This window comes from Streptomyces sp. NPDC046859 (assembly GCF_040645135.1).
Classification (GTDB): domain Bacteria; phylum Actinomycetota; class Actinomycetes; order Streptomycetales; family Streptomycetaceae; genus Streptomyces.
In genome coordinates this window covers 113,301-167,955 of record NZ_JBEYXR010000006.1, presented here as the reverse complement: position 1 = coordinate 167,955, position 54,655 = coordinate 113,301, and the positions used below count along the sequence as shown (strand labels likewise).

The following is a 54,655-nucleotide window of genomic DNA, read 5'->3' as shown; positions in this document are numbered from 1 at the left end:
CGCACCCGTCCCGTCCGCCGCCCGGCGTCCCTCCCGGCGCAGCCGCCACTCCCGTACGACCTCGTCGACGTCGTACGGCCGGCGGCCCAGGGGAGGGCCGGGCGGCGGCTTCAGCAGCATGTCGCGGATCTTGACGTTCACGTCCGTGATGATCTTCCGGGCGGCGCGCTCCGTGGGCGCCGCGTACGCCGCTGCCAGAGCGTCCTCGGCCTCCTTGCGCAGCGCCAGCGCCGGGGGCAGCACCGACAGGCCCTCGCGGGCCATCTTCCGCTTGACCCACCACAGTTCGTCGTACGGCGCTTCCAGTTCGCGCGGCAGCGGCCGGCCGGCACCGGGCAGACGGTCGAAGTCGCCGCGCCCCTGAGCCTCGCTGATCTGGTGGTCGACCCAGGACTCGAACGGCACCCCGGGAGGCTTTCGCTCGGTCATGAGTTCATTGTGCCGGACACGACCGCGCCGGGCGATTTATCATGCGGCGTCGATGGTCGAACCGGCCGTCGGGCAAGGACGTTTCAGAAGGAGCGCACGTGCTCGAACTCACCATGGCCGCCGTGTCCGCGGCGGACGAGGGCGCCACGGCCGGCATGCTCATGGCCGACGCGCCCAGCGAGCCGGGCGCCGTGCTCCGGGTCGGCCGGGACCGGTCCGTGTGCCGGCTGGCGACCCCCGACGACTGGCTGTTCGTCTCGCGTGTCCACCTGGAGTTCCAGTGCGCCGCCGACGGCAGCTGGCACGTGACCTGGCTGCGCGGCTCGCAGGCCGACCCGTCCTCCGAGGTGCGGCTGACCGTCGCCGGCCAGGTCCATCCCATCGGGTACGGCCAGACGGTGTCGCTGCCCAGGGGCGGCAGCGGTGAGATCGTCGTCCACGACCGCACCGCCCCGCGCAGCGTCAACGTCGGCTTCTACCACGAGGGCTGAACCGGCCCGGCCCGGTCAGGCCCGCACCCGGGCCAGCACGAACCCGTCGTAGCCCTTGGCGCCCACCGTCTGCACCGCCGTGCCGCTCAACCGGGGGTGCCGGCCGATCAGTTCCACCGCTGCCCGGGTGCCCCGTACGTCCGGCGCGTCGCTGTCCGCGTCCAGGACGGCGCCGCCCCGCACCACGTTGTCCACGACGATCAGGCTGCCCGTGCTGGTGAGCCGCAGCGCCCACTCCACGTAGTGCGCGTTGTTGGCCTTGTCGGCGTCGATGAACACCAGGTCGAACGGCGCGGGGTTCTCGTCGGCCAGTTTGGGCAGCGACTCCAGGGCCGGGCCGACCCGCACCTGCACGATCCGGTCCAGGCCCGCCCGCGCCAGGTTGCGGGTGGCGACCTCGGCGTGCCGGGCGTCGTACTCCAGCGTGACCAGCCGGCCGTCGGCGGGCAGCGCGCGGGCCAGCCAGATCGTGGAGTACCCGCCGAGCGTGCCGATCTCCAGGATGTTGCGGGCGCCCTGGATCTCGGCGAGGAGCCGCAGCAGCTTCCCCTGGGGCGCGGTGACATTGATGCTCGGCAGACCCGCCGCGTCGCTCTCGCGCCGGGCCGCCTCCAGGGCGTCGTCCTCCCGGGCGAGCTGCTCGGTGAAGTACGCGTCGACATCGCCCCAGACCTGAGACTCGCTCATCGCATTGCCTTTCGGACGGCCGGCCGGGTGTTCCGGCCGGATCGCGGCTGACGTTCCAGGATCCCCCGGTGACCCGGCGGCCGGGGCCCACCCGCCCGCCGCGTCACCGGAGGCGAACGGGCGGACCGCCGACTATGGTCACGGAAAAAGGCGAAGATGTCAGGCGAAACAGGCTGTGCCTGCGTCTCCCCGGAGGACGGTACGAGCCGTCCTGCGTTTCGAAGATTCCCCGTCGAACAGGCGGGGCGCATCGGGGCGGGAGGCCGACGAGGCGTGGCGAAGGCGGAGCACCGAGGGCGACCGGCCGAGGCAGCCGGCGCCACGGCGGCCGGAACCGTCCAGGCACGCGTGCGGGCCGTCCGGCTCGGCCTGTGGCTCATCGCCGCGTTCCTCGGCGTCCGCCAGGTGGCCGCCGTCCTCGCCACCCCGCGCGGCGAGCGGCTGACCGACCTGGAGATCTGGGTCGGCCCGGCCGGCGTCCTGCACCTCAAGGGCTCGCTGTACGACTCCGAGCGGTTCACCGGCACCCCGTTCGGCGGACTCGTCCTCAAGCCGCTGACCCGTGCCGCCGAGGAGGCGCTCGGCTGGGGCTGGACCTTCGGCACCCTCCTGCTCGTCGTCGCCCTCGGGCTGGTGGCCGCCCGCGCCCTGCCACCGCCGGTCGGCCGGCGCACCTCGGTGCTGGCCGCGCCCGTCGCGATCAGCCTGCTGACGGTGTCGCTGCCGGTGCGCAACGCCCTCCACCTGGGCCAGACCAGCATCATCCCGGTCCTGCTCGTCCTCCTCGGGTGCTTCGCCGTGCGCGGGGAGCGGTTCAGCGGGGTCCTCATCGGCCTCGCGGCCGCCCTCCAGCCGACCCTGCTGCTGTTCACGCCCCTGCTGTGGTGCACCGGCCGGCGGCGGGCCGCCCTGTCCACGGGGGCCGTGTTCACCGGGTGCACACTGCTGGCCTGGGCGGCGATGCCCCGTGACTCGGCCACCTACTGGGTCCGCCATGCCGCCGGCCTCGGCCTGGGCGGGCCCGCCGACGGCCTCGCCAACCAGTCCCTGCACGGCGCCCTGCTCCGGTTCGGCCTGACCGGGCCCCTGGAGATCGCCCTCCTGCTGGTCCTCTGCGCCGCCGTCGCCGTGCTCGCGCTGCGCCGCGCCGTGCGCTACGCCCGCGACGGCCAGCTCCTGCTCGCCGTCGCCGTCACCGGCTGCGCGGTGATCGCCGTGTCGCCCACCGCCTGGCAGCACCAGCTGCTGTGGGTGCTGCTCACGGTCGTCGGCCGCGTCGGCCGGCGGGCCGGCGACCGGTACGCGTGGCCGGTCGCGATCGTGCTGGTCATGACGCTGCCGGCGGCCACTCTGGTGCCGGACAAGGTGGTCCTCCAGCCGCTGCGCGCCGACCTCGTGCTGTGCGCCGCGCTCGCCACGGCCGTCGTCGTGCCGTTCCTGCCGCGCACCTCGCCGTACTGGCGGACGCCGGTGCCGACGCGGTACGCCGACCCGGTCCCGTCCCGGTTCCGGCGCATTCCGGTGGTGTCCTTCCTGCGCCGGGTGGTCAGCCGGCCCAACCTCCTCTTCGAGCTCGTGCTGATCCGGGTCACCTACTCCGCCTACGCGCAGATCCGCCTCGCCATGGCAGGCCCCTCCTCCGCGTCGGGCCGGGCCACCGCCGAGGAGCACGGGGCGCAGATCCTGTCCGTGGAACGCGCGCTGGGCATCGACATCGAGCGCCGGGCCAACCACGCCGTCGTCGCGGCCGGCGGCCTGCGGGACTTCTTCGACTTCTACTACGAGTCGTTCCACTTCGGTGTGCCGCTGGTGATCCTGGGCCTGCTGTACTGGCGGCGGCCCGTCGACTACCGCTGGGCCCGCACCGCGATCGGCTTCGCGACGCTCTTCGCCCTGGTCGGCTTCTGGCTCTACCCGCTCGCGCCGCCCCGGCTGATGCCGGGCCTCGGCGTCGTCGACACGGTCAACGGACCGCAGGACTTCACGCAGCCCGACTACGGCACGCTCACCGAGCTCACCAACCAGTACGCGGCGATGCCGTCCCTGCACTTCGGCTGGTCGCTGTGGTGCGGTGCGGTCGTCGCCGTGCTCGCCCCGGGACGGTGGACGAAGGCGCTCGGGCTGCTGCACCCACTGCTCACGGCGACCGCGATCGTCGTCACCGGCAACCACTGGGTGCTGGACGCGGTGGGCGGCGCGCTGGTCGTGGCGGCGGGCTTCGGGGTGACGTACGTGTTCCAGGGCCCGCGCGCCCGGAGCGTCACCTCGGGGGAGAGGCGGCCCCGCAGCGATCCGCGGGCCGGGGTGAGGGACCGTACTCCGAGCTGATCCGGTACTCGCCGGGAGCAAAGACCGTCAGCCGGGTGAACTCGCCGCTCGGCGCCAGGCATCCGGCGCCGTCGACCCGCAGCCACGGCGAGTGGGCGACGCGCACGGTGGCGCTGCCCGCCCGCGGCATCCGTACGACGAGGTCGGCGCCGGACGTGGAGACGACCCGTCCGGGCGCGGAGACCAGCGGCACGGCGTCCCGCACCCGGAACACCCGCCAGTGCGCGTCCCGCCACACCGGCTCCAGCCAGTCGGGCCGGTCCTCGCGTATCAGGCGGGCCTCCTCCTCGGCGTAGCCGTCCGGCTTGCCCAGCGGCAGCACCACGAAGCCGACGGCCCAGCGGTCAAGCCAGGCCCGGTAGGTGCCGGCCGAGAAGGAGCCGTCGTAGAACAGCCGGGCCCGCTCCACGTCGAGCTGCCGGTTCCAGCCGCGGGCCATGTTGACGTACGGGGCGAGTCCGCTGGCCTCGCGGTGGTTGCGGGCCGGCACGACCTCGACGCGGGTGCGGCCGGCGCCCAGGTCCTCCAGCGCCCGCACCACCCCGTGCGTCTCGGCGGCCCAGGCGGGCACCCTCGTCGACACGTACAGGTCGTCGCCGGTCTTCTTGCCGACCCAGCCGACGGACAGCACCAGCAGGCCGACCAGGGTCCTGCGGCGCCATCCGGCGAGTTCGGGGCGGGCCAGCAGCACGGCGAGCAGCGCGGCGGGCGCGAACAGCTCGGCGAACCGCTCGACGTTCGTGCCGACCGGCGACGGGACGAGATACGTCACGACGGTCCCGGCGGCGTACACGGCACCGCTCCAGCGGGCGACCCGCCAGTCGCGCGGCGCGAACGCGGTGACGGCCAGGCCCAGCACGAACGGCGGCCATATCCGGTCGGCGAACATCAGCTGCTCGCCCTGGAAGGGGAACAGCAGGGTCGTCGCCCCCACGGTGACGGCGGGCGGGAGCAGCAGGGCGAGGGCGCGCGGGCGGTCCCGGGCGAGCAGGAAGCCGGCGCCGACGACGGCCAGGAAGAGCCCGGCCACGGGGCTCGCCGTCGTCGCGAGGGCGGCGAGGACGGCGGCGAGGACGACCCGCCGGCGCCGGGTCAGCAGCAGACAGGCGCCGAGCCCGAAGGCCACGCCCAGCGCGAACGTGGTGCGGCCCGAGGCCACGTTGCACCACAGGGCGAACGCGGCGAGGAGAGCCGGGCCCTCGGTGCGGCGCAGGCCCTCGACCCGGGTGAGCAGCACCGCGGCCAGCCAGGTCGCCACGACCCCGGAGACGACCGTGACGGCCCGGACGCCGACCGCGGACATCAGGTACGGGGAGATGAGGCTGTAGTTGGCGGTGTGGGTGCCGCCGTACCAGAACAGGTTGTAGGCCGACCCGGCGTGCCGGGCCGTGAACCCGGCCCAGGCGTACTGGGCGGCCAGGTCCCCGCCGCCGGTGGCGAGGAAGCCCCACCACAGCGCGTAGAGCGGGAGGACGGGCAGGGTCGCGGTCAGCGGGACGCGGTGACGGTCCCGGAACCGGAGCAGCCACGGCGGGAGCGCGGGCGGCGCGGGCGCGGGGCCGGCGGGACGCGTGCGGCTGCTGACGAGTTCGGTCTCAGGCACGTGTTCGTAGACGCCGGACCGGGTGGGAACGTTCACCGGCGTCCCGGCGTGAGCCGCCGGGACGGGGTGCCTACAGGCGCTGGATGATGGTGCCGGTGGCCAGGCCGCCGCCCGCGCACATCGTGATCAGGGCGAACTCCTGGTCCGCGCGCTCCAGTTCGTGCAGGGCGGTGGTGATCAGGCGGGCCCCGGTGGCGCCCACGGGGTGGCCGAGCGCGATCCCGCCGCCGTTGACGTTGACCTTCTCCAGGTCCTGCTCGAAGACCCGCGTCCAGCTCAGCACCACCGACGCGAACGCCTCGTTGATCTCGACGAGGTCGATGTCCCTCAGCGTCATCCCGGCCTTGCCCAGCACGGCCCGGGTGGCGTCGATCGGCCCGTCGAGGTGGAAGTGCGGGTCGGAGCCCACCAGCGCCTGCGCCACGATCCGGGCCCGCGGCCGCAGCTTCAGGGCGCGGGCCATCCGCCTGGACGCCCACAGCAGCGCCGCCGCGCCGTCGCTGATCTGCGAGGAGTTGCCCGCGGTGTGGACCGCCCGCGGCATGACCGGCTTGAGCCGGGACAGCGCCTCCGGGGACGTGTCGCGCAGCCCCTCGTCCCGGTCGACGAGCCGCCACATGCCCTGGCCGGCGTGCTGCTCCTCCTCGGTCGTCGGGACCTGCACCGCGAACGTCTCCCGCTTGAAGCGCTCCTCCGCCCAGGCCGTGGCGGCCCGTTGCTGCGACAGCAGGCCGAGCGCGTCGACGTCCCGCCGGGTCAGTCCGCGGTGCCGGGCGATGCGCTCCGCCGCCTCGAACTGGTTGGGCAGGTCGACGTTCCACTCGTCGGGGAACGGCTTGCCCGGCCCGTTCTTGGAGCCCGACCCCAGCGGCACCCGCGACATCGCCTCCACGCCGCAGCTGATCCCGACGTCGATGACCCCGGCGGCGATCATGTTCGCCGTCAGGTGGGCCGCCTGCTGCGAGGAACCGCACTGGCAGTCGACGGTCGTCGCCGCCGTCTCGTACGGCAGGCCCATGGTCAGCCAGGCCGTCCGCGCGGGGTTCATGGACTGCTCGCCGGCGTGGGTCACGGTGCCGCCGACGATCTGCTCGACGCAGTCGGCGGGGATCCGGGTACGGCCCAGGAGTTCGCGGTAGGTCTCGCCCAGCAGATAGGCGGGGTGGAGGTTGGCGAGCGCGCCGCCGCGCTTGCCGATGGGGGTGCGCACTGCTTCGACGATGACGGGTTCGGCAGCCATGGGTGCGGGTCCTCTCGGCTCTCCTCCGGAACTAGTACGTGTTCTAGTTCTCCCCGCAGTCTGCTGACGTGCGGTCCGTCACCGCAAGGGTCTTGCAGCCCCCGAAGTCGCGATCCGCGCGAATTCCGGCCCTGATTTGGTCTGTCGTGCCCCTTGCCACTTGTAGAACCCGTTACTACCTTCGCCGCGACCATGTTCTGATGGACCGTCAGACGGCTGGAGCCGCCGATGCCCTGCCCAGCGCTTCCCGACGGGTTCGACTTCACCGATCCCGATGTGCTGCACCACCGCGTGCCCCTCCCCGAGTTCGCCGCGCTGCGCCGGGCCGAACCGGTCCGCTGGATCGCGCAGCGGGGGAACGCCGCCGGGTTCCAGGACGGCGGCTACTGGGCCGTGACCCGGCACGCCGACGTCAAGTACGTGTCGACGCACCCCGAGCTGTTCTCCTCGTCCGTCAACACCGCGATCATCCGCTTCAACGAGCACATCGAGCGCGACGCCATCGACGCCCAGCGGCTGATCCTCCTCAACATGGACCCGCCCGAGCACACCCGGGTTCGCCAGATCGTGCAGCGGATGTTCACCCCGCGCGCCATCCGCGCCCTGGAGGACCGCCTGCGCGCCCGGGCCCGGGCCATCGCCGCCGGCGCCCGCGGGCACACCGGCACCTTCGACTTCGTCACCGAGGTCGCCTGCGAACTGCCCCTGCAGGCCATCGCCGAGCTCATCGGCGTCCCGCAGGAGGACCGGACGAAGATCTTCGACTGGTCCAACAAGATGATCGCCTACGACGACCCCGAGTACGCCATCACCGAGGAGGTCGGGCAGGAGTCGGCCACCGAGATCATCGCCTACGCGATGAACATGGCCGCCGACCGCAAGCGGTGCCCGGCGAAGGACCTCGTCACCACGCTGGTGGCGGCCGAGGACGAGGGCAGCCTGCGCCCCGACGAGTTCGGCTTCTTCGTGCTGATGCTCGCCGTGGCGGGCAACGAGACCACCCGCAACGCCATCACCCACGGCATGCACGCCTTCCTCACCCACCCCGCGCAGTGGGAGCTGTTCAAACGGGAGCGCCCGCCCACGGCCGCCGAGGAGATCGTCCGCTGGGCGACCCCGGTGGTGGCCTTCCAGCGCACCGCCACCCAGGACACCGAGCTGGGCGGGCAGCGGGTGCGCAAGGGGGAGCGGGTCGGCCTCTTCTACTCCTCGGCCAACCACGACCCCGAGGTCTTCGACGACCCGGACGTCTTCGACATCACCCGCGACCCCAACCCCCACCTCGGCTTCGGCGGCGGCGGACCGCACTACTGCCTGGGCAAGTCCCTGGCGGTCCTGGAGATCGACCTGATCTTCGACGCGGTGGCCGACGCGATGCCCGGCCTCGCCCTCGCCGGGGACCCGCGCCGGCTGCGCTCGGCGTGGATCAACGGGGTGAAGGAGCTGCGGGTCGGCGTCGGCTGACGGGCGAAAGCGGCGACCCGGGGATCGGGGGTCGCCGCTTTCGGTACATGGGCCGGCCGGATCAGTACCAGCCGTTGGACTGCCAGAAGCCCCAGGCGCCGCACGGGCTGCCGTAGCGGTCCTTCATGTAGTCGAGGCCCCACTTGATCTGGGTGGCCGGGTTGGTCTTCCAGTCCGAGCCCGCCGCGGCCATCTTGTTGCCCGGCAGTGCCTGGACCAGGCCGTAGGCGCCGGAGGAGGAGTTGGTGGCGCGCGGGTTCCAGTCGCTCTCGTGGTCGACGATCTTGGAGAAGCACCGGAACTGCCCCGAGTCCGCGATCATCTTCTTCGCGACCCGCTGGGCCGAGGAGGCGTCGCTCGTCGCGGCCTGGGCGGGGGCCGAGGCGAGCAGGGTGCCGGCCGCGGCGGCTGCCAGGACCGTACCGGCGAGGGCCTTCTTCGGGGCGGAGAAGCGGCGGAAGGCGGAGGCGGCGGACACAGAGGGCCTTTCGTTCGGGGACGGGGGTCGCGGGCGTGCCGGACGCGGGGTGCCGGCCCGGCATGCGTCGGCGCCGAGGCCCTGAGGGCACGCCGGCGCCGTGCAACGTCCTCCACGAAAACAGGCGCGGAGGATGTCCGCAATGAGCCCATTTGCTAGTTGTGGCCGTATGTCGGGGGTGGGGTGCCCCTGTGACGGGGATCTCAATGCGCAGGTCAGAGGCCCTTTTGGTGCAGCCATGACAGTCCTGCGGTCCACTAGGGCGCATCGTAGGTGACGGGCGTCATGTGGGGTGGTTCACCGTGGCGCTGACGCCCCGCGCACAAGCGCTCACGGTCCGGGCGCGTCGAACGTGACCGGGCTCTCGAAGGCCGCCCGCCGTGTCGCCCGGCGCAGCGCCTTCAGCACCGCCGGACCCAGCATGACCGTGAGCACCACGGTCACGATCGCCCGCCCGAGGTCCCAGCCGAGCGAGGTGGCCACGCAGTAGGCGGCGAACCGGGCCAGATTGGCGAGGGGCCCCAGTTCCGGCGCCGGGGAGATCGTCGAGGTGTCCCGCGGCAGATACGGCCAGCCCGCCATGTTCATCACCGTGCCGTAGGCGAAGGCGGCGAGGAAGCCGTACCCCGCCAGCAGCGCCACCTCCGCACGGCCCCGCAACCGCTCCGCCCCCGGCAGCAGCCCCGCCCCCATGGTGAACCAGCCCATCGACAGCATCTGGAACGGCAGCCACGGCCCCACCCCGCCCGTGAGCAGGGCGGACGCGAACATCGTCACCGCGCCCAGGACGAAGCCGAAGCCCGGTCCCAGCACCCGTCCGCTGAGCACCATCAGGAAGAACATCGGCTCCAGCCCGGCCGTCCCCGCGCCGATCGGGCGCAGCGCGGCACCCGTCGCCGCGAGCACGCCGAGCATCGCCACCGCCTTCGGGCCGAGCCCGGACTCCGAGATCGTCGCCGCCACGACCGCGACCAGAAGCATCAGCAGCCCCGTGAACAGCCAGGGCGCGTCCTGCGCGTGGGCGTTCACCTGGGAGGCCGGCACGGCCAGGAACGGCCACCCGAGCGCGGCGGCCCCCACCGCGCCGACCAGCACGAGGGCCGCCACGGACCGGGGTCCCAGCCGGACGGGGCGGGTCCGCCGCCCGGTGCCGCTCATGACAGGGCCTTCCGGACCTGGGTGACGGTCAGCCACCGCCGCGGGGCGAGGATCTTGGTGACCTGCGGGGCGAAGGACGGGGAGGAGACGACCACCTCGGCGGTGGGACCGTCGGCGATCACCTCGCCCTCCGCGAGCAGCACCACCCGGTGGGCCAACTCCGCCGCCAGCTCCACGTCGTGCGTGGCCAGCACGATGGCGTGCCCCTGCCCGGCGAGCTCCCGCAGCAGGGCGACGAGGTGCGCCTTCGCCGCGTAGTCCAGCCCCCGGGTCGGCTCGTCCAGCAGGAGCAGCGGCGGACGGGCCGTGAGGACGACGGCCAGCGCGAGCGTCAGCCGCTGGCCCTCGGAGAGGTCCCGGGGGTGGATGTCGTCGGGGACGCCCGGCAGCAGCGTGAACAGCAGCGCCCGGCAGGTGCCCGCCTCGGCCCCCGCGTCGGCGTCGGCGGCCGCGCACTCGCCGGCGACCGTGTCCGCGTACAGCAGGTCGCGGGGTTCCTGCGGAACGAGGCCGACGCGGCGGACCAGGTCGCGCGGCGGTGTGCGGTGCGGCACGGACCCGCCGGTCAGCACGGTCCCGGACGACGGAGTCACCAGGCCCACGAGGGCGTTGAGCAGGGTGGACTTCCCGGCGCCGTTGCGGCCCATGAGGGCGACCGCCTCACCGGGGGAGACCGTGAGGTCCACCCGCCGCAGCGCCCGGACCCGGTCCCGGGTCACGGCGAGCGCCCTCACCTCGGCCGCGTACGGGGAGGCGGGGGCCGCCTCCGCCGCGGCGCGGGAGCGGCCGAACCAGCGCCGGGCCGGGGTACGGGCCGGCGGCGGGGCCTGGACCCCGGAGCGCGCGGGTCCGGGCAGGACGTCGTGGTCGCCGAGGCGCTGCCGCAGGTCCGCCGCCCGGCGCCGGGCGTCCCGGACCGTCAGCGGGAGCGGGGTCCAGCCCGCCAGCCGGCCCAGGGCCACCACCGGCGGGTACACCGGGGACGTCGCCATGATCTCCGCCGGGTCGCCGAGGACCGGCGGTTCGCCCGGCGCGGGGAGCAGGACGACACGGTCCGCGTACTGCACGACGCGTTCCAGCCGGTGCTCGGCCATCAGGACCGTCGTGCCCAGGTCGTGGACCAGACGCTGCAGGACGGCCAGGACCTCCTCGGCGGCGGCCGGGTCCAGCGCCGACGTCGGCTCGTCCAGCACCAGCACCCTCGGGTGCGGGGTGAGGACCGAGCCGATCGCGACGCGCTGCCGCTGCCCGCCGGACAGGGTGGCGATGGACCGGTCGCGCAGATCGGCCAGGCCCAGCAGGTCCAGCGTCTCCTCGACCCGGCGGCGCATGACGTCCGGGGCCAGGCCCAGCGACTCCATGCCGTAGGCCAGCTCCTCCTCGACGGTGTCGGTCACGAAGTGGGAGAGCGGGTCCTGGCCCACCGTGCCCACCACGTCGGCGAGTTCACGCGGCTTGTGGGTGCGGGTGTCCCGCCCGGCCACCGTGACCCGGCCGCGCAGGGTGCCGCCGGTGAAGTGCGGCACGAGCCCGCTGACCGCGTTCAGCACGGTCGACTTGCCGACCCCCGACGGCCCGACGAGCAGCACCAGCTCACCCTCGGGCACCTCGAAGTCCACCCCGTTCACGGTGGGTCCGGCGGCACCGTCGTAGGTCACGGAGACGTTCTCGAAGCGGATCACGACGGCTCCTTGCGGGCGGCACCGCGCGGCGCCGGCTTCCTCGGTGCGGGACTGACGAAGGCCGGGAGCAGCCCGAGCAGGACGGCGGCCGCCGGCCACAGCGGAAGGGCGGGCGCGACCAGCGGCACCACACCCGGGTTCAGGGCCGCCGGCTCAACGCTCGCGGCCAGGGTCAGCAGGGCGGCGACCGCCGCGCCCGAACCGGTGACCAGCCAGGCGCGCGGACCCCAGTGGTCGGGCCGGTACCGGGTGCGCGGGGAGCGGCGCCCGCCCAGGCGCAGCCCCGCCAGCGCCGCCACAAGGCCGGCGAGCAGCACCGGCAGTCCGTAGGTGCCGCCCGCGGCCGTCAGCAGCCCGTACGTGCCCGCGCACACGCCCAGCAGTCCGCCCAGGGTGAGCGCGGCGGTCGTGCGCCGCACCCGGTCCGGGACGTCGGCGGTCCGGCCGTAGCCGCGCGCGTCCATCGCGGCGGCCAGCGCGACCGAGCGCTCCAGCGCGCCCTCCAGTACGGGCAGTCCGACCTGGACCAGGCCGCGCAGGCCCCGGTCGGGCCGTCCGCGCAGCCGGCGGGCGGCCCGCAGACGCTGCACGTCGGCGATCAGATGGGGGGCGTAGGTCAGGGCCACCACCACCGCGACGCCCATCTCGTACAGGGCGCCGGGCAGGGACTTCAGCAGGCGGGCCGGGTTGGCGAGGGAGTTCGCCGCGCCCACGCAGATGAGCAGGGTGGCCAGCTTCAGACCCTCGTACAGGGCCCTGACGAGGGTCTCCGCGGTGACCGGGCCGCCCAGGCGGATGCCCTGCGCCCACTCGGGCAGGGCCACCTGGGGCAGGGTGACGAGCACATGGGTGCCGGGGATGGGGGAGCCGAGGGCCACCGCGAAGAACAGCCGGATCACGAGGACGGCCAGGGCCAGCTTGACGAAGGCGCCGTAGGAGCGGGCCCAGGGGGCGTCGGGGCGGCAGGTCGCCACCACATAGGCGGACGTCGCGGTCAGCAGGGCGAGCAGCAGCGGGTTGGTGGTGCGGGTCGCCGCGGTGCCCAGCGCCAGCGCCCAGACCCACCAGGCGCCGGGGTGGAGAGGGTCGCGAACGGCCCGCGCCGTGCCCGGCCCGGCCGGGCCGGGTGCGATCGCCCCCTCCGGGCCGCCCCCGCTCCGCGTGCCGCTGCGCCCCCCTGCCATCAGCCGCGCCGCCGTCGGGCCTGCCAGACGGCCGCGCTCGCCAGGACCACGACGGCCGCCACACCGGCGACCAGACCGACCGAGGCACCACCCTCCGCGTCGTCCGCGGCGGCGGCATCCCCGGTGGCCGCCGGCTTCTCGCCCTGCGCGACCTGCTCGCCGCAGCCCTTGCGCGGGTAGCCGTCGATGGCGCACAGCAGGGCGCTGGAGTCGTACCGCAGCGGACCGGCGACGGCCGCCAGGGCGTCCGCGGTCGTCGCGTCCGGGTCCACGCGCGCGCAGACCGTGCGCCGCACCGGCGGCGTCTCGCCCGACGGGGCGTCGGCGGCCGTACCGAAGTCCAGGACCAGCGCGACCCGCTTCCTGCCGTCCTGCGCGGGCGTACGGGCGCAGATCACGGAGAACTCGGCCGCGCCCCGGGGCCGCGTGGCGTCCTGGGAGTCCTCGCTGACGGCGAAGCGGAAGCCCTGCACGGCGCCGTCGTCGGGACGGGACAGCGAGGGGCCGAGGGAGGCGTAGGACCAGGAGCCCCCGTCGCGCTCCCAGAACGACCAGTAGCGGTACCCGGCGGCCTGGGCGGCCTGGGCCGCGCCGGCCGTCAGGACCAGCGCGGCCACCAGGACCGCGAGGGCGCGCCGGATCACGCCCGCCCGCCCTTGGTGCGCCGGCTCAGCAGGAAGCCGATGCCGACGCCCACCACGAGGAAGACGCCGACGTACCACCAGACGCCGAACGGGCTGTCGTCGTCCTTCTCCTCCTGGGCGTCCGCGCTCGGCTGGGCCGCCTTCTGCGGCGCCGGGCCCGTCGCGTTCAGCTTCGCGACCAGGTCGGTGCCGCCGAAGTCCCGCGGGTCGGTGCCGGTGGCGTGCGCGGCGAAGACCAACTGGGCGTAGGCGGCGGGGCCGTTCTGCTCCGCCCACTGGCCGGCGTTGCCCTCCAGCCAGCGCAGGGGCTTCGCGGCCGCGCCGGCCCCGCCCTGCGCGGCGAGCGCGACGACCGCGTCGGCCGTGTTGCCGTAGTCCGGCTGGTCGTCGGCGCCGGGCAGCGCGGAGACCAGGTGCCCGTCCTCGGCGAGCACCCGCGTCAGATAGGCGGCGCCGTTGGCGGCGGCCTGCGCCGGGGAGCCGGCCTTCGCGCAGGTGGCGTCCGCCTTCGCGCCGGGTCCCGCGGCCAGGCCCTTGCCGAGCGCGCCGATCACCCCGGCCGCGGTCGCGTCGGCGTTGGCGGCCAGCTTGCCCTTCTTGTCCGGCTGGTAGGCGAAGGCGCCCGCGTCGTCGCCGTCGCACGGCAATGCGAGGGAGAGCAGGGCGTCGTAGGGCGACCTGCCGTCCTTGGTGACCTCGGCCGGCTTCTCGCCCGCGGCGGCCAGCGCGCCGACGACGACCGACGTCGAGTTGGTGTCGCTGGCCCCGCCCGGGGTGTAGCCCCAGCCGCCGTCCTTGTTCTGGACGGACTTCAGCCAGGTCACGGCCTTGCCGGTGACGGCGTCGTGGCCGCCGAGCGCCGTCAGGGCCTGCACGGCGGCGGCGGTGCTGTTGCTGTCGACCATCACCTTGGCGTCACACGCCTTGGCGGTGTCGGCGCGGTACGCGGCGAACGCCCCGTTCGGGCACTGCTGCCCGGTCAGCCAGTCCACGGCCGACGCGGCGGGCCGCACCTTCGCGGTGTGCTGGGCGAGCAGGGCGAGGGACTGGCGCCAGACCCCGTCGTACGTCGGGTCGGTGGTGCCGTACAGCCCCTTGGGAAGGGCCGCCGACGGCGACGGGGACGGTGAGTCGGCGGCCATGGCGGGCGCGGTCGCGCCGAGCACGACAGTGGCGGCCAGGGCCGCGGCGCTGCGGCGGACGTTCATGATCGGGGGTGCCCTCTCCCTGTGGGGAGCCGGACAGCACGGGAGGACCCCCGGGCGGCTCGGCTCCGTATACCTCGACGGTGCCGTGCTCCGGCAGGCTGCCGGGGCACGTGAGCCGGTCACGATCCGTTCGGGGCGGTCCGGCTCACCGGCCTCGGACCGTCCGCCCCAGGGGGCGGGGACGCGGGACCGGTTCACGGTTGCGGGTCAGCGCCGGAGTTGCACCGGCTTTCCCTCGAACGGGTGTGTGATGACGACCGGGCCACTCTACCCGCCCGTAACCCGGGCTCTTCGGGGCACCTCGCCCCGGGTACCGTCCTGCCGACACGAGGGGGCAGGACGGTGGGGCGACTGATCGGTTCGGGGCGGACCGCCGACGTGTACGAGATCGACCGGCACTGGGTGCTGCGCCGGGACCGGGAGGGGTACGGCGACGCGCTCGCCGAGGGCGAGGTGATGGCGCACGTCCGCGGTCACGGCTACCCGGCGCCCCGGGTCCGCCTCGACGGATCCTCGCGGACCGGGCTGGTGATGGAGCGCCTGACGGGACCGACGATGCTGGGCGCGCTCATCGAGGGCACGCTCACCCCGGACGAGGCGGGCGCGGAGCTCGCCCGTCTGCTGCGCCGGCTGCACGGCCTGCCCGGGCGCCGGCCGGGGACCCGTGTCCTCCACCTGGACCTGCACCCCGACAACGTGATCCTCACCCCCGACGGACCGTTCGTCATCGACTGGAGCAACGCCCGCGACGGCGACCCCGGCGTCGACTGGGGCTCCTCCGCGGTGATCCTCGCGCAGGTCGCGGTCGGTGACGAAAGCCTCGCCGAGGCCGCCCACGCGCTCCTGGCCGCCCTGCTGGCCGACCCCTCGGACCTCACCGAGGCCGGCCTCGGTCAGGCTCTGCGCGACCGGGCGGCCAACCCGACCATGACCGAGCGGGAGACCGGGCTCCTCGGCGCCGCCGAGAAGCTGATCCGCGCGGTGGTGTCCGCGTAGGTCTCAGACCGCCACGTACGCCACCGGTTCGCTCCCCGCCACCGCCTCCGCCCGGCCCAGCTTCACCAGGCGGCGCAGATGCGCCTCCGCCTCCGCGACCGCGATGGTGCGCGAGCCCGGCGGGATCCGGTCCCAGGGGCGGTTCCACTCCATGCGCTCGGCGAGCTGCCAGGGCGTCAGCGGGGTGGTGAGCAGCGCCAGCAGGCCGGTCAGCCGCGCCTCGTGGTGGGCGAGCAGGTCCCGTACGCGCGCGGGCGCGTCGGTGAACGCGTGCTGGTGCGCGGGCAGCACCTCGGCGGGGCGGAGGGCGGCGACGCGCTCCAGGGAGGCCAGGTAGTCGCCGAGGGGATCGGTGGCCGTGGTGTCGTCGGGGTCCTCGTACAGGCCGATGTGCGGGGTGATCCCGGGCAGCAGGTGGTCGCCGGAGAACAGCCGGCCGTGGCCGGGCAGCCCGGCCGGGTGGTCCTCCTCCAGGTGCAGGCAGACATGGCCCGGGGTGTGGCCCGGCGTCCAGACCGCGCGCAGCCGTCGTCCCGGCAGGTCCAGCAGGTCGCCGGGGACGATCTCCCGGTCGGGGTCGGCGGGGGAGAAGCCCGGCAGCGAGCCGGCGCGGCGGGCGCCGCGCAGAGGGGCCACGTGCTCCTCGGGGGCGCCGGCCGCCGCGAGCTTGTCGGCCATGTACGCGCGCCACGTCTCGGGGCGCGTCGACCGGGTGCGCCGGACGATGGCCGCGTCCGCCGCGTGCATCGCGATCCAGGCGCCGGACGCCTCGCGCACCCGGCCGGACAGGCCGTGGTGGTCGGGGTGGTGATGGGTGATCACCACCCCGTGGATCTCGCCGGGCGCGGTGCCGCAGACCGCGAGGCCGTCGGTGAGGGTGTCCCAGGAGCCCGGGTCGTCCCAGCCGGTGTCGACGAGCACGGGACCGCGGTCGGTGTCGACGACGTGCACGAGGGTGTGGCCGAGGGGGTTGTCCGGGATCGGCACCCGGATGGACCGCACCCCGCCGCCGTGGTCGTACACCTGCGTCATGGGCTCCCCCATCGCCGCGACCGTCGCGCGGCACGGACCGGCCGCCCGGTCATGATAACTAGAACGAGTTCCGATGGGAGCCCGAGTCATCCACCGGGTCCGCAGGTGACGGGGAAGGCGCGTGCGCCGGGGGCGGCCGGTCGTGCACGCTCCGTGGACTCCTCGGGGTGGAACTGGTATCAGTTCCCTGTATCTGATGGGCCGTCAGAGCCGGTGGGCCGGGCCGTCAGTGCGTCAGGCGCGTCCAGGTGCGGCTCCGGGGAGGCAGTCGGTCATGACCGAACTCGTGGAACACGGACGGCTGTTCGTCGGCGGGCAGTGGGCCGACCCCCTGGGTGGGGACGTCATCGAGGTGGTCTCGCCGCACACGGAGGAGGTCATCGGCCGGGTGCCGCACGCCTCCCGGGCCGACGTGGACCGGGCCGTCGGCGCGGCGCGCCGGGCCTTCGACGACGGGCCCTGGCCCCGGACGAACCTGGAGGAGCGCATCGAGGTCGTCAGCCGCGTCAGGGACGGGATCGCCGCCCGGCACGACGAGATCGCCCGCGTCATCTCCGCCCAGAACGGCTCCCCTTACTCCTGGAGCGTCCTCGCCCAGGCCCTCGGCGCGATGATGGTGTGGGACGCGGCGATCACCGTCGCACGCGGCTTCCCCTACGAGGAGCCGCGCGACGGCGTCCTCGGCCGGATCCTCGTGCGCCGCGAGCCGGTCGGGGTGGTGGCGGCCGTCGTCCCCTGGAACGTCCCGCAGTTCGTCGCCGCCGCCAAGCTCGCGCCGGCCCTGCTCGCCGGCTGCGCGGTCGTCCTCAAGCCGTCCCCCGAGTCCCCGCTCGACGCCTACCTGCTGGCCGAGATCGCGGCCGAGGCCGGGCTGCCCGAGGGCGTGCTGTCCATCCTGCCCGCCGGCCGCGAGGTCGGTGAGCACCTGGTCGGGCACCCCGGCGTCGACAAGGTCTCCTTCACCGGCTCCGTCGCCGCCGGCAAGCGCGTCATGGAGGTCGCCGCCCGCAACCTCACCCGCGTCACCCTGGAACTCGGCGGCAAGTCCGCGGCCGTGGTCCTGCCCGACGCGGACGTCGAGGCGACGGTGGCGGGAGTGGTCCCGGCCGCCTGGATGAACAACGGCCAGGCGTGCGTGGCCCAGACGCGCATCCTGCTCCCGCGCTCCCGCTACGACGAGTTCGCCGAGGCGTTCGCCGCCGCGGCCGGCGCCCTCGTGGTCGGCGACCCGCTGGACCCCGCGACCCAGGTCGGGCCGCTGGTGGCGCGGCGCCAGCAGCGGCGCAGCCTCGACTACATACGCGTCGGGCAGGAGGAGGGCGCGAAGATCCTCACCGGCGGCGGGCGCCCCGCGGGCCTGGAGAAGGGCTGGTACGTCGAGCCGACCCTCTTCGGCGACGTCGACAACTCCATGCGCGTCGCCCGCGAGGAGATCTTCGGCCCGGTCATCTGCCTGCTGCCCTACGGCGACCAGGACGAGGCCGTCACGATCGCCAACGACTCGGACTACGGGCTGTCCGGCAGCGTGTGGACCGGCGACGTCGAGCGCGGCATCGAGGTCGCCCGGCAGGTGCGCACCGGGACCTACTCCGTGAACACCTTCAGCCTGGACATGCTGGGCCCCTTCGGCGGCTACAAGAACTCCGGGCTGGGGCGGGAGTTCGGGCCCGAGGGGTTCGGCGCGTACCTGGAGCACAAGATGATCCACCTGCCCGCCGGCGGGGAGGCCTGAGGATGGGAGACCGCTGGCACGTCGAGGTCGACCGGTCGCTGTGCGTCGGCTCCGCCCAGTGCCTTCACCACGCCCCCGGCGCCTTCCGTCTCGACGGCGCCCGCCAGTCCCATCCGGCCGACCCCGAGACCGACGCCGACGAGTCGGTCCTCGCGGCGGCCGAGAGCTGCCCCGCGGAGGCCATCGCGATCACCCTGCTGGGCACCGGGGAGCCCGTCTTCCCGCCCGAGGAGTAGCTCAGCTGCGCCGCGGCTCCTCGGGGGCCGTCAGGTCGATCAGCCGGCACACCGTCTCGATGTCGATCTTCACCTGGGCGATCGAGGCACGCCCCGACAGCCAGGTGATCAGGGCCGAGTGCCAGGTGTGCTCGATGACGCGGACGGCGGACAACTGCTGCGGCGTCGGCTCCTCCAGACCCATCGCGTCCAGGATGATCATCGTGGTCTGGCGGGAGACCTGGTCGACCTCGGGGGACACGCTGCGGTCCGCGAACGTCAGCGCCCGCACCATGGCGTCCGCCAGATGCGGCTCGCGCTGGAGGGCGCGGAACGCCCGCATCAGGGTCTCCGCGACCCGCTCGGCCGCCGTCGCGCCCTGCGGCGGCTTCTTGCGCAGTGTGCCGTGCATGTGCTCCAACTGGGCCTGCATCGTGGCGACCAGCAGATGCACCTTGGACGGGAAGTAGCGGTACAGCGTGCCGAGCGCCACCTGGGAGGACTCCGCGACCTCGCGCATCTGCACGGCGTCGAAGCCGCCCCGGCTCGCGAGTTGCGCGCTGGCGTGCAGGATGCGTCGGCGGCGGGCCTCCTGCCGCTCGGTGAGAGGCGGTGAGGAGGGGTTCGCGCTACTGACTTCCGCAGGCATGGATCCCGTTCCGTGACAGTCGGTGAGGGTGGGTGACCGGACAGAGCATGCCAGGGGTCCGCCGTGGCGTGAATCACCTGATCCATCGCTCACAGCGGCCCTACCTGCCGGTAGATTCAGAGCCTCCTGAACGATCAAGTCTGAAACTTGTTCTAGATTAGCGTCCCGGCGTAACCTCGCGGGACAGAGCAGGGAGAAGGGGGCCCGGAGTGACGGCTGAGGCCAGGGAGGCCGGATCTCCGAAGGATCTTGCCGCCGACGGCGGGCGACCGCTCGACATCGCGCTTCTCACCTACAAGGGGAACCCGTTCTGCGGCGGCCAGGGCGTCTACGTCCGGCACCTCTCCCGCGAACTCGCCCGCCTGGGCCACCGCGTCGAGGTCATCGGCTCCCAGCCCTACCCCGTGCTCGACGAGCACGAGGACCACGCGGGCCGCCTCACCCTCACCGAGCTGCCCAGCCTCGACCTGTACCGCCAGCCGGACCCCTTCCGCACGCCGAAGCGCGGCGAGTACCGCGACTGGGTCGACGCGCTGGAGGTGGCGACCATGTGGACCGGCGGCTTCCCCGAGCCGCTGACGTTCTCGCTGCGCGCCCGCCGCCTGCTGCGCGCCCGCCGCGGCGACTTCGACGTCGTGCACGACAACCAGACCCTCGGCTACGGACTCCTCGGCGACGTCGGCGCCCCCCTCGTCACCACCATCCACCACCCCATCACCGTGGACCGCCGGCTGGAGCTGGAGGCCGCCACGACCTGGCAGCGACGGATGTCGGTACGCCGGTGGTACGCCTTCACCCGGATGCAGAAGCGGGTCGCGCGCCGCCTGCCGTCCGTCCTCACCGTCTCCGGCACCTCCCGCCAGGAGATCGTCGATGACCTCGGCGTACGGCAGGACCGCGTGCACGTCGTCCACATCGGCGCCGACACCGGCCTGTTCTCACCGGACCCGTCGGTGCGCCGGGTGCCCGGCCGGATCGTGACGACGTCCAGCGCCGACGTCCCGCTGAAGGGCCTGGTGTTCCTCGTCGAGGCGCTCGCCAAGGTCCGCACCGAACACCCCGACGCCCATCTCGTCGTCGTCGGCAAGCGCCCCGAGGAGGGCCCGGTCGCCCGGGCCGTCGAGCGCTACGGCCTCGAAGGCGCCGTCGACTTCGTCAAGGGCATCTCCGACGCCGAACTCGTCGACCTGGTCCGCTCGGCGGAGGTGGCCTGCGTGCCGTCGCTGTACGAGGGCTTCTCGCTGCCCGCCGCCGAGGCCATGGCCACCGGCACCCCCCTGGTCGCCACGACCGGCGGGGCGATCCCCGAGGTCGCCGGACGCGACGGCGAGACCTGCCTCGCGGTGCCGCCCGGCGACTCCGGCGCGCTGGCCGCCGGCCTGACCCGGCTGCTGGGCGACGCGGGCCTGCGCGACCGGCTCGGAGCGGCCGGACGCGAGCGGGTGCTCGAGCACTTCACCTGGGCCAAGGCCGCCGAGGGCACGGTGGCCCGGTACCGCGAGGCGATCGCCGCCGGCCGGCGCCCCCGCGCCACGGCCGCGGACACCGCCCCGGCCGCCCCTGTCCGCTCCACGACCCCACCCGTCACCGCCCCGGCCTCCCCCCTCGTCGAGGGCGCCGACACCGAAAGCAGGGCCACGTGCTGACCGTCGACTTCTCCCGGTTCCCGCTCGCCCCGGGCGACCGTGTTCTGGACCTCGGCTGCGGTGCCGGACGGCACGCGTTCGAGTGCTACCGGCGCGGCGCCCAGGTCGTCGCGCTGGACCAGAACGGCGAGGAGATCCGCGAGGTCGCGAAGTGGTTCGCGGCGATGAAGGAGGCCGGTGAGGCCCCCGAGGGCGCCACCGCCACCGCCATGGAGGGCGACGCCCTCGCGCTGCCCTTCCCGGACGAGTCCTTCGACGTCGTGATCATCTCCGAGGTCATGGAGCACATCCCCGACGACAAGGGCGTCCTCGCCGAGATGGTCCGGGTCCTCAAGCCGGGCGGGCGCATAGCCGTCACCGTCCCGCGCTACGGCCCCGAGAAGGTCTGCTGGGCGCTGTCCGACGCCTACCACGAGGTCGAGGGCGGCCACATCCGCATCTACAAGGCGGACGAACTGCTCGCGAAGATCCGCGAGGCAGGCCTGAAGCCGTACGGCACCCACCACGCCCACGCGCTGCACTCCCCGTACTGGTGGCTGAAGTGCGCGTTCGGGGTGGACAACGACAAGGCGCTGCCGGTGAAGGCGTACCACAAGCTCCTGGTCTGGGACATCATGAAGAAGCCGCTGGCCACCCGGGTCGCCGAGCGGGCGCTGAACCCGCTGATAGGCAAGAGCTTCGTGGCGTACGCGACCAAGCCGCACCTGCCCCGGGTGGACGCGCGGTGACCACTCCCCGGACAGAACACCTCGTCCTGACCGGGGTCCTCACCGCCGAGCAGGCCGCCGCGACCGTGGCCGGCATCCTCGCGGTACAGCGGGAGGACGGGGCGATCCCGTGGTTCCGCGGACACCATCTGGACCCGTGGGACCACGTCGAGGCCGCCATGGCACTGGACGCCGCCGGGGAGCACACCGCCGCCGAGCGGGCGTACACCTGGCTGGCCACCCACCAGAACGACGACGGCTCCTGGTACGCCGCCTACCGCGACGGCGCCCACGACGACGTCACCGACTCCGGGCGCGAGACCAACTTCGTCGCCTACGTGGCGGTGGGCGTCTGGCACCACTACCTGTCCACGGGCGACGACACGTTCCTGGACCGCATGTGGCCCAGCGTGTACGCGGCGATCGAGTTCGTGCTGCGGCTCCAGCAGCCCGGCGGGGAGATCGGCTGGCGGCGTGACGACGACGGCACCCCCACCGAGGACGCCCTGCTCACCGGCTCCTCCTCGATCCACCACGCGCTGCGGTGCGCGCTGGCCATCGCCGAGCAGCGGGAGGAGCCCCAGCCGGACTGGGAGCTCGCGGCGGGCGCGCTGCGCCACGCCATCCGCCGGCACCCCGAGCGGTTCCTGGACAAGAACCGCTACTCGATGGACTGGTACTACCCGGTGCTCGGCGGGGCGCTCACCGGCGCCGAGGCCGAGGCCCGGATGCGCGAGGGCTGGGGCCGGTTCGTCGTGCCCGGCCTCGGGGTGCGGTGCGTCGTGCCCAACCCGTGGGTCACCGGCGGCGAGTCCGCCGAACTCGCCCTCGCGCTGTGGGCGATGGGCGAGTCCGACCGCGCGCTGGAGATCCTCCAGTCCATCCAGCATCTGCGGGACGCCGAGAGCGGCCTGTACTGGACGGGGTACGTCTTCGAGGACGACGCCATCTGGCCGCGTGAACTCACCACGTGGACAGCGGGATCCGTCCTGCTGGCCGTCGCCGCGCTCGGCGGACACGAGGCCACCTGCGCGGTGTTCGGCGGGGACCGCCTGCCGGCCGGCCTGGACCCGGACTGCTGCGCCTGACCGCCGGAGCCGGGTGTCAGTGCCGGTGCACCCGGCCGGCGATGGCGTGGCCGACGAACAGGTAGACCACGGCGGCCAGGCCGTACCCGGCGACCACGCGGGCCCACTCCTCGTCGAAGGTGAACAGGTCGTGCGACCAGCCCGCCAGCCAGCGGGCGGCGTCATGGACGAACTGCACGAAGTCGTTGCCGGGGTTGGCCCCCAGCAGGTACATGAGGATCCACAGGCCCAGGATGAGGGCCATGACATCGGCGACGATCGCAATGACCGTGCCGGCCTGGTTCGCACCGTTGCGATATCTAGGGGACATGCTCCTCGCTTGACCCCTGAACCCGGCTTGAAACCCGGCCCGCGCCTATGAGTTGAGGTCGGCCAGCACCCGCAGGGTGTGCGGGTCCGGGGCCAGCGCCAGCAGATCCGTCACCGGGCCCGCACGCCACAACTCCAGGCGCTCCCTGATCCGTTCCCGCGGACCGACCAGGGAGATCTCGTCGGCGAAGGCGTCGGGCACCGCCCGCACGGCCTCCTCCCTGCGCCCCTCCAGGAACAGGCGCTGGACGCGCCGGGACTCCTCCTCGTAGCCCATGCGCGCCATGAGGTCGGCGTGGAAGTTGCGGGCCGCGTGGCCCATGCCGCCGACGTAGAACCCGAGCATGGCCTTCACCGGGAGCAGGCCCTCGGCCACGTCGTCGCAGACGCGCACCTGGGCCGGCGGGGCGATCCGGAACCCGGGCGGGAGGTCGCGCACCGCGTCGCCGTACACCTCCGGCCTGCTCGGCGACCAGTACAGCGGCAGCCACCCGTCCGCGATCCGCACCGTCTGCGCCACGTTCTTCGGCCCCTCGGCGCCGAGCAGGACGGGCAGGTCGGCGCGGAGCGGGTGGGTGATCGGCTTCAGGGCCCTGCCGAGGCCGGTGGCGTCCGGACCCCGGTACGGGTGCGCGTGGAACCGCCCGTCGAGTTCCACGGGAGCCTCGCGCCGCAGCACCTGCCGTACGACGTCGACGTACTCGCGGGTCGCGGTCAGCGGCGAGGCGGGGAACGGCCGCCCGTACCACCCCTCCACCACCTGCGGCCCCGACAGCCCGAGCCCCAGCAGCACCCGCCCGCCCGAGAGGTGATCCAGGGTCAGGGCGTGCATCGCGGTGGCCGTGGGGGAGCGGGCAGCCATCTGCGCGACGGCCGTCCCCAGCCCGATCCTCGACGTGTGCGCGGCGATCCAGGTCAGCGGCGTGAAGGCGTCGGACCCCCAGGACTCCGCCGTCCACACCGTCGCGTAGCCGAGGCGCTCGGCCTCCACGGCGAGCGGCACGTGGCCGGCGGAGGGGCCGCGGCCCCAGTATCCGAGAGCGAGCCCGAGCCGCATACCAGCCTCCTGACGGTCCGTCAGCCGAGAGGCGAGGGTACGGCAACGGCCCCCCATCCGGAAGGGCGAGGGGCCGTCGTACGGCGTCGGGACTCAGCCGCGCTGGATGCCGCTCGTGTCCTGGAGGACACCGCGGCGGCCGTCCTGCGTCTGCGCGACCAGGGCCGCGCCGCGCTGCTCGACGGCCAGGTACCAGGTGCCCGGCGCCAGTTCGGCGATCGGGTTGGGCGAGCCGTCCTCCGGGAAGAGGGGGCGCGCCACCGGTACGGCGAACCAGAACGGGGAGAAGTCACCGGCCGGCGCGGGCGCCTGCGGCTGACCGCCCCCGAACGGCGGCTGCTGCTGCCCCGGCGCACCCGGGTAGCCGTAACCGGCCTGCGGCTGCCCGCCGTAGGGCTGCGGCGCGGCCGGACGCGGCGCCGGCACGAGCGCGGCCTGCAGCGCCGGCACGAGCGGCGTCGCGACGGCGGCGGCGGCGAGGATCAGGGCGGCGAGGAAGCCGAGGATGAGACCGGCGGCCGCGCTGGCGCGCTCGGGGACGTCCACCAGGAACCAGAACAGGGCCCAGGCCGTGAGGATGGCGAAGCCCGTGCCGATGACGCCGAGGTCGAGACCGGCGACCTTGCGCGGCTGGGGCAGAAGGCGGTTCACGACGATCAGAGCGGCGCCGATGACTCCGCCCATGTACACGCCGAGTCCGAGGCCGAGGGAGGAGTCCCACGCGTTCTGGTCCAGGTCGAACCCGGTGACGGAGTAGAGGTCGAGGAACGACGCGATGAACAGCAATACCGCTGCTCCGATCACCACGCCGTCGCCTCGAGTGAGGGAGCGGATATTCACTTCAGGTCCTTCGTCAGTCGTCTCAACATCGGCATCGCTGGAGGCGCCGCTGTCACCATGTCGCCGTCTGGCCCCGGTGTGAAGCGCGGGGGTGGCCCCTCATCGTAAGGACGACCTTATCGTCCGCCCGACGAGGCTGTCCGCCGGGATCAACCCCAAGACCCCTACCCTCGCAGGAAACTCACGATTCCCTCAGAGATTCCCTGCGCTGCCTTCTGGCGCCAGGCTCCGCTGGTGAGCAGTGCCGCGTCCTTGCTATCGCGCATGTTGCCGCACTCGATGAAGACCTTCGGAACCGTTGACAGATTGAGACCGCCGAGGTCCTGACGCGTGACGAGACCGGTGCCGCCGCCGACGTAATCGGAGGGCGCGCTTCCGGTCACGCGGACGAACGCGCCCGCGACGCGCTCGCCGAGGGCGCGGGACGGGGCGACGATCGGGCCGGTGTTCGCGTCGCCCTTGGACACCTTGCCGGGCAGGATGACGTGGAAGCCGCGCTGCCCGGCGCCCGCGCCGTCCGCGTGGATCGAGACGACGGCGTCCGCGTGCGCCTTGTTGCCGATCCGGGCCCGCTCGTCCACGCAGGGGCCCCACGGCCGGTCGCCGTCCTGGGTGAACTTCACCGTGGCGCCCTGCTTCTCCAGCAGCGTGCGCATCCGGCGGGCGACGTCGAGGGTGAACTCGGCCTCCGGATAACCGGCGTCGGTGGCCGTCCCCGTCGTGTCGCACTCCTTGCGGTTCGTGCCGATGTCCACCTGGCGGTTGATCTCGGCCGTGTGGCGGAAGTTGCCGGGGTTGTGGCCCGGGTCGACGACGACGACCTTGCCCGTGAGCGGGCCGGTGCCCGGGGCGGAAGGGGTCGGGCCGGGCTTCTCGTCGTCGTGCGTGGAGGGGGCCGCCGGCCGGGTGTTCCCGGGCGACGGACGTACCGCCGCCTCGCCGGAACCGCCTCCGCCGTCGCCCACCGTCGCGTACACCAGCCACCCGAGCAGGGCCCCCGGCACGAGGGCGGCGGCGGCCACGGTCAGGGCGCGGCGACGGCCGCGGCGGGGCTGCGGAGGATCGAAGTCCGGACCTAGGTACGACACGCCTGCCACCTTACGGGCCGGGTACGGGCCGTGCCGTCGCGGCACATCAGAGGCCGTCACCCGTCCGTCGCAGCACCCGCAGCGAGTCGGTCGCCGACACCTCGGTGAAGGCGCCGGAGGCGAGGGCCCGCAGGTAGACGCGGTACGGCGCCTGGCCGGTGAACTCGTCGGCCGGGTCCGGGAACACGTCGTGGATGACGAGCAGGCCGCCCTCGGCCACATGCGGGGCCCAGCCCTGGTAGTCGGCGTTCGCGTGCTCGTCGGTGTGACCGCCGTCGATGAAGACCAGGCCGAGGGGCGTGCCCCAGACCTTCGCGACCTGCGGGGAGCGGCCCACCAGAGCGACCACGTGGTCCTCCAGGCCCGCCCGGCGCAGGGTGCGGCGGAACGTCGGCAGGGTGTCCATCAGGCCGAGCTCGGGGTCGACGGTCTCCGGGTCGTGGTATTCCCAGCCGGGCTGCTGCTCCTCGCTGCCCCGGTGGTGGTCGACCGTGAGGGCCGTCACCCCGGCTGCGCGGGCCGCGTCGGCGAGCAGGATCGTGGAGCGCCCGCAGTACGTGCCGACCTCCAGCAGGGGGAGCCCCAGCCGTCCGGACTCGACGGCCGCCGCGTACAGGGCCAGGCCCTCACCCGTGGGCATGAAGCCCTTCGCGGCCTCGAAGGCGGCCAGGATGTCGGGCTTGGGGGCGGGGGCCATGGGGGTCCTCTCCGTCGTACGACCGTATGGGCGCCCATGGTGCACCACACCCCCCGTCACCTGGGCGACGGGGGGTGCGGGCGGCCCGGGGAGGCGGGTGTCAGGCGGTCACGGCCTCGCCCGGCAGCGCCAGGTCGACGTCCACCGCGCCGTCCTCGCCGGGATGCGTGGCCGCCGAGGCGTGCGGCACGTGCCCCTCGGCGCGGGCGGCAAGGACGTAGGCGCCCCGGGTGGGGACGGTGAGGGCGTAGCTGCCGTCCTCGGCGGAGAGCGTGGCGCCCGCCTGCCGGCCGCGGCGGTCGATCAGGGTGACCTTGGCGCGGGCCACCGGGGTTCCGGCGGCGTCCAGGACGCGCCCGCGGAAGCCGCGCAGGGCCTCCTCGGCGCGCTCCAGGTTGGCGTCCTCCTCGCTGCTGGCGCGCAGCTGCGGGTGGCCGGAGGGGCGCTGCCGGGGCAGGAGCAGGGCGAACCCGAGGCCGAGGACGACGGCGCCGGTCGCGATGAGGAAGGACAGCCGGAAGCCGTGCAGGGAGGGCACCGCCACCCCGCCGACGTCGTTCGCGGTGTTCGCCAGCACCATGCCGATCACGGCGCTGGACACGGACGTGCCGATGGACCGCATCAGGGTGTTCAGGCCGTTCGCCGCGCCCGTCTCCGAGGCCGGCACCGCGCCGACGATCAGCGCGGGCAGCGAGGAGTACGCGAGGCCGATGCCCGCGCCGAGCACCACCGAGATCACCAGGCTCTGCCACGCCGCGCCCATCAGGCCGAGACCGGCGCCGTAGCCGATCGCGATGATCAGCATGCCGAGGATGAGGGTGGTCTTGGGGCCGTACCGCGCGGACAGACGGGCGTAGACCGGGGCGGTGACCATCATGGTCAGGCCGAGCGGGGCGACGAGCAGGCCCGCCACGACCATCGACTGGCCGAGGCCGTAGCCGGTCGCCGTCGGCAGCTGGAGCAGCTGGGGGAGGACCAGCGAGACGACGTAGAAGCTGACGCCGACCATGATCGAGGCGAGGTTGGTGAACAGGACGGCCGGGCGGGCGGTGGTGCGCAGGTCGACCAGCGGCGCCTTGGTGCGCAGCTCGTACACGCCCCACAGGAGCAGGACGGCCGCCGCGGCGCCGAACAGCCCGAGTGTCATGCCGGACGTCCAGCCCCAGTCGCTGCCCTTGGTGATGGGCAGCAGGAACAGCACGAGACCCGCGGAGAGGCCGAGCGCCCCCGGGAGGTCGAAGGTGCCCTCCGCGCGGGCCTCGGACTCGGGGACGACGAGGAGGGTCAGGCCGATGGAGAGGACGCCGAGGGCGGCGGCGCCGTAGAAGAGGGCGTGCCAGCTGGCGTGCTGGGCGACCAGGGCCGCGGCCGGCAGGGCCAGACCGCCGCCGACGCCGATCGAGGAGCTCATCAGGGCCATCGCCGAGCCGAGCCGCTCGCGGGGCAGCATGTCCCGCATCAGGCCGATGCCGAGCGGGATGGCGCCCATCGCGAAGCCCTGGAGGCTACGGCCGGCGATCATGGGGAGCAGGGTGCTGGTCACGGCGCTGAGCAGGGCGCCGGCCACCATCACGGAGAGGCTGGCTATCAGCATGCGCCGCTTGCCGAAGAGGTCGCCGAGACGGCCCATGATCGGGGTGGCGACGGCGCCGGAGAGCAGGGTCGAGGTCAGTACCCAGGTGGCGTTGCCGGGCGTGGTGTCCAGTAGCTGCGGCAGGTCCTTGATGACCGGGACGAGCAGCGTCTGCATCACCGCGACCACGATGCCCGCGAAGGCCAGGACGGGGACCACGGCTCCGGAGGTCGCTCTGCCGGCGGGCCGTTCGATGCTCGTTCGTGTCATGTGTACGTCGAACTCCGTCTGCCCGGGCAACTATTCCGATGCTTTGGCACACTAACGAAATCTTGACCTTCTCTTGGGAGAAGCGGCTGCGAAAATCCGTGCGGGCCGGGAGGCAACGGTTCCAGGGGCTCATGGACTCCTTCGGACATCAAGGAGGTGCCCATGGGGGATCGCAAGGCGGTCCGGGACGCGGAGTTCCAGAGATTCGTCACCAGCCGCTGGCCACGCCTGCTGCGGACGGCCTTTCTCCTCACCGGCGAGCAGCACGCCGCGGAGGACCTGACACAGACGACGCTGGAACAGGCCTACGTGGCCTGGCGCAGGGTGGGGACGGCCGACGACCCGGAAGCCTATGTACGGCGCGTGATGATCAACGCGCACGCACGCAGACACCGGCGGCGGCTCAGGGAGTTCCTGGCGCCGAAGGACGACTCGGGCCTGGCCCGCGAGGTGCCGGACACCGGTGACCGCATCGCCCAGGCCGACGACCGCGGCGCCCTGCTGGCGGCGCTGGCCCAACTGCCGCCCCGGCAGCGGGAGGCCGTGGTGCTGCGCTACTGGGAGGACCTGACCGAGACACAGACGGCCGAGGCGATGGGCTGCTCCGTCGGCGCCGTGAAGAGCAACGCGGCCAAGGGCATCGCGAAACTCCGCGCCCTGCCGGGACTGGCGGAGACGGTCACGCAGGGAGGGCGGAGCCGATGAGCGCGAAGCGGGAGACGAACCACCACATGACGATCCACGGCCTGACCGTCCACAACCCGGCGGACTCCGGCCGCCCTTCCTCCGACATCGCGCTGCTGCTCGCCGGAGCCGCGGACGGCGTCGACGTCGGTGCGGCCCCGTACGCGGCGGTCCTGCGGGGCGGACGCCGCCGCAAGGCCCGCCGCTGGGCGGCGGCGACGGCGACCGCCCTGGCCCTGGCCGCCTCGGCCGGCACCCTGGCGGTGACCGGGCTGCCCGCGGGGGACGGCTCCGGGGACTCCTCGGTGGCCGCCGGCCCGGCCACCCCGCCCACGCCCCCCGGCCCGGACGTGCGCACGCCCTCGCGGACCCTGCTCGCGAGCGGGACCGACCGCGGCACGAAGTGGCGGGTCCTCGTCGACCTCTGGGACGCCCCGCGCACCGAGCGCCAGGCCGCCGCCGAGCTCGCCGCGATGCGCTCCTTCGGGCAGCGGCCGGCGGACGTGGACGACGCCGCCGACCTCGTCGGCAGGAGCTCCTACTTCGTGCTGCGCGAGTACGGCGGGCCGGGCACGGCACGCGTCGTCAGCGAGGGCGCGTTCACCGACGGGGACCGCTCGTCCGGCGACGACGTCGAGGCCGTCGCGCTGCCGCTGGAGCCCGGCGCGAAGGGCGCCGAGGGCGCCGGCCGGCTCGTCGTCGGCAAGGTCGCCCTGGACGCCCGGAAGGTCACCTGCACCTGGAAGGACGGTACGACGACCGAGGTGCCGTCGCTCCTCGAGGCGGCCGGCGGGCCCACCCCGACGAAGTCAGTCGACATGGGCGGCGCCGACCCGCTGATCCGGGTGGTGGACGGCTCGCCGGAGGCATGGTTCGCGTGTGTGGCCCCCCAGGGCACGGCGTTCGAGTCCGTGGCGGTCACCGGGTAGCGGCGGGGGTGGCGGGGGCATGGCGGCCCGGGTCAGAGCCACCCCTGCTGCCGTGCCTCCCGCAGCGCCTCCGTCCGGTTGCGCGTGCCCGTCTTGCCGATGGCCGAGGAGAGGTAGTTGCGGACCGTCGACTCCGACAGATGGAGCCGGGCGGAGACGTCGGCGACCGTCGCGCCGTCCGACGAGGCGTTCAGCACGTCGCGCTCCCGTGCGGTGAGCGGGTTGGGGCCCGCGCTGAGGGCGGCCGCGGCGAGGGCCGGATCGATCACCCTCTCGCCGGTCAGCACCCGGCGGACGGCGACCGCCAGATCCTCCACGGGCCCGTCCTTGACCAGGAAGCCGGCGGCACCGGCCTCCATGGCCCGCCGCAGATAGCCGGGACGGCCGAACGTCGTCAGGATCAGCACCCGGCAGCCGGGTACCTGGTCGCGCAGCTCGGCGGCGGCGTCCAGGCCGCTCAGGCCCGGCAGTTCGATGTCGAGGAGGGCCACGTCGGGCCGGTGCGTGAGGGCGGCGTCCACGATCGCGTCACCGGCCGACACCTGCGCCACCACCTCGATGTCCGGCTCCATCCCGAGGAGCAGGGCGAGCGCCCCGCGCATCATGCCCTGGTCCTCGGCGAGCAGCACCCGGATGTGTTTCCCGGGCCGGCGATCCGGCGGCATCTCGTTCACGGACCAAGCGTAGGAGGGCGGGCGGCCGAAGGCACCGGCCGTGACGGGGGAGAGCGGGCCGGGGCGGCAGCGTGAGGAACGGGGCCCGCACCGCCCCCGCTCCCGTCCCGGTCACTCCCCGGCACCGGTTCAGCGGAGCAGGGGGCCCGGCGGCGACCGGAGTGCCGCCCGTGTCCGTGGAACCCGCCCGGCCGGACCGCGTGCCCCGGCTCGTCCGGCGGGTCTCCGGGAAGTCCGGCGGTTCCCACGATGCCCCTGCGCCCGGTCTCCGTCACCGGTTGAGCGGCCCGGCGGCGACGGGAGTGCCGCCTGTGTCCGTGGCGTCCGTCGGCCGGACCGCGTGCCCCGGCTCGTCCGGGTCCGCGGGAAGTTCCGCCGTCACCACGAACCCGTCGCGCTCCGCCCCGGCTCGTCCGGCGGGTCTCCGGGAAGTCTGGCGGTTCCCGCGACGCCCCTGCGTCCGGTCTTCGTCACCGGTTGAGCGGCCCGGCGGCGACGGGGGTGCCGCCCGTGTCCGTGGAACCCGCCTGGCCGGACCGCGTGCCCCGGCTCGTCCGGCGGGTCTCCGGGAAGTCTGGCGGTCCCGACGACGCTCCCGCGTCCGGTCTTCGTCACCGGTTGAGCGGCCCGGCGGCGACGGGAGTGCCGCCTGTGTCCGTGGCGTCCGTCGGCCGGACCGCGTGCCCCGGCTCGTCCGGGTCCGCGGGAAGTTCCGCCGTCACCACGAACCCGTCGCGCTCCGCCCCGGCCGTCAGCGTGCCCCCGGCGGCCGCCAGGCGCTCCGCGAGCCCTCGCAGGCCCGTTCCTCCGGCGGTCCGGGGACGGTCGGCGCCGCGGCCGTCGTCCGTCACCGTCAGCCGCGCGCGCTCACCGTCACCGCTCACGGCGATCTCGCACCGGTTCGCGGCGCTGTGCCGGACGACGTTCGTGGCCGCCTCCCGCACCACCCAGCCCAGCAGGGTCTCCGTCTGCGGGGCGAGCGGCGGCCCCGAGCGGCGTACGACCGGATCGACGCCGGCCACCCGCAGTGCCGAGACCGCGCCGTCGATCTCCCGGCTCAGGCTGCCCTGCCGGTAGCCGGTCACGGCCTCGCGGATCTCCCTGAGCGCCTGCCGGCCGACCGACTCGATGTCGGCGAGCTGCGCCTGTGCCGCGTCCACGTCCTGGGTGGTCAGCCGCCGGGCCGCCTCGGCCTTCACCACGATCACCGACAGCGTGTGCCCGAGGAGGTCGTGCAGATCGCGGGAGAAGCGCAGCCGCTCCTGTTCGACAGCCCGGTGCGCCAGCTCCTCGCGGGCGGCCCGCAGCTGCCGTACGGCGTCCGAGAGCGACAGGATCGCCGCCGTCACCATGGTCGAGATCCAGGTGGCGTAGGCGATGCCGAGTCCGCCCCAGCCGTCGCGGGAGACGGCCACCGCACCGGCCAGCACGCCCAGGGCCGCCCCGGTCAGGCGCAGGTGCGGGAAGCGCACGGCCGCGCCGGTGGCCAGCCCGAGCAGGGGGAAGAACAGCAGCCAGGTGCCGCCGTAGGCCAGCGCCAGGGCGCAGGTCACCCCGGTCATGAGCACCAGGGCCACCCTGGTCGAGAGCGCCTCCCGGGTCTCCTTCACGAAGGAGCGGAACGCGACGTAGACGTACAGCGAGTTGAACGTCAGCAGCCCCAGCCCGCCGATCAAGGGGTCCGCGGTCTCGCCGTGGAAGAGGTTGGAGAGGGAGCCCAGGCCCATGAGCAGCCACGGCAGCAGGCTGTAGCCGTTCGGCGCGCGCGTCTCCTCCCGGGCGGGCGCGCACGAGGTCCCATGGTGCTTGAACAACCAGGCCATGTCCGTGTCCCCTGCCGCCGACGTCCGATGTCCTCGACGGTACGGACTCGGGCGGCCGTCCGGCAGGGGCGGGTGTCCGGCGTCCGGCAGGACAAATGTCCCGGGTGCCGGTCCGCGGCGACGACGCACCTGTCTGACGCGACGTCAGGAGTCTTCACAAGTGGCGGGGCCTCGGCTATACAGAGGGCGCCGCACTGGAACGCGTTCTAGAACCGGCGGGTTCCGCGGCCCCGTGACGACCTCGGTGCGGCCGACGGTGCGGACGGCCGTACCGGGGTCTCGACCCGCCCCGCACGACCCCGCGCGCGGTCCGCCGCCCCCCGCCGGCCGTCACTGTCAGGAGCCGTATGCCCATCGACGCAGCCAAGGCCCTCGCCGCCGGACCCCGGACCGGCCGGATCGCCTGGAACTCCAAGGACGTCCAGCTCTACCACCTCGGCATCGGCGCCGGTGTCCCCGCCACCGACCCCGGCGAACTGCGCTACACCCTGGAGTCGAGGCTGCACGTGCTGCCCAGCTTCGCCACCGTCGCCGGGTCCGGGGCGCCCGGCGTCATCGGCGGACTGTCCATGCCCGGCATCGAGGTCGACCTCGCCCGCGTCCTGCACGGCGGCCAGCACCTCACCGTCCACCGCCCCCTCCCGGCCGAGGGCACGGCCACCGCCGTCCACCGGATCGCCGGTCTCTACGACAAGGGGAAGGCGGCCGTCCTGGTGCTGCGCACCGACGTGGCGGACGCCGACGGGCCGCTGTGGACCAACGACGCCGAGATCTTCATCCGAGGGGAGGGCGGCTTCGGCGGCGACCGCGGCCCCTCGGCCCGCCCCGAGCCGCCCACCGGGGAGCCGGACCGCATCCTGGAACGGCCGCTGCGCGAGGACCAGGCGCTGCTCTACCGCCTCTCCGGCGACTGGAACCCGCTGCACGCCGACCCGGACTTCGCCAAGCGCGCCGGGTTCGACCGGCCCATCCTGCACGGGCTGTGCACCTACGGCATCACGCTCAAGGCGGTCGTCGACACCCTGCTCGACGGCGACGTGACCCGCGTGCGCTCCTACCGCACCCGTTTCGCCGGGGTCGCCTACCCGGGCGAGACCCTGCGCATCCGCGCCTGGTCCGGGGAGGGCTCCGTGCGCGTCGCCGTGAGCGCGGCCGACCGGAACGACGCACCCGTCCTCACCGACACGACCGTGGACCACACCTGACCCGTCCCAGCCACGCCAGCCCGCCCGAGGGGAGCCGCACGATGCGCGCAGCCGTCCTGCACGAGACCGGCCAGGACAAGCTCGAGGTCCTCGACGACGTCGAGGCGGTGGGCTTCGGCCCCGGCAAGGTGAGGGTCCGGGTCCAGGCCACCGGGCTGTGCCACTCGGACCTGTCCGCGATGTCCGGGGTACTGCCCCAGCCGGCGCCCTTCGTCCCCGGGCACGAGGGCGCGGGGGAGATCCTCGACGTCGGGGAGGGCGTCCGCGGCCTGCGGCCCGGCGACCGGGTCGTCCTGTGCTGGCTGCCCGCCTGCGGCGCCTGCCCGGCGTGCCGGCGCGGCCAGACCGAGCTGTGCCTGGCCGGGTTCATGAACGCGGGCACCCCCAACTTCCGGCGGCCCGGCGGCGACGTCTTCGGCTTCGCCGGCACCGGCACCTTCGCCGAGGAGGTCGTCGTCGACGCCGGCTGCGCGGTGCCCATCCCCGACGACGTGCCCTTCGACATCGCCGCGCTGATCGGCTGCGGCGTCACCACCGGGCTCGGTGCGGCCCTCAACACGGCGGATCTGCAGGCCGGTTCGTCGGTCGCCGTGATCGGCTGCGGAGGCGTCGGCGTCTCCGCGATCCAGGGCGCGCGGCTGAAGGGCGCCGCCGAGATCGTCGCCGTGGACCCGGTCGCCGCCCGCCGTGAGGCCGCGCTGCGGTTCGGGGCCACCCGGGCCGTGGCCCCCGACCGACTGGCGGACGCCAAGCAGCAGATCACGGCGGGCGAGGGATTCGACTACGTCTTCGAGGTCGTCGGCAGGTCGGCCACCGCCCGCACGGCGTACGAGTCGACACGCCGCGGCGGCACGCTGGTGATCGTCGGCGCCGGGGCCATGGACGACGTCCTCCAGCTCACCATGTTCGAGTTGTTCTTCGACGAGAAGCGCATCCTGCCGTCCCTGTACGGCGGCGGTGACGTCCTGCGTTCGTACGAACGGGCCATCGCGCTGTGGCGGGCGGACCGCATCGACCTCGCGGGCCTGATCACCCACCGGGTGCCGCTGTCCGAGATCAACGAGGCGCTGGACCACATGCGCACCGGCAGCGCGCTGCGCACCTGCATCGAGATCTGAACCCACCGGCCGTGGAAGGGGCACCGATGTCACTGCCACTGGAGGGGCGCACGGCGATCGTCACGGGCGCGGGCCGCGGCCTGGGCCGCGCCGAGGCACGGGAGCTGGCCCGGCTGGGCGCGGCCGTCGTCGTCAACGACCACGGGCAGCCCGGCCGGGACGGCACCGGCGCCGAGTCGGCCGGGCCCGCCGAGGAGGTGGCCGCCGAGATCCGCGCGGCGGGCGGCCGGGCCGTCGCCCACACCGGGGACGTCGCCGACTTCGAGCAGGCGGGCGGGCTGGTCACGACGGCGATCGCCGAGTTCGGGTCGCTGGACGTCCTGGTCAACAACGCGGGCATCCTGCGCGACCGCATGGTCTTCTCCATGGCGGAGGAGGATTGGGACGCGGTGGTCCGGGTCCACCTCAAGGGCCACTTCAACACGGTCCGGCACGCCGCCGCCCACTGGCGGGAGCGGGCCAAGGCGACCGGCACAGCGGTGTACGGGCGGATCGTGAACACCTCCTCGGAGGCGTTCCTCGCCGGGTCCGCCGGGCAGCCCAACTACGCGGCGGCCAAGGGCGGGATCGTCGGGCTCACCACGTCCACCGCGCTCGCGCTCGGCAAGTACGGCGTCACCGTCAACGCCATCTGCCCGCGCGCCCGCACCCGGATGACCGAGGACGTGTTCGCCGGGCTCGCCCCGCCCGAGGAGGGGCTCGACCCGCTCGCGCCCGAGCACGTGGCCCCGCTCGTCGGGTACCTGGCGTCCCCGGCCGCCGCCCACGTCACCGGGCAGCTCCTCGTCGTGCACGGCGGCATGGTGGCGGTCGTGGAACGGCCCAGGGTGGCGGCCAGGTTCGACAGCAAGCAGGAGGCGTTCACCCACGACGAGCTGGACGCCCTGCTCACCGGGTACTTCGCGGGCCGGCCGGCCGGCGAGACGTTCGCGGCGGCCGAGGTGCTGGGCCTGCGGCGCGGCTAGCAGATGTCAGGGGACGTCCGGACAGGGGTACGGCCCCGTCCTCCGGGAGGACGGGGCCGTACGCTGTGCCCGGTGCGGCGTCAGGCCGCCGTCCCGTTCTCCTCGACCGGCTTGCGGTGACGGCCGCGGGGGGCCGTCTGGTGGTCGATCGCCGAGACGTCACTGGCCGAGACCGGGCCCCGGTGCCGGCCGTGACCGGCGGCCTCCTGGACCTCGGACGACGGCTGGGTCGTGGTGGCGTTGCTCATCGCTAAGGTTCACCCCGTAAACATGATCTTTCCAACAGCCGGGTGAGTCTAACCAACCCTGTGAGGGCCGGATCCACGCGTCGCGCCGACCGGCACTACTTCGTTACAAGACCGCCCAGGGGCGCTTGCTGCAGGGGCACGGGACGCGTCACGGCAGGGCCTGGAGCGTCCGTCTCCGCGGCCGGTGACGGCGCCGGCGCCGATTCCGGCTTCGGCTCCGGGCGAGGGTCCCCGTCCGCCTCCACCGGGGCGGCCGGGGCCTCCACCCGGGCCACTCCGCACGGGACGTCCGCGGTGGCGTACGGCAACCGCAGCTCGCCCTCCCGGGTCCACACCCCGGTACCCGTCAACCAGCCCACGGGGGCCGCGAAGTGACGGACGGTCCGCTCGGCGGGCCGCCACACCCCGACCCAGTTGCCCACCGGCCCGTCGACGCACAGCGCCACCCCGCAGCTCTCCGGCGTCAGCACCTGGCCCGGCTGCACCGCGAACGGCGTGAGCTCGCGGTCCGGCATCCGCAGCGATTCCGGGAAGCGCACCGGCAGGGTGCTGCCGAGGACGCCCCAGCCGAGCCGCGGCCGCCCCGGAGAGGGGGCGTCCGAGCGGATCAGCAGCAGCCCGCTGTCCGGGTCGGCGAGCAGGAGCCGGTCGTCGCTGTCCGCCGTGATCTGCAGCAGCGGCGACACCTCGCCGTCGCGCTCCAGATCCACCACGACGGCCTTCGTCCGCCCGCCGGACTCCCGGTCGAGGGCGAGCATCCGCCCCTCCCGGTCCAGCCACACCCCGCCCGAACAGCGCCCCGGGATCTGCGCGAGCCGCTCCGGCCCGAAGGCGCCGCCCGCCACCCGCCACACCGCGCTGGAGCGCCGCCCCACCGCCAGCGCGTACGCCCGCTCACCGCCCGGGGCCGGCGGCAGCATCCGCAGCCGGGTCCCGTCGTCCGGGCACTCGACCGCGCCCAGCAGCAGCTCTCCGGTGCCGGGGCCGGTGGGGTACAGCAGGGAGAAGACATGGCGTCCGTCGGTCGGGCGGCGGACGAGGACCCGCCCGTCGCCCATCGGCTGCACCTCCGTGCCCGGCTCCTCCGGCTGATGGCCGGGCAGGGGCACGGCGTAGGGCTCGGGGCCGTCCAGGGTCCAGCGCTCCGGGAACCAGCAGTCGCCGTCCAGCGCGAGGCGGGCGGCGTAGGAGCCGTCCGCGGTGATGACGCACGCCGCCCGAGGCGTGTCGCCGTTGTCGGACTCCGCGGACTCGATCGCACAGGCCGTCATGGTCCGGTCACCTCCGGTCACGACGCTAGTTTTCGCCCGCACAGACGAGGCGCGGGCCGGGTTCCGCTTCACACAAAGGGGTGGCACAGGAACGATTCGCCTGAGGAAACGGCGACCGGTGTGCTGGACGGCGCCCCCCGCGGTGGGGGAGGACCCGCGCGACCGGCGGGAACGGCGGGCGCGGACGCCGTACCGGCCGCCCCGCAGCAGGTACGGCCCCCGACAACGGCCAGGTAGCCTGTCCTTCGTGCCCCGTCTGTCTGAAGTCATCGCCGCGCTGGAGACCCTGTGGCCCGCCGAGCGGGCCGAGTCCTGGGACGCGGTCGGCACCGTCGTGGGCGACCCCGGCCAGGAGGTCTCCCGGGTCCTGTTCGCCGTCGACCCGGTCCAGGAGATCGTGGACGAGGCGGTCGAGCTCGGCGCCGACCTGCTGGTCACCCACCACCCGCTCTATCTGCGCGGGACGACGACCGTCGCGGCCTCCCACTTCAAGGGCCGCGTCGTGCACACCCTGATCAAGAACGACATCGCGCTGCACGTCGCGCACACCAACGCCGACACCGCCGACCCTGGCGTGAGCGACGCCCTCGCCGGAGCCCTGGACCTGCGCGTCGTACGCCCCCTGGTGCCCGACCCGACCGACCCGCAGGGCCGCCGGGGCCTCGGCCGCGTGTGCGAGCTGGACCAGCCGCTCACCGTGCGCGCCCTGGCCGCCCGCGCCGCCGAGCGGCTGCCCGCCACCGCGCAGGGCATCCGCGTCGCCGGCGACCCGGAGGCCGTCGTCCGCACGATCGCCGTCAGCGGCGGTTCCGGCGACAGCCTCTTCGACCAGGTACGGGCCGCCGGCGTCGACGCCTTCCTCACGGCCGACCTGCGCCACCACCCGGTGTCCGAAGCGGTCGCCCACAGTCCTCTCGCGCTGCTCGACGCGGCGCACTGGGCCACCGAGTGGCCCTGGTGCGAGCTGGCCGCAGCCCAGCTCGACGAGATCTCCGACCGTCACGGATGGGGCCTGCGTGTCCACGTCTCCGCGACCGTCACCGACCCCTGGACCGCCCACGCGGCGTCCACCACCACCGATCCCACGGGAGCCCCCAACTGAACGCCGCGCCCGCCGACCAGATCCGCCTCCTGGACGTCCAGGACCTCGACGTCCGCCTCCAGCAGCTCGCACACCGGCGGAAGTCGCTGCCCGAGCACGCCGAGATCGAGTCCCTCACCAAGGACCACACCCAGCTGCGCGACCTGCTCGTGGCCGCGCAGACCGAGGAGAGCGACTGCGCCCGCGAGCAGACCAAGGCCGAGCAGGACGTGGACCAGGTGCGCCAGCGCGCCGCCCGCGACCAGCAGCGCCTGGACTCCGGTGCCGTCACCTCCCCGAAGGACCTGGAGAACCTCCAGCGGGAGATCGTCTCCCTCGCCAAGCGCCAGGGCGACCTCGAGGACGTCGTCCTGGAGGTCATGGAGCGCCGCGAGTCCGCGCAGGAGCGGGTCGCCGAGCTGACCGAGCGCGTCGGCTCCGTGCAGGGCAAGGTCGACGACGCCATCGCCCGCCGGGACGCCGCGTTCGAGGAGATCGACGCCGAGGTGGCCACGGTGACGAAGGAGCGCGAGGTCGTCGCCGCCGCCGTCCCGGCCGACCTGCTGAAGCTCTACGAGAAGCTGCGCGAGCAGCAGGGCGGCGTCGGCGCGGCCAAGCTGTACCAGCGCACCTGCCAGGGCTGCCGCCAGGAGCTCGCCATCACCGAGCTCAACGAGATCCGCGGGGCCGCCCCCGACACCGTGGTGCGCTGCGAGAACTGCCGCCGCATCCTGGTCCGCACGGCCGAGTCCGGCCTCTAGGAGCCGGAGCGGTGCGGGAGCTCATCGTCGAGGCCGACGGCGGGTCACGGGGCAACCCGGGGCCCGCGGGCTACGGCGCGGTCGTGATCGACGCGGCCACGGGCCAGACCCTGGCCGAGCGCGCCGAGTACATCGGCGTCGCCACCAACAACGTCGCCGAGTACCGGGGCCTGCTGGCCGGGCTGCGCGCCGCGCACGAGCTGGACCCGGCCGCCAAGGTCCACGTCCGCATGGACTCCAAGCTCGTCATCGAGCAGATGTCGGGCCGCTGGAAGATCAAGCATCCCGACCTGAAGCCGCTGGCCTTCGAGGCGGCGCGGATCTTCCCGCCCGGCCAGGTGACGTACGAGTGGATCCCGCGCGAGCAGAACAAGCACGCCGACCGGCTCGCCAACGAGGCGATGGACGCGGGCAGGCGCGGGGAGCAGTGGAGCGCGCTGGACTCCACGGCGGAGCTGGAGGCGGCCGACGCGAAGGCCGCCGCCGGGCCGGGCGACGGCGGGACGGGCGCCGGTGCCGGGTCCGCCACGGCTCCCGGGCACGCCCCTACGACGGCCGGGACCACCCAGGCCGCCGCGCCCTCGGCCGGCTGGGCCCCCGCCGACATGGGCGCGCCCACCACCTTCGTGCTGCTCCGGCACGGCGAGACCCCGCTCACCCCGCAGAAGCGGTTCTCGGGCAGCGGCGGCACCGACCCGGCCCTGTCCGCCGCCGGCCGGGAGCAGGCCGAGCGGGTGGGCGCCGCCCTCGCCCGGCGCGGCACCGTCCAGGCCGTCGTGGCCTCGCCGCTCGCCCGCACCCGGGAGACCGCCGAGATCGTCGCGGGCCGCCTCGGTCTGGAGGTCGCCGTCGACGAGGGCCTGCGCGAGACCGACTTCGGCGCCTGGGAAGGGCTCACCTTCGGCGAGGTCCGCGAGCGGTACCCCGACGACCTGACCGCCTGGCTGGCCGACCCGGAGGCCCGCCCCACCGGCGGCGGCGAGAGCTTCGCGGCGACCGCGGACCGGGTCGCCGCCACCCGCGACCGGCTGATCGCGGCGTACGCGGGCCGCACGGTCCTGCTCGTCACCCACGTCACCCCGATCAAGACACTCGTACGCCTGGCCCTGGGCGCACCGCCGGAGTCCCTGTTCCGCATGGAGCTGTCCGCGGCCTCGCTGTCCGCGATCGCGTACTACGCGGACGGCAACGCGAGCCTGCGGCTCTTCAACGACACCTCACACCTGCGCGGGTGACCGGCCGAGCCCGGCCGCCTCGCGGGCCAGCGTCTCGACCCGCCCCCAGTCCCGGGCCGCCACCGCGTCCGCCGGGAGCATCCAGCTTCCGCCCACGCAGGCCACGTTGGGCAGGGCGAGATACTCCGGAGCCGAACCGGGGCCGATACCGCCCGTCGGGCAGAACCGCACCTGGGGCAGCGGCCCGTACAGCGACCTGAGGTAGGCCGTGCCGCCCGCCGCCTCGGCCGGGAAGAACTTCAGCTCCCGCACCCCGCGCTCCAGCAGCGCCACGACCTCCGACGCGGTCGACACCCCCGGCAGATACGGCACCCCGGACGCCCGCATGGCGTCGAGCAGGGCGTCCGTCCAGCCGGGGCTGACCAGGAACCGCGCCCCCGCCTCCACCGACCGCGTCACCTGCGCGGGCGTGAGCACCGTGCCGGCCCCGACCACGGCGTCCGGCACGGCGTCCGCGACCGCCCGGATCGCGTCGAGCGCGGCCGGGGTCCGCAGGGTCACCTCGATCGCCCGCAGCCCGCCCGCGACCAGCGCCCGGGCCAGCGGTACGGCGTCGGAGGGGTCGTCCACGACGACCACGGGGACGACGGGCGCGAGATCCAGGACCGATGTCATGGCGCACATCCTGCCGACGGGAAGCAGTCTGCGCAAAGCCCGTTGCGCTCTGCGCAATGACGGGCTGTCGCTGCGGGCCGGTGGGCTGTCGGTAGGGGCTAGTGGACCTCGTCCACGAGCACGTCCAGCGCCCACGGCCTCCCGGCCCCGGCCGGCGCCCCGGCCTCCACCTCGTACCCGAGGTCCCGCAGCGCCTCGACCAGCTCGGCCGGGCCCTTCGGCGCGGCCCCGTCCGCCAGCAGGCTCCGCACGATCCGGCCCTTCGTCGCCTTGTTGAAGTGGCTGACGACCTTCCGGGTCGGCGCGTGCAGCACCCGGACCGTCGCCGTCCGCCCGGCCACCTCACCCTTCGGCTTCCACGCCGCCGCGTACGCCGCCGACCGCAGATCCAGCACCAGCCCGTCCCCGGCCGCCTCGGGCAGCACCTCGGCCATCGGCGTCCGCCAGTGCCCCGCGAGCGCGCCCAGCCCCGGCAGCTTCACGCCCATCGAGCACCGGTAGGAGGGGATGCGGTCGGTCACCCGGACGGCACCCCACAGTCCCGAGAACACCAGCAGCGACCGGGCCGCCCGCCGCTTCGCCGCCGCGTCCAGGGACGCGAGGCCGAGCGCGTCGTAGAGCACCCCGGTGTAGATCTCCCCGGCGGGCCGGGCACCCGCCGTCCGCAGCCCGGCGTTCTTCGCGACCTCGCCGCGCAGCCCCTCGCTGAGCCCGAGCACGTCCCGCGCCTTGTCCTCGTCGCCCGTGCACAGGTCGACCAGCTCGGTCAGCACGGCCTCCCGTGCCGCGCCCAGCCCCGGCAGGGACAGCGACTCCGGCTTCAGCGGCGCACCCCGGCCGGACGCGGCCTTGCCTTCGGACGGCGGCAGCAGGACAAGCACAGACACTCCTTCGATCGAACCCCGCTCAGGGTACGGCGTGCCCGGCCGCCCCCCTCGCCCTACGCTCGACCCATGCCCCGCCGCCACATCCGCGTGACCGGCGCCCCCGTGGCCCCCCTGCGCGCCGCCCTCACCGCGCTGCGCGCCCGGCTCGACGTCCCCGCGAGCTTCCCGCCCGAGGTCCTGGCCGAGGCCGACCGCGCCGCGAAGGCCCCCGTCCTCCCCGCGCGGGACGCCACCGGCATCCCCTTCCTCACCATCGACCCGCCCGGCTCCACCGACCTCGACCAGGCCCTGCACCTGTCCCGGCGGGGCACCGGCTACCGCGTCCGGTACGCCATCGCCGACGTCGCCGCCTTCGTCGCACCGTCGGGCGCGCTCGACCAGGAGGCGCACCGGCGCGTGGCGACCCTCTACTTCCCGGATACCCGCGTCCCGCTGCACCCCGGGCAGCTCGGCGAGGACGCCGCCAGCCTGCTGCCCGGCCGGGACCGCCCCGCCGTGCTGTGGACCACCGACCTCGACGCGGACGGCCGTACGGTCGCCGTCGACGTCCACCGCGCCCTGGTGCGCAGCCGGACCCGGCTGGACTACGCGGGCGCGCAGCGGCAGATCGACGCGGGCACCGCCGAGGAACCGCTCGCCCTGCTGAAGGAGATCGGGGAACTGCGGGAGCGCCTGGAGGCGGAACGCGGCGGGATCTCCCTGAACGTCCCCGAGCAGGAGATCGTCGAGCACGACCACTCCTACGAGCTCTCCTACCGCGCGCCCCACCCCGCCGAGGGCTGGAACGCCCAGCTCTCCCTGCTCACCGGCATGGCCGCCGCCGGCCTGATGCTGACCCACGGCACCGGGATCCTGCGCACCCTGCCCGCCGCCCCCGACGGTGCGGTCGGCCGGCTGCGCCGCACCGCCCGCGCCCTGGGCATCGACTGGCCGCACCACGTGTCGTACGCCGCGCTCGTCCGCTCCCTCGACCCGCACCCGCCGCACCACGCGGCCTTCCTCCAGGAGTGCACGACCCTGCTGCGGGGCGCCGGCTACACCCCGTTCCGCGACGGCGAGCTGCCCGCCCTCACCACGCACGCCGCGGTGGCCGCCCCCTACGCCCACTGCACGGCCCCGCTGCGCCGCCTCGTGGACCGGTACGCCGCCGAGATCTGCCTCGCGGCCACCGCCGGACAGCCCGTTCCCGACTGGGTCCTGGCCGCCCTCGACGCCCTGCCCGCCCGGATGGCCGAGGGCGCGCGGCGCGCGGGTACGGTCGAGCGGGAGTGCGTCGACCTCGTGGAGGCGGCGCTGCTGAAGGACCGGGTGGGGGAGGAGTTCGACGGCCACGTGATCGACGTGGACGACCACCGCCCCACGACCGGCGTCGTCCAGCTCCACACACCGGCGGTCATCGGCCGCGTCGACGGCCCGGCCCCGCTCCCGCTCGGCGACCCCCTCCGCGTCCGCCTCACCCAGGCCGATCCGGCGACGGCGAAGGTGCGGTTCGAGCCGGTGTGAGGGAGCCGGTGTGAGGGCGGGGGGCCACCTGCGGACCCCGGCGGTCAGCGGCCGGGCCCCGCTCCCGCTCCGCGAACCGGCGACGGCGAAGGTGCGGCTCGAGCCGGTGTGAGGGCGGGGGGCCACCTGCGGACCCCGGCGGTCAGCGGCCGGGCCCCGCTCCCGCTCCGCGAACCGGCGACGACGGCGGAGGTGCGCTTCGTGCGCGCGTGAGGGCGGTGACGAGGCCTGCGGCGTCGTCGGCGTGGAGCCGGACCACCCGCACCTCCCGCCGCCGCCCGAGGAGACCGGCGTGCACGACGGGCTCCGCGAGTTCCACCGTCACGGTGGTCTGCGCGCCGACGGCCAGATCCAGCTCGCCCTCGGCCCCCGCATGGGTGGTCCGCAGCTCACGCCGTACCCGCGCGACAGCCGCGACCGGTATCCGCAGATCGACGTGCGCGGCCCGCCGGACCCGCAGCGCGTCCGGCATGAGCACGTGAGGGCGCACGACGGACGCGGCGTGCATCCCAAGGACGAGCAGCAGGGTGTACACGTCCATCGCGAACCACACCCCCCGCACGACCGGATGGCCCCGCAGCAGCAGGGACATCATGACCGACTCGATCACGACCACGAACCCGAAGCCGAGCATCATCGCCCCCTGCCCCCGCGCGTACGGGAACGCCACCCCGCCGCGGACCCCCTGCCGCCGACGCGCCACCCACAGCCCGATGCAGGCCAGCAACCGCAGCTCATGCCGGACCAGGGCGAGCACGGCCCTCACTCCCGCTCCCCGATCATCGCCAGCGCCCGGCGGACGGCCTCGGCCTGAGCCGGCGGGAAGTCGGCGTAGAAGGCCCGCAGAAAGCTGTCGCCGGAATCGACCTCGAACGCCTCGGGCAGCACCTCACGGGGCAGGCAGTCCACGAGGGCACGCGCCGCCTCGTCCACCCGGGGATCGGCCGGATCGGCGTCGGCGAGGCCGTCGAGCAGGGCGTACGCGGCGACGGCCCGCTCCTGCCCACCCGGCACGGCGAACGCCTCGCCCAGCGCGGCCATGACCCGCTCACCGGCCTCGGGACCGGCCGCCGTCTCGATGAGGGCGAGCATCTCGCGGTCCTTGGCCGCCATGGGTGAGTCCGTGACCCGTGCCATGCCCCGGAACAATGCCGCCAGCCGGGGCGACACGGGCCCCTCGGCGGGCAGCCCGCCCTCCATGTCCAGCAGCGCCCTCAACCGCGCACGCCGCTCCCGGACGGCCGCCTCCTGCCGGGCGAGGTCCGCGTCGAGCTCGCCCAGCACCTCGACGAGGTCCTTCCCCGCGTCCTCGGCCAGCACGTCCCGCACCTCCGCGAGCCCCAGCCCCAGCTCCGTCAGCCGCCGGATCCGCGCCAGCACGACGGCGTGCCGCAGGGTGTACTCCCGGTACCCGTTGGCGCGCCGCTCCGGCTCGGGCAACAGCCCCTGATGGTGGTAGTGCCGCACGGTCCGCGTGGTGACCCCGACCGCGGCGGCGAGTTCTCCGATCCGCATGGGACCAGTACAGACGTTGACGTCGCGGCAAGGTCAAGCGACGGCGGGCCGGGGCCGACTTCGCTCTTCGGCAAACCGCTCACCCTCCCCCTTTGGATTCGAACTGGAGACGGCCGACCTCCTCTGACCCCGCCCGGCGACGGACGCCCCCTTCCGGCCGGTACCATGGCCGATACGGCAGACGAGCCGGGCGGGCGGCCGCGTGAAGTCCCTCAGGGGCTTCCCGAGGAACGTCCGGGCTCCACAGGGCAGGGTGGTGGCTAACGGCCACCCGGGGTGACCCGCGGGACAGTGCCACAGAAAGCAGACCGCCCGGCACTCAGGTGCCGGGTAAGGGTGAAACGGTGGTGTAAGAGACCACCAGTGCCTGGGGTGACTCAGGCAGCTAGGTAAACCCCACCCGGAGCAAGGTCAAGAGGAGCGCTGTAACAGGCGCTCTGCGCGGACGATCGAGGGCTGCCCGCCCGAGTCCGCGGGTAGACCGCACGAGGCCGGTGGCAACACCGGCCCTAGATGGATGGCCGTCGCCCCGGCTCCCGCGAGGGAACCGGGGAACAGAACCCGGCGTACAGCCCGACTCGTCTGCCGCTCCCGCAGGGAACGCGGCGTGACAGCGCGCGACTCGTCCGAGCTTCCGTCCCCGGCTCAGCCGCCCAGCGCCCCGATCGTCCTCGGCTCCTTCTCCAGCAGCCCGGCGATTCCCGCGTCTGCCGCCCTCTCCCGGCGTTGCGGGTCGGCCTCCGTACGTTCGGGCTCGTGCCGTTCCCAGTCCGCGGGCTGGAGGAACAGCATGTCGCCCGTGCCGGGGACGATCAGGACGCCGCCGAAGGCCGGGTCTCCCGCGAACCAGGCGCCGGTTTCCGTGCCCCGGGGCCAGCGGCGGGTCATCGACACGTTCAGGGCGCGCATCGTGCGGGCTCCGTGCTGTCCCCGGATCGGCAGCTTCACCGTGTGGACCGTGCCCAGCAGCAGCCAGGCGGAGCCGCGGCGGTCCACCCGGTCCCGGTACTCCAGGGGGTACGTCCGCAGTACCCGTTCGCACACGTCGAGGCGTCGGCCGTGGCGGACCTGGAGGAGAAGGAGGAGCAGGACGAAGAGGCCGGGCACGATCGGGAGGACCGTCAGGAGGGTGTTCGGTACGCCTGCCCCGATCAGGGCGAAGGGCAGTGCGATCAGGGCCGTGCCCAGGGCGGCCCGAAGGATCACGTACCGGCTTCGGGCCGATCTGTTGTGGGCGACGATCTCGGTCACCTCGGGCGTCAGGCGTGGCGGCTGCGGCATGCGGTGTCTCCTCGGGGGGCGGTATCGGACAGCGTAGGGCGGCGTCACTCCGACGGGTGTTCCAGCGGGCGGCGGCCCTCGGCTTCGTCTACTCAGGAGACGTGACCCGTCCCCTGGAGGCTGCCGTGGACGACCCCCGCCGTCTTCCCCTCATCTACGTCCGCGGCTTCGCCGGGGGGACGTCCGGGATCGACAAGGCCGTCGCTGATCCCTTCTACGGGTTCAACGAGGGGTCCACCCATGTCCGGGTCGGGGCGCACGACCAGCCGTTGTTCCATGAGTTCGAGAGCCCCCTGCTGCGGCTGATCCGCGGGGAGGGGTACGAGCTGCTGGTCGAGGGGTGCCAGGAGACCTACCTCGCCGAGCACGCCCAGGTGCCCGCCGACTCGGTGTGGGTGCATCGCTTCTACGACCGGTCCTCCGGCAGCGCGACCCAGCGGCCTGGTGCGGGGTCCTCGTCGGACCGTGGAGTTCCGGCGACGCGATGGCACATTCCGCTGCCCGGGGGCGCCGTTCCGCTGGTCGGCGACGGCGCCCGCATCCGGCTCGTCGCCACGCCCTGGACCCGAGCAGAGCCCGGGCCTCCGTCGTGGGCTCTGTGAGCCATTCCTGGACCTGAACCGAACAGGCCCTGTGCCCCTACGCCCCCGGCCCCAGCGACCGCTGCGCCACCCGCGCCAGGTGCCGCTCGAAGACCTCGCGCGCGTCCGGCGTCAGCGTGCGCAGGGCGACCAAGGCCGTGATGACCACGTCGCAGAGCTCCGACTGCACGTCGTCCCAGGTGTGGGTGACGCCCTTGCGCGGGTTCTGGCCGGTCGCCCCGATGACGGCCTGCGCGACCTCGCCGACCTCCTCCGAGAGCTTCAGCATCCGCAGCAGCAGGCCCTCCGTACCGCCGGTCGGCCGGTCCGACTCCAGCCACGCCCACAGGGCGTCGACGGTTTTCCACGGGTCGGCGGCGGCCTCGTCAGTCGTCATGCGGGGCAGCTTGGCACAGGGCGGGTGCGCCCCGGGGTCGCGCTCACTCCTCGAACAGTGTGTCCTGGTCCGCGAGTTCGCCGTCCTTGTCCGGGCGGTCCAGCCGCCGGTTGCGGGCGCCCACCACGAGCGCGGTCGCCGCCGCCGTCACACCGAGGGCCGTGGGGACCATCCAGCCGCGGTCCAGGACGTGGCCGAGCGCGTGGTCGAGGGAGAGCCGGCCGGGGCCGGTGATCGCGAGGCTGGCCGCGGTGAGGCCGAGGATGGCGGCGTGCTCGTAGCCGCCCTCCTGGTTGAAGAAGCCGTTCGGGGCGTGCACCGCGGCCGCCCCCGCCATGGCGCCGGCCGCCGCCGCGCCCGCGGCGGGGGTGGCGAGGCCCAGGACCAGCAGGGCGCCGCCGCCGGTCTCCGCGAGGCCGGCCGCGGTCGCGCTCGCCTTGCCCGGCCTGTAGCCGACCGACTCCATGAACTGGCCGGTGCCCTCGATGCCGTGGCCGCCGAACCAGCCGAACAACTTCTGCGTGCCGTGCGCCATCAGGACGCCGCCGGCTCCCAGCCGGAGCAGCAGCAGGCCCAGATCGTGTCGGTCGAAAGCACTCACAGCGACTCCTGGAACAGGTCGGCAAGGACGGATCCCCTCCCGCGTACTCACCATGACACCCGGGACACCCGCCCGCCCCGTCTCGGCGCCGTTAGGGTGGCGGGCCGGTGGGGCCGGTGTGAGGCTGCGGATATGACCATTCAGACGTCCAAGCTCAGCGACCCCACGGTCCGTGCCTTCGTCGCGGCGGTCAACGCCCACGACCGCGAGGGCTTCATGAGTGTCCTCGCGCCCGGCGCGACCATGGCCGACGACGGCACCGACCGAGATCTGACCGACTGGGTGGACCGGGAGATCTTCTCCTCCCACGGGCACCTGAAGGTCGACAACGAGTCGAACCAGGGCCGCGATCTCGTCGCCTCGTACCGCAACGACACCTATGGCGAGATGCGTACCCGCTGGCACTTCGAGGTCGAGGACGACGGCCGGATCTCCCGCTTCGAGACCGGGCAGGCCTGAGCGGCCCTGGACCGGTCCGCGGCACCCCCGCACATGCACGGCAGCCGTTCCACCCACCGGTGCGTCCCTCGCGTCCCACGCGAGGTCCACCCCCACCCCGGTGCGGTGGAACGGCTGCCGCGTCCCCCTCGGTATGGCATGCGAACCCTGCTGCTCCGAATGTGAAGCTCTCGTGCAGGAGGATCTCAGCATAAGCCGCCCACCGGGGGCGATGTGGCGGAATTACAGATTCCAGTTGTGTGCATTGTGAAGGGGTGGCGCCTCAGCCGCGTCCCACGTACGGCATCGCCGTCGCGAGCACCGTCGCGAACTGGACGTTCGCCGCCAGCGGGAGCTCCGCCATGTGCCGCACCGTGCGAGCCACGTCGGCCACGTCCATGACCGGCTCCGGCACCACGGAGCCGTCCGCCTGGAGAGCACCCTGCCGCATGCGGGCCGTCATGTCGGTCGCCGCGTTGCCGATGTCGATCTGCCCCACCGCGATCCCGTACGGCCGCCCGTCCAGCGACAGCGACTTCGTCAGCCCGGTCAGCGCGTGCTTGGTCGCCGTGTAGGCCACCGAGTGCGGGCGGGGCGTGTGGGCCGAGACGGAGCCGTTGTTGATGATCCGCCCGCCCCGCGGGTCCTGCTCCTTCATCTGCCGGTACGCCGCCTGCGCGCCCAGGAACGCCCCGTTGAGGTTGGTGTCCACCACGTGCCGCCAGGCGTCGTACGGCAGTTCCTCGACCGGCACCCCGCCGGGGCCGAACGTGCCCGCGTTGTTGAACAGCAGGTCCACCCGCCCGAACCGCTCCACCGCGGCGGCGAACAGCGCGGTGACGTCCTCCTGCCGCGCCACGTCCGTCCGTACGGCGAGCGAGGCGCCCTCCGGCGCCAGCCCCGCCGTCTCCTCAAGCGTCTCCACGCGCCGCCCGGCCAGCGCCACCGACCAGCCCGCGCCCAGCAGTTCCACGGCGACCGCGCGGCCGATGCCCGAGCCGGCGCCGGTCACCACGGCGATCCTCGTCCCCGTCTGCTTGTCGTCCATGGAGCGGCAGCGTAGGGGACGGTCCGCCATTCGGAACCCGGCTGTCCGCCATCCGGGTGTTGTGTACGCGCCAAGCTCGTGTCGTCCCGGTCCGCCACCACGCCCCGTGCCTCCATCGGGCAGGGGAGGACCGGATGACCACCACGACACACCTGTCCCAGCACAGCCCCGAACTGCGCGCGGCGGCCCGGCACCTCGGCCGCCGCCGCTTTCTGACCCTCACCGGCGCGGCCGCCGCGCTGGCCTTCTCCGTGCAGCTGCCCGCCCCGGTCACCGCGAGCGCGGCCGCGCGCGGCGCCCGCCGGATCGCCGACGACCCCTTCACCCTCGGTGTCGCCTCCGGCGACCCGCTGCCCGACTCGGTGGTCCTGTGGACCCGTCTGGCGCCCGTGCCGTTCCAGGCGGACGGCGGGATGCCCGCGGAGCCGGTCGCCGTGCGGTGGGAGGTGGCGCACGACGAGGCGTTCACGCAGGTCGCCGCGAGCGGCGAGAGCGTCGCCCACCCCGAGTACCACCACTGCGTGCACGTCGACGTCCCCGGCCTCGAGGCCGGCCGCGTCTACCACTACCGCTTCCGCACCGGCGGCTGGATCAGTGAGACCGGGCGCACCCGCACCGCTCCCGCGGCCTCGGCGACGACCCCGCTGACCTTCGCCGCCGTCTCCTGCCAGGCGTACGCCGACGGCTACTACACGGCCTACCGGCATCTCGCGCAGGACGACGTGGACGTCGTCCTCCACCTCGGCGACTACCTGTACGAGTACGCCGTCAACTCCGCGGGCGGCTACCGCAACTACACCGACCGCACACTGCCCGCCGTGTTCAACCGGGAGACCGTGACCCTGGAGGACTACCGGCTGCGCTACGCCCTGTTCAAGTCCGACCCGGACCTCAGGGCCGCGCACGCCGCGCATCCCTTCGTCGTCACCTGGGACGACCACGAGACCGAGAACAACTACGCGAACGACACCCCGGAGAACAGCGTCCCGCCCGCCGAGTTCCTGCTGCGCCGGGCCTCCGCGTACCGCGCCTACTGGGAGAACCAGCCCCTGCGCCTGCCGCAGCGGCCCACCGGCCCCGACATGCAGCTCTACCGGCGGCTGCACTGGGGCCGGCTCGCCCAGCTCGACGTCCTCGACACCCGGCAGTACCGCTCCAACCAGGCGTACGGCGACGGCTCCCAGGTCCCCGGACCGGAGATCGACGACCCGGCGCGCACGATGACCGGCGCCCAGCAGGAGCGGTGGCTGCTCGACGGCTGGCGCGCCTCCACGGCCCTGTGGAACGTCGTGCCGCAGCAGGTGACGTTCTCCCAGCGCAAGTTCGACCTGACCGAGCCGTCAAGGGTGTCCATGGACGCCTGGGACGGCTACCGCGCCTCGCGGCGCCGGGTGCTGGACGGCGCGAAGGCCGCGGGCGTCGAGAACCTCATGGTGCTCACCGGGGACGTCCACGTCGGCTACGCCTTCGACATCAAGGACGACTTCGACGACGCCGCGTCCGCCACCCTGGGCACGGAGATCGTGGCGACGTCCGTCGCCAGCGGCCGGGACGGCACCGACAGGCCCGCCAACTGGGACACGTACATGAAGGCCAACCCGCACCTGCGGTTCTACAACGGCCGGCGCGGCTATGTGCGGGTCGCGCTGGGGGAGCGGCTGGCGCGGACCGACTTCCGGACCGTGCCGTACGTGACCACGCCGGGGGCGCCGGTCACGACGGCCGCGTCCTTCGTCACCCAGGTCGGGAACCAGGGGCTCACGCCGGCGTGAGGGCGGGCGCCCGGTCCTCGGGGGTCTCGCCGGGGTAGCGGACGCCCACGCGGTCCCGGATCGCGTCGAGCGTCCGCATCACGGCGAGGGTGCCCTCCAGCGGGACCAGCGGGGACTCGGTCTCCCCGGCGCGCAGGGCCCGCATCACCTCGAGCGCCTCGTGCCGCAGGGTGGTGCGGGGCCCGTCCGCCGGGTCGGCCGTGAACTCCTCGGGGGCGCGGCCGTCGCGGTACAGCACGAAACGCTCCGGGTGGAAGAAGCCCTCCGGCAGGTCGATGCGGCCCGCGGAACCGGTCACGGACGCCACGGTCGGCGTACCGCCCGCGATCGAGCAGTGCAGGGAGGCGAGCGCGCCGCCGTCCCACGACAGCAGGGCGCCGGTCTGCAGGTCGACGCCCTCCGGGGACAGCGTCGCGCGGGCCGTCACGTCCGACGGCTCCCCGAGCAGCAACTGGGCGAAGGACACCGGGTACACGCCGAGGTCCAGCAGGGCGCCGCCGCCCTGCGCCGGGTCGCGCAGCCGGTGCGCGGGCGGGAACGGGCCCGCCAGGCCGAAGTCGGCCTGGACGTGCCGGACCTCGCCGATGGCGCCGTCGTAGACCAGGGCCTTCAGGCGCCGCACCAGCGGGTTGCAGTACATCCACATCGCCTCCATGAGGAAGCTCCCGCGCTCCTTGGCCAGCGCCACCAGTTCCCCGGCCTCGCGGGCGTTCAGCGTGAACGCCTTCTCGCAGAGGACGTTGCGGCCCGCCTCCAGGCACAGCCCGGCCGCCTCGCGGTGCGCCGCGTGCGGGGTGGCGACGTACACGACATCGATGTCCTCGTCCCGCGCGAGGGACGCCCAGTCGCCGTAGGCGCGCGGGATGCCGAAGCGCTCGGCGAAGGCGTCGGCCGAGGCCCGGGTCCGCGAGGCGACCGCGACCACCTCGGCGTCCGGCAGGTCCACCAGGTCCGCCGTGAAGGCGGCCGCGATGCCGCCGGTCGCCAGGATCCCCCAGCGCACGCTCTGTTCCGCCACTGCGGCCCCGCCCCTCGCTCATGTGACCATCGGCACTCCGTTCGAGCTGAGAGCATAGAGGGCGGATCACGCGGAGGGGGAGGGGCTCATGAGCGACCGTGGGGGACCGGCGCGGGAGGACACGGCGCGGCCGGCGCCGCCCGCGTGGCGATCAGCCGCCGCGGCACAGCGCCGCACCGGCCTGCTCGTCACCCTCGTCCTGGGCGGGCTGACGGCGACGCCCCCGCTGGCGATGGACATGTACCTCCCGGCGCTCCCGGAGGTCACCCGCTCGCTGCACGCGCCCGCCGCCACCGTCCAGCTCACGCTCACCGCGTGCCTGGCCGGCATGGCGCTCGGGCAGCTGCTGGTCGGCCCGATGAGCGACCGCTGGGGCCGCAGACGCCCGCTGCTCGCGGGTCTCGCCGTGTACGTCGTCGCCACCGCCCTGTGCGCGTTCGCGCCCACCGTGGAGGCGCTGGTCGCCTGCAGGCTCGCCCAGGGCCTCGCCGGGGCGGCCGGCATCGTCATCGCGCGGGCGGTCGTCCGCGACCTCCACGACGGCGTGGCCATGGCCCGCTTCTTCTCCACCCTCATGCTGATCTCCGGCGTCGCCCCGATCGTGGCCCCGCTCATCGGCGGGCAGATCCTGAGGGTGACGGACTGGCGGGGCGTGTTCGTCGTCCTCACCGTGGTCGGGGTGCTGCTGGCCGCCCTCGTCTGGTTCCGGCTCCCCGAGACCCTGCCGCGACAGGAGCGGCACGCCGGAGGCGTCGGCGAGACCCTGCACGCGATGCGCGGGCTGCTCGCCGACCGCGCCTTCGCCGGGTACGCGCTCACCGGCGGCTTCGCCTTCGCCGCGCTGTTCGCCTACATCTCCGCCTCGCCCTTCGTGATTCAGGAGATCCACGGCGCCTCGCCGCAGACGTTCAGCCTGCTGTTCGGGCTCAACTCGGTCGGGCTCGTGGCCGTCGGCCAGATCAACGGCAAGGTGCTGGTGGGCCGGGTCAGCCTGGACCGGGTGCTCGGGATCGGCCTCGGGGTCGTCGTCCTCGCGGCCACCGCGCTGCTGCTGATGTCCCTGGGCGTCCTCGGCGAGACCGGACTCGCCCCCGTGGCCGCGGCGCTGTTCGTGCTGATGTCCGCGATGGGCGTCACGCTGCCCAACACGCAGGCGCTCGCGCTGCAGCGCACCAAGCGCGCCGCGGGCTCCGCCTCCGCGCTCCTCGGCACCTCCTCCTTCCTCATCGGCGCGGTCGCCTCGCCCCTGGTGGGCGTCGCCGGGGAGGACACCGCCGTCCCGATGGCGGTCGTCCAACTGGCCGCGGGCCTGGTGGCGCTCGCCTGCTTCATGGGAATGTGCCGTCCCTGGAGGACACCACCAGGTCCGGGCGCACGGGACGGGGCTCCCCCCGCTCCCGGCGCGGCCGCGAGCACGGGGGAGGACAGCTGAGCGCGCCGAGACTGCGCGGGGACGCACCGGAGAGGGCCGGACTCGACCCCGAGGAGATCCGACAGCTCGTCGGCGAGGTCCGCGACCTCACCACCGGCCCGCGCCCCTGGGCCGCCGGGACGGTACTGGTCGTCGGGCGGGGCCCCTACCTGGCCGTCGAGGAGGCGGCCGGCTGGGCGGTGCGCTACGCGTCCTACGACGAGGACACCGACTCCGGCGTCGAACTGCCCGCCGGGGCCCGGGTGCCGGTGACCACCGCCACCCCGTTCGACCTGGCCTCCCTCACCAAGCTGTTCACCTCGGTGGCCGCCGTCCAGCAGATCGAGCGCGGCACGCTCGGCATCGACGCGCGCGTCGGGGCGTACCTGCCGGACTTCCGGGCCGCGGCGCGGCACGACGTCACCGTGCGGCAGCTGCTCACCCACACCTCCGGGCTGCGCCCCGAACTGCCGCTGTACGACTGCGCGGACGACGCGGAGCGCCTGGACCGGCTGCGCGCCGAGGCGCCCATCGGGGTGCCCGGCACGTACTGCTACTCCGACCTGAACATGCTGCTGCTCCAGCACGTCCTGGAACGCGTCACGGGCCGCCCGCTCGACGTCCTGGTCCACGACGGCATCACCCGCCCGCTGGGGATGACCGCGACCCGGTTCGGCCCCTGCCCGGGCGCCGCCGCGACCGAGGACCAGCGGCGGCCCTGGGCGAAGACCGACCGGGGCATGCTGCGGGGCGTCGTCCACGACGAGAACGCCTGGGCGCTGGGCGGGGTGGCCGGGCACGCCGGCCTGTTCTCGACGGGCCGCGACCTCGCCGTCTTCTGCCGTGCCCTGCTGTCCGGCGGCGCCTACGGACCCGCCCGCGTCCTCGGCCCCGACTTCGTGGAGCTGCTGCTGACGCCGCCCGGCCTGGGCTTCGCGGTCGACCAGCCGTGGTTCATGGGGGAGCTGGCCGGGCGGGGCGCGGCCGGCCACACCGGCTTCACGGGCACGTCGCTGGTGCTCGACCCGGCCAGGGACACCTTCCTGATCCTGCTGGCGAACACCGTCCACCCGCGCCGCGGGCGCCCCGACAGCGGTCC

General features: G+C 74.2%; 54 protein-coding genes, 1 other RNA gene and 1 riboswitch (2 of these 56 only partly in view). Of the genes, 24 read left to right on the top strand and 31 right to left on the bottom strand.

The genetic code is table 11. The annotated features are described in order from the left end of the window. On the bottom strand, positions 1–429 hold the 5' portion of the coding sequence (locus ABZ899_RS11015) for a DUF1992 domain-containing protein (RefSeq protein ID WP_361343950.1). Its footprint begins 12 nt before the window's first position; only the first 429 of its 441 coding nucleotides appear in the window; its start codon is at positions 427–429; its stop codon lies off the left edge, out of view. A 98-nt stretch (positions 430–527) separates the two neighbouring features. Between ABZ899_RS11015 and ABZ899_RS11010 the strand changes: the two genes are divergently transcribed. Next, positions 528–920 carry a hypothetical protein gene (locus tag ABZ899_RS11010; RefSeq protein WP_361343947.1) on the top strand — a complete coding sequence of 131 codons (393 nt, stop codon included), beginning with the start codon at positions 528–530 and terminating at the stop codon, positions 918–920. 15 nt (positions 921–935) lie between these two features. Here ABZ899_RS11010 and ABZ899_RS11005 read toward each other — a convergent pair whose 3' ends face one another. Next, positions 936–1,607 carry an O-methyltransferase gene (locus tag ABZ899_RS11005; protein ID WP_361343944.1) on the bottom strand — a complete coding sequence of 224 codons (672 nt, stop codon included), beginning with the start codon at positions 1,605–1,607 and terminating at the stop codon, positions 936–938. Between the two features lie 273 nt (positions 1,608–1,880). Here ABZ899_RS11005 and ABZ899_RS11000 point away from each other — a divergent pair, with 273 nt between their 5' ends. Continuing rightward, a complete protein-coding gene (locus ABZ899_RS11000; protein WP_361343941.1) occupies positions 1,881–3,935 on the top strand; it encodes a phosphatase PAP2 family protein in 2,055 nt (684 codons plus the stop codon). Here the strand turns inward: ABZ899_RS11000 and ABZ899_RS10995 are convergent. Beyond that, positions 3,868–5,460 (bottom strand): hypothetical protein, encoded by a 1,593-nt coding sequence (locus tag ABZ899_RS10995; RefSeq protein WP_361344625.1) that lies wholly within the window; start codon positions 5,458–5,460, stop codon positions 3,868–3,870. The genes ABZ899_RS11000 and ABZ899_RS10995 overlap by 68 nt on opposite strands. A gap of 148 nt (positions 5,461–5,608) precedes the next feature. Continuing rightward, positions 5,609–6,778 carry a steroid 3-ketoacyl-CoA thiolase gene (locus ABZ899_RS10990; protein ID WP_361343938.1) on the bottom strand — a complete coding sequence of 390 codons (1,170 nt, stop codon included), beginning with the start codon at positions 6,776–6,778 and terminating at the stop codon, positions 5,609–5,611. Positions 6,779–7,006: 228 nt separating this feature from the next. Here ABZ899_RS10990 and ABZ899_RS10985 point away from each other — a divergent pair, with 228 nt between their 5' ends. Further along, positions 7,007–8,242 (top strand): cytochrome P450, encoded by a 1,236-nt coding sequence (locus ABZ899_RS10985; RefSeq protein ID WP_361343935.1) that lies wholly within the window; start codon positions 7,007–7,009, stop codon positions 8,240–8,242. Between the two features lie 61 nt (positions 8,243–8,303). Here ABZ899_RS10985 and ABZ899_RS10980 read toward each other — a convergent pair whose 3' ends face one another. The 6 genes from ABZ899_RS10980 to ABZ899_RS10955 all read right to left on the bottom strand — a co-directional run bounded on the left by ABZ899_RS10980 (position 8,304) and on the right by ABZ899_RS10955 (position 14,596). Continuing rightward, complete coding sequence (locus tag ABZ899_RS10980) at positions 8,304–8,720, bottom strand: transglycosylase SLT domain-containing protein (protein WP_361343932.1); 417 nt, start codon at positions 8,718–8,720, stop codon at positions 8,304–8,306. 330 nt (positions 8,721–9,050) lie between these two features. After that, positions 9,051–9,878 (bottom strand): ECF transporter S component, encoded by an 828-nt coding sequence (locus tag ABZ899_RS10975; RefSeq protein ID WP_361343929.1) that lies wholly within the window; start codon positions 9,876–9,878, stop codon positions 9,051–9,053. Continuing rightward, a complete protein-coding gene (locus ABZ899_RS10970; protein ID WP_361343926.1) occupies positions 9,875–11,560 on the bottom strand; it encodes an ATP-binding cassette domain-containing protein in 1,686 nt (561 codons plus the stop codon). The genes ABZ899_RS10975 and ABZ899_RS10970 overlap by 4 nt, the downstream gene beginning before the upstream one ends. Continuing rightward, entirely contained in the window at positions 11,557–12,744 is a 1,188-nt protein-coding gene (locus ABZ899_RS10965; RefSeq protein WP_361343924.1) for an energy-coupling factor transporter transmembrane component T, read from the bottom strand. Before ABZ899_RS10965 ends, ABZ899_RS10970 begins: the two co-directional genes overlap by 4 nt. Beyond that, positions 12,744–13,388, bottom strand: coding sequence for an SCO2322 family protein (locus ABZ899_RS10960; RefSeq protein WP_361343922.1), 645 nt, complete (start codon positions 13,386–13,388; stop codon positions 12,744–12,746). The genes ABZ899_RS10965 and ABZ899_RS10960 overlap by 1 nt, the downstream gene beginning before the upstream one ends. After that, positions 13,385–14,596 carry a prenyltransferase/squalene oxidase repeat-containing protein gene (locus ABZ899_RS10955; protein ID WP_361343920.1) on the bottom strand — a complete coding sequence of 404 codons (1,212 nt, stop codon included), beginning with the start codon at positions 14,594–14,596 and terminating at the stop codon, positions 13,385–13,387. Before ABZ899_RS10955 ends, ABZ899_RS10960 begins: the two co-directional genes overlap by 4 nt. A gap of 137 nt (positions 14,597–14,733) precedes the next feature. After that, positions 14,734–14,831, bottom strand: a riboswitch (cobalamin riboswitch). 107 nt (positions 14,832–14,938) lie between these two features. On the opposite strand from ABZ899_RS10955, the gene ABZ899_RS10950 reads away from it, so the two are divergent. After that, positions 14,939–15,592: a phosphotransferase gene (locus tag ABZ899_RS10950; protein ID WP_361343917.1), complete on the top strand. Its 654-nt coding sequence runs from the start codon at positions 14,939–14,941 to the stop codon at positions 15,590–15,592. Positions 15,593–15,595: 3 nt separating this feature from the next. Here ABZ899_RS10950 and ABZ899_RS10945 read toward each other — a convergent pair whose 3' ends face one another. Then, positions 15,596–16,624 carry an MBL fold metallo-hydrolase gene (locus ABZ899_RS10945; RefSeq protein ID WP_361344623.1) on the bottom strand — a complete coding sequence of 343 codons (1,029 nt, stop codon included), beginning with the start codon at positions 16,622–16,624 and terminating at the stop codon, positions 15,596–15,598. A gap of 274 nt (positions 16,625–16,898) precedes the next feature. Between ABZ899_RS10945 and ABZ899_RS10940 the strand changes: the two genes are divergently transcribed. Together ABZ899_RS10940 and ABZ899_RS10935 are read left to right on the top strand one after the other, a co-directional pair. After that, the gene (locus ABZ899_RS10940; RefSeq protein ID WP_361343914.1) at positions 16,899–18,356 is read left to right on the top strand and encodes an aldehyde dehydrogenase; all 1,458 of its coding nucleotides are present in this window, start codon (positions 16,899–16,901) and stop codon (positions 18,354–18,356) included. A 2-nt stretch (positions 18,357–18,358) separates the two neighbouring features. Further along, positions 18,359–18,592: a ferredoxin gene (locus ABZ899_RS10935; RefSeq protein ID WP_361343911.1), complete on the top strand. Its 234-nt coding sequence runs from the start codon at positions 18,359–18,361 to the stop codon at positions 18,590–18,592. Position 18,593: 1 nt separating this feature from the next. Here the strand turns inward: ABZ899_RS10935 and ABZ899_RS10930 are convergent, their stop codons facing one another. Then, entirely contained in the window at positions 18,594–19,220 is a 627-nt protein-coding gene (locus tag ABZ899_RS10930) for a TetR family transcriptional regulator (protein ID WP_361343909.1), read from the bottom strand. A 209-nt stretch (positions 19,221–19,429) separates the two neighbouring features. Here ABZ899_RS10930 and ABZ899_RS10925 point away from each other — a divergent pair, with 209 nt between their 5' ends. The 3 genes from ABZ899_RS10925 to ABZ899_RS10915 are packed head-to-tail and all read left to right on the top strand — an operon-like array spanning position 19,430 to position 22,661. Beyond that, complete coding sequence (locus tag ABZ899_RS10925) at positions 19,430–20,866, top strand: glycosyltransferase family 4 protein (protein WP_361343906.1); 1,437 nt, start codon at positions 19,430–19,432, stop codon at positions 20,864–20,866. Further along, positions 20,860–21,594 (top strand): class I SAM-dependent methyltransferase, encoded by a 735-nt coding sequence (locus tag ABZ899_RS10920; RefSeq protein WP_361343905.1) that lies wholly within the window; start codon positions 20,860–20,862, stop codon positions 21,592–21,594. Before ABZ899_RS10925 ends, ABZ899_RS10920 begins: the two co-directional genes overlap by 7 nt. After that, on the top strand, positions 21,591–22,661 hold the full coding sequence (locus tag ABZ899_RS10915; RefSeq protein WP_361343903.1) for a prenyltransferase/squalene oxidase repeat-containing protein: 1,071 nt from the start codon (positions 21,591–21,593) through the stop codon (positions 22,659–22,661). Before ABZ899_RS10920 ends, ABZ899_RS10915 begins: the two co-directional genes overlap by 4 nt. A gap of 16 nt (positions 22,662–22,677) precedes the next feature. On the opposite strand, the gene ABZ899_RS10910 is transcribed toward ABZ899_RS10915, so the two are convergent. From ABZ899_RS10910 to ABZ899_RS10885, 6 genes are all read right to left on the bottom strand, one after another. Next, positions 22,678–22,971, bottom strand: coding sequence for a hypothetical protein (locus ABZ899_RS10910; protein WP_361343901.1), 294 nt, complete (start codon positions 22,969–22,971; stop codon positions 22,678–22,680). A gap of 45 nt (positions 22,972–23,016) precedes the next feature. Then, a complete protein-coding gene (locus ABZ899_RS10905) occupies positions 23,017–24,027 on the bottom strand; it encodes an LLM class F420-dependent oxidoreductase (protein WP_361343898.1) in 1,011 nt (336 codons plus the stop codon). Between the two features lie 93 nt (positions 24,028–24,120). Next, entirely contained in the window at positions 24,121–24,834 is a 714-nt protein-coding gene (locus tag ABZ899_RS10900; RefSeq protein ID WP_361343896.1) for a hypothetical protein, read from the bottom strand. Between the two features lie 197 nt (positions 24,835–25,031). Next, positions 25,032–25,955 carry an N-acetylmuramoyl-L-alanine amidase gene (locus ABZ899_RS10895; protein WP_361343893.1) on the bottom strand — a complete coding sequence of 308 codons (924 nt, stop codon included), beginning with the start codon at positions 25,953–25,955 and terminating at the stop codon, positions 25,032–25,034. 46 nt (positions 25,956–26,001) lie between these two features. Next, the gene (locus tag ABZ899_RS10890) at positions 26,002–26,652 is read right to left on the bottom strand and encodes a class I SAM-dependent methyltransferase (RefSeq protein WP_361343890.1); all 651 of its coding nucleotides are present in this window, start codon (positions 26,650–26,652) and stop codon (positions 26,002–26,004) included. A gap of 100 nt (positions 26,653–26,752) precedes the next feature. Then, complete coding sequence (locus ABZ899_RS10885; RefSeq protein ID WP_361343887.1) at positions 26,753–28,495, bottom strand: MFS transporter; 1,743 nt, start codon at positions 28,493–28,495, stop codon at positions 26,753–26,755. Positions 28,496–28,657: 162 nt separating this feature from the next. Here ABZ899_RS10885 and ABZ899_RS10880 point away from each other — a divergent pair, with 162 nt between their 5' ends. Together ABZ899_RS10880 and ABZ899_RS10875 are read left to right on the top strand one after the other, a co-directional pair. After that, positions 28,658–29,200 carry a SigE family RNA polymerase sigma factor gene (locus ABZ899_RS10880; protein ID WP_361343884.1) on the top strand — a complete coding sequence of 181 codons (543 nt, stop codon included), beginning with the start codon at positions 28,658–28,660 and terminating at the stop codon, positions 29,198–29,200. Beyond that, a complete protein-coding gene (locus ABZ899_RS10875) occupies positions 29,197–30,108 on the top strand; it encodes a hypothetical protein (RefSeq protein WP_361343881.1) in 912 nt (303 codons plus the stop codon). Before ABZ899_RS10880 ends, ABZ899_RS10875 begins: the two co-directional genes overlap by 4 nt. A 32-nt stretch (positions 30,109–30,140) precedes the next feature. On the opposite strand, the gene ABZ899_RS10870 is transcribed toward ABZ899_RS10875, so the two are convergent. Both ABZ899_RS10870 and ABZ899_RS10865 read right to left on the bottom strand, forming a co-directional pair. Beyond that, positions 30,141–30,773 carry a response regulator transcription factor gene (locus ABZ899_RS10870; RefSeq protein WP_361344622.1) on the bottom strand — a complete coding sequence of 211 codons (633 nt, stop codon included), beginning with the start codon at positions 30,771–30,773 and terminating at the stop codon, positions 30,141–30,143. A 620-nt stretch (positions 30,774–31,393) separates the two neighbouring features. After that, complete coding sequence (locus ABZ899_RS10865) at positions 31,394–32,605, bottom strand: sensor histidine kinase (protein WP_361343878.1); 1,212 nt, start codon at positions 32,603–32,605, stop codon at positions 31,394–31,396. Between the two features lie 347 nt (positions 32,606–32,952). Here ABZ899_RS10865 and ABZ899_RS10860 point away from each other — a divergent pair, with 347 nt between their 5' ends. From ABZ899_RS10860 to ABZ899_RS10850, 3 genes are read left to right on the top strand one after another with little or no spacing between them, the layout of a single operon-like run. Beyond that, entirely contained in the window at positions 32,953–33,810 is an 858-nt protein-coding gene (locus tag ABZ899_RS10860; RefSeq protein WP_361343875.1) for a MaoC/PaaZ C-terminal domain-containing protein, read from the top strand. A gap of 41 nt (positions 33,811–33,851) precedes the next feature. Further along, on the top strand, positions 33,852–34,928 hold the full coding sequence (locus ABZ899_RS10855; protein ID WP_361343872.1) for a Zn-dependent alcohol dehydrogenase: 1,077 nt from the start codon (positions 33,852–33,854) through the stop codon (positions 34,926–34,928). 26 nt (positions 34,929–34,954) lie between these two features. Continuing rightward, positions 34,955–35,893, top strand: coding sequence for a 3-oxoacyl-ACP reductase (locus tag ABZ899_RS10850; protein WP_361343869.1), 939 nt, complete (start codon positions 34,955–34,957; stop codon positions 35,891–35,893). Between the two features lie 80 nt (positions 35,894–35,973). On the opposite strand, the gene ABZ899_RS10845 is transcribed toward ABZ899_RS10850, so the two are convergent. After that, the gene (locus tag ABZ899_RS10845; protein WP_361343866.1) at positions 35,974–36,141 is read right to left on the bottom strand and encodes a hypothetical protein; all 168 of its coding nucleotides are present in this window, start codon (positions 36,139–36,141) and stop codon (positions 35,974–35,976) included. 95 nt (positions 36,142–36,236) lie between these two features. After that, on the bottom strand, positions 36,237–37,412 hold the full coding sequence (locus tag ABZ899_RS10840) for a hypothetical protein (RefSeq protein ID WP_361344620.1): 1,176 nt from the start codon (positions 37,410–37,412) through the stop codon (positions 36,237–36,239). Between the two features lie 247 nt (positions 37,413–37,659). Here ABZ899_RS10840 and ABZ899_RS10835 point away from each other — a divergent pair, with 247 nt between their 5' ends. From ABZ899_RS10835 to ABZ899_RS10825, 3 genes are read left to right on the top strand one after another with little or no spacing between them, the layout of a single operon-like run. Continuing rightward, positions 37,660–38,514 (top strand): Nif3-like dinuclear metal center hexameric protein, encoded by an 855-nt coding sequence (locus ABZ899_RS10835; RefSeq protein ID WP_361343864.1) that lies wholly within the window; start codon positions 37,660–37,662, stop codon positions 38,512–38,514. After that, the gene (locus ABZ899_RS10830) at positions 38,511–39,254 is read left to right on the top strand and encodes a C4-type zinc ribbon domain-containing protein (RefSeq protein ID WP_361344618.1); all 744 of its coding nucleotides are present in this window, start codon (positions 38,511–38,513) and stop codon (positions 39,252–39,254) included. Before ABZ899_RS10835 ends, ABZ899_RS10830 begins: the two co-directional genes overlap by 4 nt. A gap of 11 nt (positions 39,255–39,265) precedes the next feature. Beyond that, a complete protein-coding gene (locus ABZ899_RS10825) occupies positions 39,266–40,489 on the top strand; it encodes a bifunctional RNase H/acid phosphatase (RefSeq protein WP_361343861.1) in 1,224 nt (407 codons plus the stop codon). Here ABZ899_RS10825 and eda read toward each other — a convergent pair. Together eda and yaaA are read right to left on the bottom strand one after the other, a co-directional pair. Beyond that, positions 40,472–41,104: a bifunctional 4-hydroxy-2-oxoglutarate aldolase/2-dehydro-3-deoxy-phosphogluconate aldolase gene (gene eda / locus ABZ899_RS10820; RefSeq protein WP_361343858.1), complete on the bottom strand. Its 633-nt coding sequence runs from the start codon at positions 41,102–41,104 to the stop codon at positions 40,472–40,474. The genes ABZ899_RS10825 and eda overlap by 18 nt on opposite strands. Before the next feature lie 98 nt (positions 41,105–41,202). After that, a complete protein-coding gene (gene yaaA / locus ABZ899_RS10815) occupies positions 41,203–41,985 on the bottom strand; it encodes a peroxide stress protein YaaA (RefSeq protein WP_361344616.1) in 783 nt (260 codons plus the stop codon). Positions 41,986–42,057: 72 nt separating this feature from the next. Between yaaA and ABZ899_RS10810 the strand changes: the two genes are divergently transcribed. Then, positions 42,058–43,494: an RNB domain-containing ribonuclease gene (locus tag ABZ899_RS10810; protein WP_361343856.1), complete on the top strand. Its 1,437-nt coding sequence runs from the start codon at positions 42,058–42,060 to the stop codon at positions 43,492–43,494. A 142-nt stretch (positions 43,495–43,636) separates the two neighbouring features. Here ABZ899_RS10810 and ABZ899_RS10805 read toward each other — a convergent pair whose 3' ends face one another. Beyond that, positions 43,637–44,260: a hypothetical protein gene (locus ABZ899_RS10805; protein ID WP_361343854.1), complete on the bottom strand. Its 624-nt coding sequence runs from the start codon at positions 44,258–44,260 to the stop codon at positions 43,637–43,639. After that, positions 44,257–45,009: a MerR family transcriptional regulator gene (locus ABZ899_RS10800; RefSeq protein WP_361343852.1), complete on the bottom strand. Its 753-nt coding sequence runs from the start codon at positions 45,007–45,009 to the stop codon at positions 44,257–44,259. The genes ABZ899_RS10805 and ABZ899_RS10800 overlap by 4 nt, the downstream gene beginning before the upstream one ends. Positions 45,010–45,191: 182 nt before the next feature. Here ABZ899_RS10800 and rnpB point away from each other — a divergent pair. After that, positions 45,192–45,594, top strand: an RNA gene (rnpB, locus tag ABZ899_RS10795) — RNase P RNA component class A. A gap of 60 nt (positions 45,595–45,654) precedes the next feature. Here rnpB and ABZ899_RS10790 read toward each other — a convergent pair. Beyond that, positions 45,655–46,290: a hypothetical protein gene (locus ABZ899_RS10790; RefSeq protein ID WP_361343849.1), complete on the bottom strand. Its 636-nt coding sequence runs from the start codon at positions 46,288–46,290 to the stop codon at positions 45,655–45,657. A 101-nt stretch (positions 46,291–46,391) separates the two neighbouring features. Between ABZ899_RS10790 and ABZ899_RS10785 the strand changes: the two genes are divergently transcribed. Further along, positions 46,392–46,892 (top strand): hypothetical protein, encoded by a 501-nt coding sequence (locus ABZ899_RS10785; protein ID WP_361343847.1) that lies wholly within the window; start codon positions 46,392–46,394, stop codon positions 46,890–46,892. Positions 46,893–46,929: 37 nt separating this feature from the next. Here the strand turns inward: ABZ899_RS10785 and ABZ899_RS10780 are convergent, their stop codons facing one another. Then, positions 46,930–47,268, bottom strand: a complete 339-nt coding sequence (locus ABZ899_RS10780) for a MazG-like family protein (protein ID WP_361343844.1) — start codon at positions 47,266–47,268, stop codon at positions 46,930–46,932. Positions 47,269–47,311: 43 nt separating this feature from the next. Further along, a complete protein-coding gene (locus ABZ899_RS10775; RefSeq protein ID WP_361343843.1) occupies positions 47,312–47,869 on the bottom strand; it encodes a DoxX family protein in 558 nt (185 codons plus the stop codon). A 132-nt stretch (positions 47,870–48,001) separates the two neighbouring features. On the opposite strand from ABZ899_RS10775, the gene ABZ899_RS10770 reads away from it, so the two are divergent. Continuing rightward, complete coding sequence (locus tag ABZ899_RS10770) at positions 48,002–48,328, top strand: nuclear transport factor 2 family protein (RefSeq protein ID WP_361343840.1); 327 nt, start codon at positions 48,002–48,004, stop codon at positions 48,326–48,328. 262 nt (positions 48,329–48,590) lie between these two features. Here the strand turns inward: ABZ899_RS10770 and ABZ899_RS10765 are convergent, their stop codons facing one another. Beyond that, positions 48,591–49,355, bottom strand: a complete 765-nt coding sequence (locus ABZ899_RS10765) for an SDR family oxidoreductase (protein WP_361343837.1) — start codon at positions 49,353–49,355, stop codon at positions 48,591–48,593. Between the two features lie 134 nt (positions 49,356–49,489). Here ABZ899_RS10765 and ABZ899_RS10760 point away from each other — a divergent pair, with 134 nt between their 5' ends. Further along, the gene (locus tag ABZ899_RS10760) at positions 49,490–51,127 is read left to right on the top strand and encodes an alkaline phosphatase D family protein (protein WP_361343834.1); all 1,638 of its coding nucleotides are present in this window, start codon (positions 49,490–49,492) and stop codon (positions 51,125–51,127) included. Here the strand turns inward: ABZ899_RS10760 and ABZ899_RS10755 are convergent. Continuing rightward, positions 51,114–52,145: a Gfo/Idh/MocA family oxidoreductase gene (locus tag ABZ899_RS10755; protein ID WP_361343832.1), complete on the bottom strand. Its 1,032-nt coding sequence runs from the start codon at positions 52,143–52,145 to the stop codon at positions 51,114–51,116. The genes ABZ899_RS10760 and ABZ899_RS10755 overlap by 14 nt on opposite strands. Before the next feature lie 88 nt (positions 52,146–52,233). On the opposite strand from ABZ899_RS10755, the gene ABZ899_RS10750 reads away from it, so the two are divergent. Then, the gene (locus ABZ899_RS10750; RefSeq protein ID WP_361343829.1) at positions 52,234–53,577 is read left to right on the top strand and encodes a multidrug effflux MFS transporter; all 1,344 of its coding nucleotides are present in this window, start codon (positions 52,234–52,236) and stop codon (positions 53,575–53,577) included. A gap of 11 nt (positions 53,578–53,588) precedes the next feature. Beyond that, positions 53,589–54,655, top strand: partial view of a serine hydrolase domain-containing protein gene (locus ABZ899_RS10745; RefSeq protein ID WP_361344614.1) — the 5' portion only. Its footprint extends 49 nt past the window's final position; the window shows 1,067 of its 1,116 coding nt (coding positions 1–1,067); the start codon lies at positions 53,589–53,591; the stop codon falls past the right edge of the window.

Excerpts from the sequence above, each read along its gene's own strand:
- ABZ899_RS10945 (WP_361344623.1), bottom strand. The coding sequence starts at position 16,624 with ATGACGCAGGTGTACGACCACGGCGGCGGGGTGCGGTCCATCCGGGTG.
- ABZ899_RS10850 (WP_361343869.1), top strand. The coding sequence starts at position 34,955 with ATGTCACTGCCACTGGAGGGGCGCACGGCGATCGTCACGGGCGCGGGC.
- ABZ899_RS10885 (WP_361343887.1), bottom strand. The coding sequence starts at position 28,495 with ATGACACGAACGAGCATCGAACGGCCCGCCGGCAGAGCGACCTCCGGA.
- ABZ899_RS10800 (WP_361343852.1), bottom strand. The coding sequence starts at position 45,009 with ATGCGGATCGGAGAACTCGCCGCCGCGGTCGGGGTCACCACGCGGACC.
- ABZ899_RS10990 (WP_361343938.1), bottom strand. The coding sequence starts at position 6,778 with ATGGCTGCCGAACCCGTCATCGTCGAAGCAGTGCGCACCCCCATCGGC.
- ABZ899_RS10910 (WP_361343901.1), bottom strand. The coding sequence starts at position 22,971 with ATGTCCCCTAGATATCGCAACGGTGCGAACCAGGCCGGCACGGTCATT.
- ABZ899_RS10940 (WP_361343914.1), top strand. The coding sequence starts at position 16,899 with ATGACCGAACTCGTGGAACACGGACGGCTGTTCGTCGGCGGGCAGTGG.
- ABZ899_RS10765 (WP_361343837.1), bottom strand. The coding sequence starts at position 49,355 with ATGGACGACAAGCAGACGGGGACGAGGATCGCCGTGGTGACCGGCGCC.
- ABZ899_RS10965 (WP_361343924.1), bottom strand. The coding sequence starts at position 12,744 with ATGGCAGGGGGGCGCAGCGGCACGCGGAGCGGGGGCGGCCCGGAGGGG.
- ABZ899_RS10865 (WP_361343878.1), bottom strand. The coding sequence starts at position 32,605 with ATGGCCTGGTTGTTCAAGCACCATGGGACCTCGTGCGCGCCCGCCCGG.
- eda (WP_361343858.1), bottom strand. The coding sequence starts at position 41,104 with ATGACATCGGTCCTGGATCTCGCGCCCGTCGTCCCCGTGGTCGTCGTG.
- ABZ899_RS10855 (WP_361343872.1), top strand. The coding sequence starts at position 33,852 with ATGCGCGCAGCCGTCCTGCACGAGACCGGCCAGGACAAGCTCGAGGTC.
- ABZ899_RS10985 (WP_361343935.1), top strand. The coding sequence starts at position 7,007 with ATGCCCTGCCCAGCGCTTCCCGACGGGTTCGACTTCACCGATCCCGAT.
- ABZ899_RS10760 (WP_361343834.1), top strand. The coding sequence starts at position 49,490 with ATGACCACCACGACACACCTGTCCCAGCACAGCCCCGAACTGCGCGCG.
- ABZ899_RS10975 (WP_361343929.1), bottom strand. The coding sequence starts at position 9,878 with ATGAGCGGCACCGGGCGGCGGACCCGCCCCGTCCGGCTGGGACCCCGG.
- ABZ899_RS10810 (WP_361343856.1), top strand. The coding sequence starts at position 42,058 with ATGCCCCGCCGCCACATCCGCGTGACCGGCGCCCCCGTGGCCCCCCTG.
- ABZ899_RS10845 (WP_361343866.1), bottom strand. The coding sequence starts at position 36,141 with ATGAGCAACGCCACCACGACCCAGCCGTCGTCCGAGGTCCAGGAGGCC.
- ABZ899_RS10750 (WP_361343829.1), top strand. The coding sequence starts at position 52,234 with ATGAGCGACCGTGGGGGACCGGCGCGGGAGGACACGGCGCGGCCGGCG.
- ABZ899_RS10790 (WP_361343849.1), bottom strand. The coding sequence starts at position 46,290 with ATGCCGCAGCCGCCACGCCTGACGCCCGAGGTGACCGAGATCGTCGCC.
- ABZ899_RS10875 (WP_361343881.1), top strand. The coding sequence starts at position 29,197 with ATGAGCGCGAAGCGGGAGACGAACCACCACATGACGATCCACGGCCTG.
- ABZ899_RS10890 (WP_361343890.1), bottom strand. The coding sequence starts at position 26,652 with ATGGCCCCCGCCCCCAAGCCCGACATCCTGGCCGCCTTCGAGGCCGCG.
- ABZ899_RS10955 (WP_361343920.1), bottom strand. The coding sequence starts at position 14,596 with ATGAACGTCCGCCGCAGCGCCGCGGCCCTGGCCGCCACTGTCGTGCTC.
- ABZ899_RS10860 (WP_361343875.1), top strand. The coding sequence starts at position 32,953 with ATGCCCATCGACGCAGCCAAGGCCCTCGCCGCCGGACCCCGGACCGGC.
- ABZ899_RS10935 (WP_361343911.1), top strand. The coding sequence starts at position 18,359 with ATGGGAGACCGCTGGCACGTCGAGGTCGACCGGTCGCTGTGCGTCGGC.
- ABZ899_RS11005 (WP_361343944.1), bottom strand. The coding sequence starts at position 1,607 with ATGAGCGAGTCTCAGGTCTGGGGCGATGTCGACGCGTACTTCACCGAG.
- ABZ899_RS10930 (WP_361343909.1), bottom strand. The coding sequence starts at position 19,220 with ATGCCTGCGGAAGTCAGTAGCGCGAACCCCTCCTCACCGCCTCTCACC.
- ABZ899_RS10870 (WP_361344622.1), bottom strand. The coding sequence starts at position 30,773 with ATGCCGCCGGATCGCCGGCCCGGGAAACACATCCGGGTGCTGCTCGCC.
- ABZ899_RS10905 (WP_361343898.1), bottom strand. The coding sequence starts at position 24,027 with ATGCGGCTCGGGCTCGCTCTCGGATACTGGGGCCGCGGCCCCTCCGCC.
- ABZ899_RS10780 (WP_361343844.1), bottom strand. The coding sequence starts at position 47,268 with ATGACGACTGACGAGGCCGCCGCCGACCCGTGGAAAACCGTCGACGCC.
- ABZ899_RS10770 (WP_361343840.1), top strand. The coding sequence starts at position 48,002 with ATGACCATTCAGACGTCCAAGCTCAGCGACCCCACGGTCCGTGCCTTC.
- ABZ899_RS10840 (WP_361344620.1), bottom strand. The coding sequence starts at position 37,412 with ATGACGGCCTGTGCGATCGAGTCCGCGGAGTCCGACAACGGCGACACG.
- ABZ899_RS10880 (WP_361343884.1), top strand. The coding sequence starts at position 28,658 with ATGGGGGATCGCAAGGCGGTCCGGGACGCGGAGTTCCAGAGATTCGTC.